The organism is Mesorhizobium sp. P2_D5, from assembly GCF_056404355.1.
In genome coordinates this window covers 1-55798 of record NZ_JBFUEE010000012.1, presented here as the reverse complement: position 1 = coordinate 55798, position 55798 = coordinate 1, and the positions used below count along the sequence as shown (strand labels likewise).

Sequence of the window (55798 nt, the reverse complement as noted above, 5' to 3'; positions counted from 1 at the left end):
CGTTCCATGCGGCCATCGCGCGCCCAGCGCCGGATCAGCTTCGACATCACCAGTCTGAGGCCGAAAAGGAGAACGAAGCCGATGACGAACCAGGTGCCTAACAGAAGGCGCGAATAGTCTTCCGACATCTTCATGACGAATGCCGTCAGCGCCATGAGGGCGAAAGTGCTGGCCCAGACCAGCAGCACGCGGCCGAAATTGGCGATGGGCCGCATGAGGGCCACGATCTGGTAGCAGTCGGTGACGTCGAGCAGCACCACGGCAAGGAACGACGACGCGGCGATCGTCAGCGGGTATTGCCAGGCGAGATAGTTGAAGAACCCGACATAGTAGAAATAGATGCCGAGCCCCGACACCAGCAGCAAGCCGAATTCGACCATGCGTAGCACGCCGCTGACCATGATCGGCGACATGGTATCGCGCCTGTACTGCGAGGCGACCTGGCGGGCGACATCGTTCATGCCGCCGGGCGGCGTGTCGCCTTCGGCCGGGCCGTCGAATTTACGCACCGCCTCTGGTGAAAAGCGGCGCGCGGGGTCGATCTCGTTCATGGGGCTTTCCGCAAGCTTCCCTACGGTGAATAGCAAAAGAGAGCTAAGAAAGCCTTGAAACAACAAGTGGCTTTGAAACGGCCTGGGGCTTGAGGCCTATTTGTTGATCGCGGCGAAGTAGGCCTTCTCGATGTCGGCGGCCATCACATCGGCGCCGAAGCGTGCCTTGAGGCTGGCGCCATCGGGCATCAGCTTGCGATAGGCGGCGAGGTCGCCCAGCGCCTGGCTCACCTTGTCGGCAAGCTCGACTGGGCTAGGCCGGATCAGCGCACGGGAGCCGGAGCCGAAGATCTCCGGTATGCCGCCGACGGAAGTGGCGATCATCGGCTTACCGGCGGCAAGCGTCTCCAGGACGATGTAGGGCATGGCTTCGGCGCGCGAGGGAACGATGACGAGCGCCGCCAGCGCGAAAGCCTCCCTGGCCGGCATCGGCGGCAGGAAGCGGACGTAGCCCTCAAGCCCGAGGCTTTTCACCTGGGCGTGGTAGCGGGGCAGGTCGTCGCCGGAGCCGACCATCACCGCGGTCAGCGCGCGGCCGAGCCGAGGGCCGGCGAGGGCCAGCGCGTCGATGAAGATGTCGGGACCCTTCAGGTCGCGCATCATGCCGATATAGAGCAGATCGGCTGCGTCGGCCCCGGTGATCGCGGGCTCGAATTCGGCGGCGCGCAATCCGTTGTAGACCAGGGTGTTGGGGATTTGCGGCTCTCCGACCTTGCGGCGATAGGTTCGCCTTTCGTAGTCGGAGACAAACAGCAGGTGGTCGGTGAAGAGCGCCATGAAGCGCTCGAGCGCGAAGAACAGCTTTCCGGTGGTCGTGTTCTCGTCATAGTGGAGAGAGCCACCATGCGGCGAATAAAGGCGGGCTACGCGAGACCTTGATACCCGCAACAATGAGCCGAACAGACGGGTATAGGCGCCACCCTTGGCGCCGTGCCCGTGCAACACGTCCGGCCGCAATTCCTTGATGATCCTGTAAGTGCGCCAGGCCGACGCAAGGTCGCCCGGTCCGACATGGCGCTGCATCGGCGTGCGATGGATGCCGAGCGCCAGCATATCCTTCATCTGCTCGAACAGACGTTCCTCGAACTCGCCGCCGGTCGTCGAATCGCAGACGATGCCGACGGAATGTCCGGCAGCGACCTGCGCCTCGGTCAGGTCGCGCACATGGCGGAAAATTCCTCCGACGGGTGAGCGAAAGCAATGGACGATCCTGAGGTTGTCCACCACGTGGGTCGTCAGAACAGGCGTTCGCGGACGTAGACTGTATCGCCCGGCAGCAGCGGGTCGGACGTGACCACACGGCCGGTCATCACCTTACCGTTGATGTCGCGGGTGATGTCGACGCTTTCCTGGTTGGCGCGCGGGGTGAAACCGCCAGCGATGGCGATTGCCTTCTGCACCGTCAGGCCGGGGACGTACGAGTATTGGCCTGCGGCACCCACTTCGCCCATGACGAAGATCGGCCGGTAGCGGTCGATCTCGACCGAAACGTCGGGATCGCGCAGATAGCCTTGCCGCAATTTGTCGGCGATTTCCTTTTCCATCTGCTGCGCTGTGTGGCCGCGCGCCGGTACGGCGCCGACAAGCGGGAAGGAGAGGTAGCCGGATTGGTCGACGCTGTAGGTGTTGGTCAACCCGTCCTGCTCGAACACGGTGACGCGGACGCGGTCGCCCGCGCCAAGACGATAAGGCTGTTCGAGCACTTCGTGGAAGGCTGCCGGCGTCGGCCGGTAGCTGGAACAGCCGGCAAGCATCGATACGGCAAGCAGCGCGCGAAACAGGGAAGCAGTGCTTTTCATGACCGGACAGGTACCTTCGACTGGCCGCTGCAGCCCCGCAGCAACTCTAGGGATCGAGGTCCGTTATCATCCTGTTAGGGTTAATGGCCGGTAAAGGGAGCGGCCGACACAGCGCGCGGCGGCGAGAGTTTTGCGATTTTTTTGGCGGTTTTGTTTGGCGTCCGCCAGTAAACCCTAACGCAAACTTACGGCCATCTTAACGGCTGAGTTACCATAGTTGTTTACGGTGTGTCCTGACCCAGTATCGGAGTAGGGATGCATGTCCGTTCAGTCCGCGGCCGCAGATGTTGACGTCGATCTCAGGCAGCTCTTCGCCAGCCTGGCGAGGAACTGGCTGCGCATCCTCGTCGTCGCACTGGTGGTGACCGGCGCGGCTTTCGCGCTCGCCTCGTTTGCCACACGTCACTACAAGGCACAGACCCAGGTCGAGATTGCGCCGCGTGAATCCGTTTATACGCGGCCGGCCAGCAACAACGACGCCGACAAGCCAATTCTCGATGAACAGGGCGTCGCCACCCAGGTCCAGATCATTTCCTCCAACGAAATCCTCAAGCAGGTCGCGCAAAAGCTTGGTCTGGAGAAGCTGCCCGAGTTCGACGAAGCACTCGACATGTCGCCGTTGAGCCGCGCTCTGGTCCTCGTCGGTCTGAAGAGCGACCCGATGGAAATTCCGACGGAAGAGCGCGTCCTCAAGAAAATGCATGAGAAGCTCAACGTCTATAGCGTCGAGAAGACCCGCATCATTGCCATTGAGTTCTCATCGGAAGATCCCAAGCTCGCGGCTGCCGTACCAGATGCCATTGCCGCCGCCTATATTGAGGGGCAAGGGGCCGCCAAGCTCGAATCGAACAACGCCGCCGCTGATTTTCTGGCGCCGGAGATCGCCGACCTGCAGCTGAAGGTTAGGGATGCCGAGGCCAAGGTTGCCACCTACCGTGCACAATCCGATCTTTTGATGGGCGGCAACAATTCGGTGCTTGCCACGCAGCAGCTTTCCGAACTGTCGAGCGAACTGATGCGTGTACGCGCCAACCGCGCCTCGGCGGAAGCGACCGCCGACAGCGTGCGCAAGGCGTTGCAGGGCGGCGGTTCGCTCGATGCCGTGCCTGAGGTCTTGTCTTCCGATCTGATCCAGCGCCTGCGCGAGCGGCAGGTCGAGCTCAGGGCCAACATCGCCGATCTTTCCACCACCTTGCTCGACAATCATCCGCGCATCCGGGCGTTGAAGTCTCAGCTTGCCGATCTCGACGGCCAGATCCGCAACGAGGCGCAAAAGCTGATGAAGGGTCTGATGACCCAGGCGCAGACCGCGCAGGCTCGTGAGAACCAGCTTGTCGCCGACGTCAACACATTGAAGGCGGCATCGGCCCGCGCCGGCGAACAGCAGGTCGAGCTCGATGCCTTGCAGCGTGATGCGGCCGCCAAGCGCCAGCAGCTCGAATCGTACCAGGCGAACTACCTCAGCGCGGCGTCGCGCAAGGATCGCAACTATCTGCCCGTCGATGCAAGGGTGGTTTCCTTGGCGCAGGTGCCGTCCGAGCCGTATTTCCCGAAGGTCCTGCCCATCGTCAGTGCCGCCTTCGTCGCATCGCTGCTGGTCATGGCCATCGTGACGCTCCTAAGGGAGCTGTTTTCTGGCCGCGCCATGCGGCCGGCGACCGGTTCCCGCTTCGAACGCATCGATGAGGTCGCGATGCCCCATGTAGCTCAGGCGCTGGATAGGGTCGCGATGCCGGCTGTCCACCAGGAGCCCGCCGTCCTCCAGGACCCTATCCTTCGCCCGGAGATGGGAGAAGGCCCGGCTGACACGAGGTCGGAGCCCTACACAGCCGTGATGCCCTATGCCACCGCGATGCCCGAGATCGATGCGCCTTATGCGCATGCGGCCGAAGCGCCTGATATGGTCGCGATGACCGAAGCAGCGACAGCGCAGGAGACGGCTGCCGAGGCCGAACCGGTGCGTTCCACTCTGGGCGAGATCGACATTGAGAAGGCCGCCGAAAAGCTGATCGCCAGCGGTGCGGCGCGCGCCATATTCGTCTCGCCGGAGGGCGACGAGGCCGCCGCGTCGGCGGTCCTGGTGGCACGCGAGGTCGCCGACGCCGGCCTGCGCGTCCTGTTGCTGGACCTTACCGCTTCGGGGGCCGCCTCGCGGCCGATGCTGGACAGCGGCCTTTTCCCCGGCATCACCAACCTGCTCGCTTCGGAAGCGCAGTTCAGCGACGTCATCCATGCCGATCTCTATTCTGACTGCCACGTCATTCCTGTCGGCACCGCCGATCCGGTCCGCGCCATGCGCGCCGCCGACCGGCTGCCGATCATCATGCAGTCGCTGACCACAGCCTATGATCTGGTGGTGGTCGAATGCGGACCGGCCGACGCGCAAGGCATCAGCCGTCTGGCCGGCGATGCGACCGAGGTGTTGCTGTCCATGCTGGAGCCGGACGATGAAGTGACGCAGGCCGCGGTCAAGCTGATCGAAAGTGGCTATCCCGACCTGACGCTGGTGACGCCGCTCGGCCACGAACCGCCCGGCAATCCGGTGCCGGGACGGCGCTCGGCGGCCTGACGCTCCGCCTGATCTATCCCAATTCCAGGGTCGTCACGCCGAACAGCCGCTGCAGGCCGAGCTCCGGGGCCGGGCCCTTGTACATGCGGGTGGTCTTGAAGGTCGGCGCAAAGCCGGCCGCCTCGAGTGCCGCAATGAAACCGGCCTTTTCGGCGGGAACGTCGATGTGCAGGTCGCCGCCCTCGCAGGCCCCCGCCAGTCCGTCCAGCAGCTGCAGCGCCGTGTCGTCGCTGTCGGCAAACAGCGGGCCGATCTTGAAGCCCGAGCGGCACGGTCGAGCCACGCCATAGCCGGTGGTACCGCGCGGGCTGACCGCCGCCAACGCATGATGCGGCGCCTGCAGCCATCGCTGCAGGAAGGCTCGCCGGGGTGCCGGAAAGCAATATGCGTCATAAGCGATGATGTCGGGCACGAGCTTGGCCGTCACGGTGCGCAACCCGTCGGCCTCGACCACCGGGCCTGCCGCGCGGCCGCTATAGCGGATGGTCTCGTAGGCGGGTTTGAAGCCCTTGCGACGGTAATTGGCGCGCTGCTCGGCGACGCCGTCGAGGCCGACGGTCCTGCCGGCAAGCCTGTCCATGCCGGCGTCCCACACCGCCTTGCCGTAGCCCTTGCCGCGCTTGTCCGGCCGGCAGATGTAGAGGCCGATGAAGCCGAATCCGCTTTCATAGGCCACTGCCGAGATTGCCGCGACCATTTCGTCGCCGGCAAAGGCGCCGATAAAGCCCGCGGGATCGGCAGCCTGGAACATCGCCGCGTCTTCAAGACCAGGGTTCCAGCCTTCCACCGCCGCCCAGTCGATGAGAACCGCCAACTCATGCAGTGACAGCGTGCGGATGGTCGGCATCATCGTCCTCACTCCGTGGCGACAACTTAAGGCTTTGACGACATCGAGGCCGATCTCGATCTCTGAGTCAAACCCGCCCTTAGAGAAGCCCTGAATTTCCGAAACTAGCTCTCATTCTCGCCGGTTATGGGCGCTGCTTGTCCGGCAGTCTTGCGGCGCAGCATCTTGGTCAGCTTCCAGATCGTCGGGCTGTTCTTAATGAAGGCTTTGAACCTTGCTCCCTGCCGGAGCGTCACCGCCAGCGCGCGGCCCTTCAGAGTCAAGGGAACCAGCACCTCGAAATGCTGGGTTTCGATATCGCACCATAGCCGCTTGTAGGGCTCGTCGCCGACAGAGAAGTCGTAGACGGCAAAACCGGTCTCGCAGGCTTCCTGGATGTTGTCGAAGAACAGGAAGTCGCCGGGACTGGTGTTGCCGAGATCGTCCTCGGCGATCGCTCCGAACTCGCAGATCAGGCGCTTGCCCGAGCGGCTTGACCCGGTGACGGCGCGCAGCTTGCCGGCCACCTCGAGCCCGTGCAGCACGAAGGAGGGCTTGTCTTCGGCAAGCGCGTGCGTGAACAGCGCGCGGAAGAAAGCGCGCACCTGCTCGTCGCCAAAGACGTTGCTGATGCCCATCTTGCGGAAGCGGAATTCCTTCATCTCGAAAAAGGCATCGAGCAGCCTGTCCACCTCGTCGGCCGTGCGCGCCTCGATGCGTCGGTGGCTGCCGACGGCTTCGAACTTGCGCATCTGCGAGCGGTGCTTCTTGCGCTTGCGCTTGCCGCTGGCGCGCAACAGCAGCGCATCGAAGCCACCGCCGAGATCGACGGCCAGCGACAAGTTTGGGCTGGCAAAATGGTCAAGCAAGGCGAGTGGATTGATGACACCGTCGAGATCGGGCAGCAACCGCTCGAGCGCGACGAGATCGATGTCCGGGCGTGCCTTGGCGATGGTCGCCAACAGCGATCGAATGGCCCGGATATCCGCCCTGGCCAGCCATTGCGGATCACAGGCGACGAAGTTGCCGTTGGCGTGGCGGTCGCCCATGAAGCGGGCGACGCGGTACGGACCTTTCGCGGTGACCTCCAGGGCCAGCGAAAAAACCGGCCGGCCTTCGGCGCTGAGCGTCGCTATGAGCAGATCCGGTCCGACCTGCTCGGCCCAGTTCAGTATCCAGCCGGCACTCTGCGCCGGTGCAAACAGGGCCGAGCGGCAGAATCCGGCATAGGCCGCGAGCCCTTCCGCGGACATCACTGAAATCGACAGGCCGGCCTGGTCTCCCGGCAAGGCTCGCGGCGACGCCTCGGTTGCAGCGAGCCGATTGCCGTCAAATGACGCTGTTGCGTCAACCATACCTCAATCCTTAGGGCGTACTGATGGCGATTTGGGGAGCCGCATAGGCGCATTCCGTGCTTGGTTTAGCCTAGGCGCAAAAGGTGAATGAATGATCGACGGGGGCGAGGCAATCCGGAAACTGGCGCTGAACGTCGCCCGTTATTCCGGTCTTGCACCGCTGGCCAAGCCGTTCATCGGCGGCATTGGCGCTATACTTATGCTGCACCGCGTGACCGCGACGCCCGAAAAGCCCGACAGCGTCAACCGTCATCTGAACATCGCGCCTGGCTTCCTCGATGCTGTGATCGCCGACATGAAGGCGAGCGGCTATGCCTTTGTTTCCATGGACGAAGCGGTCGAGCGCATCAAGGCGGGCGGCAAGGGTGGCGAGTTCGCAACCATCACCGCCGACGACGCCTATCGCGACAACATGACGGAGGCGCTGCCGGTGCTGGAGAAGCACGGCGCGCCGATGACCATCTATGTCGCGCCCGGGCTGATCAATGGCACCGCCGATTTGTGGTGGGATGTGGTCGAGGACATCGTCAACGTGCGCGACAGCCTCACCCTGACGCGGCCGAATGGCCCGCTGGTGATCGACTGCTCGACCCCTGCGAAGAAGTTACAGGCCAATATACGCCTGCATGTCTATCTCACCTCCGAAGTCCGCGAGGAGGACCTGCAAGCCGTGCTGCGTGACCTGGCTCGCTCGAATGGCGTCGACGCCGACGGCCCGCGCCTGCGGACATTGATGAACTGGGATGAAATCCGCAGCATCGCCACGCATCCGCTGGTGGCGATTGGCGCCCACACGATCAACCACAGCAATCTGAAGCGGCTTTCCGAAACCGATGCGCGGCACGAGATCGGCGCCGTGGGTGACATGCTGCAGGCGGAACTGGGCGAAAAGCCAAGCCATTTCGCCTATCCCTATGGCTATGCCAGGGCGGTGGGCTGCCGCGAAGTAGGCTTTGCCCGCGACGCCGGCTATGCCTCGGCCGTGACCACGCGCCACGGCGTGCTGCGCGCCGAACATGCCGGGTTCCTCCATGCCTTACCGCGCATTTCAGTCAACGGCCGCTACCAGAGCCTCGCTCATATCCGCACCATGCTGTCGGGCGTGACCACGCCGCTCGCCAACGCCGGCAAGATGCTCGTGACGATCTGACTGCGGCGGGGCCGGGTTCCGGTTCAGCGCTTCGCCTTCGGCTCCAGCATCAGCCACTTGATGATGCCCATCGCCGGAAGCACCCACAGCAGGCCGCTGAGCAGGAAGAACAGGAAATGCACCCACGGGCTCGACTCCGAGAGCCGGGCGACCGCGAAGATCGATGCGACCAGCGCGTAGATGATGACCAGCGCCACCAGCAGGAACGCTCCGATCAGCTTTTTCAGGCGCACGGGCATGGTTGGCCTCCTGGTCTAGGCCGCCGGGACCTCGCAGGTCCGGCAAGCTCTTGGCTTCGCATAGGCCTTGACGCGACCCTGTGCAACCGGTGAGACGCGGCGCGACGGCGTGCCGCGCCGTCTGGTCTTGCCAGCAAGGGTGCGATGGTCCACCAATCCGCCAAACCAACCTGCCGGGACAAGACCATGGCTGCCATATCAGCTGCCGCGCCCTTCGTGGCCCGCGACCGCGACCTGTACAACCGGGCGCTGCTGCGCGGCTGGCTCTATGTGGTGGTGCTGGTGCTGTTTGCGCTGGTGCTGGTCGGCGGCGCCACCAGGCTCACCGGTGCCGGCCTGTCGATCACGGAGTGGAAGCCCATCCATGGCGTGATACCGCCGCTCAACGACGCCGAGTGGCAGGAGGAATTCCAGCTCTACCAGCAGATCCCGCAATATGCCGAGCTCAACAAGGGCATGAGCATCGAGGCGTTCAAGTCGATCTTCTGGTGGGAATGGGCGCACCGCATCCTGGCGCGCAGCGTCGGCCTGGTCTTTGCCTTGCCGCTGTTGTTCTTCTGGGCGACGCGCCGCATCGAGCGCGGCCTGGGGCCAAAATTGGTGGGCATCCTTTTGCTCGGCGGCCTGCAGGGCGCCATCGGCTGGTGGATGGTGGCCTCAGGGCTGGTCGACCGGGTCTCGGTCAGCCAGTACCGGCTGGCGACCCATCTGACGCTGGCGGCGCTGATCTTCACCGCCACCATGGTCGTCGCGCGTGGGCTGGCGCCGCATTCCGAACCCGCCGCTGACCGCTCGACGCAGAGGCTGGCCGGTTTCATCGTGTTTCTGGCGTTGATCCAGATCTATCTCGGCGGCCTGGTCGCCGGGCTCGACGCCGGCCTGAGCTACAACACCTGGCCGCTGATGGACGGCAAGCTGATCCCTGGTGATTTGCTGATCCTCGAGCCGGCGTGGCGCAATTTCTTCGAAAGCCCCAAGACGGTGCAGTTCGTCCACCGGCTCGGCGCCTATACGATGTTCGTCGTGGCCTTGTGGCACATGATCGCCACGCGTCGGCGCCTTCCTGGAACAACGCACGCCCGCCGCGCCACGCTGCTGTTTGCGCTGGTTTTGGTGCAGGCTTCGATCGGCATCGGCACGCTGCTGATGCATGTGCCGCTGCATATGGCACTGACCCATCAGGGGTTTGCGCTCATCGTGCTGGGCTTTGCCGCCGCGCATTGGCGCGGCACCAAGGGTGCCTATCCCTTGCCGCACGAAATCGCGCTCAGGAGCTGATCCCGAGCCGATCGGCCGGTCACATCCAGAATTCGTTTGACGCTGTCGTCTTCTCGCCGTCGAATTCGGCCTGGCGCAAGGCTGCGGCGGATGGCGTTGACTGGCTCTGAGCGGCCTTGGCCGCCTTGTCGGCGTCGGCGGCCCTGAGTGCATCAAGTTTGGCCTGGGCGACAGCGATATCCTGCTGCACCTGGGCGGCCTGGACCTGGTCCTTGATCGCCTTGGCCTGGTCTTCCAGATCCTGGATCTGCTTTTCGAGCGCGGCCTCCTGGGCTGCATTGCTCGATGAACCGGACGAGGAATACTGGGTTGCCTGGGAGGAACCCGAAATCGCGCTGACCATGACAATTCCCTGATGGAGCCACGCAATGTGAGTAGCCCATCATGGTGAACAAGCCCTTACCGTCGCCGGTTGACCGGCTGGATCAGAAGCTTGGCCGCACCGCCCGGATCGCCTCGGCGATCGACAATTCGCGGTTCTCCTCGACCGCGTTGTCGTCCTCGTGATGCCAGGATGCCGACAGGCAACCGTAGGCGATGGCATGATCAAGAATGGCGCGCGGAGCCTGGCCCAGCGTTTTGGCGAAGACCTCGGCCATATCCGCGATCCGCTCCGGATCGAGGCAAAGATCGTCCCGGTCGAGCGGGTTGTAGAACATGTTCGCGGCGTCGAAGCCGGGATCGCCAAGCACACCCTTCGGGTCGATTGCCAGCCAGCCGCGCGACCCGTGCAGGATGTTGTCGTGATGCAGGTCGCCATGCAGAGGCATGATATCGTGCGGATCGGCCAGCAACCGATCGGCGATTGCCGCGGCCTCGACATAGAGACTGTCATGGCCGGCGTTGCGGTCGCTCGCGGCTTTCCTGAACAGGCTGGCAAACCGCTCCCTGAGCGGCTGCAACTCGGGCGGGAAGGGGTCTTTCCCAGGCGAAAACAGTTTCGCCATCACTTCGGCCGCGATTTCAGTGGCGGCGTTGTCGCCCTCTTTGTCGAGAACCTGCTGCAGCAGGGTTTCACCGGCATATTCGAGCAGCATGCTGTGGCCGTCGCGGCCAAGCAGGCGCACCGCGCCGTCGCCGCGCCGCCAGGCGAGATAATGCTCGCCGCGCAATTCGTCCGCGACGTCGTCGAAAGGCTTGAGCGCCTTGACGATCGCCGGCGAACCATCCTCGTGCCGAACCTTCCAGATGCGGCTCGAAAAGGTCTCGGCGATGAGTTCGGGCGCGCTGACCCTCCAGCGCGTCGGAAATACTGGTGCGTCCATCAGAGGCCGAGCATCAAGTCCATGTTCTGCACGGCGGCACCCGAGGCCCCCTTGCCGAGATTGTCGTAGACCGCCAGCAGCAGAGCCTGCGCCCGTTTGTCGTTGGCAAAGACGTAGACCTTCATCCGGTTGGTGCCGTTGTAGATCTCCGGATTGATGTCCGGCATACGCTCCAGATGCGCATAGGGTGCCACCTCGACCACGCCGTCCTTGATGGCAGCGAAATGGTCGGCAATCGCCGCATGAAGCTCCGCACCCGTCGGCACATGGTCGAGACCACCGAGTTGCAGCGGCACCACCGTAATCATGCCTTGTGCGAAATTGCCCACCGCCGGCTGCATGATCGGATCATGCGACAGCTTGGCATAGGCCCTGAGTTCAGGCACGTGCTTGTGCTGCAAGGTGAGGCCATAGGGCAGGAACTCCGAGGCGTTCTCGCCCTTGGCGACATAGTCCTCGATCATCGGCCGTCCGCCGCCCGAATAGCCTGAAATACCGTTGACCGTGATCGGGAAGTCCGCCGGCAGCAGGCCTGCCGTGACCAGCGGCCGCAGCGTCGCGATCGGCCCCTGCGGCCAGCAGCCGGGGTTGGCGACGCGTTTTGCCGAGGCGATCGTCTTTGCCTGTTCCTTGTCCATCTCGGCGAAACCATAAGCCCAGCCTTCGGCGACGCGATGCGCGGTCGAGGCGTCGATGACCTTGGTGGTGTCGTTGGCGATCAGCGAGACGCTTTCCTTCGCCGCGTCATCGGGGAGGCACAGGATGGCGACATCGGCGGCATTGAGGAACTCGGCGCGCGCCGCCGTTTCCTTGCGGCGCTCGGCAGGAACGGAGATGATTTCCAGGTCACCGCGCTCGGCAAGCAGCGCCCTGATCTGCAGGCCGGTGGTGCCGTGCTCGCCGTCGATGAAGATTTTCGGTTTCATTTGCCTGATCAAATTCCCTGATATTTCAAGACTATATGCCCTGACCGTGATTCACCGCGGCACCGTTGTGGTTGCCGTTGTTGTTCAGCTCTTCCAGCCGGGCCTTTCGTTCGGCCAGCAGGCCGAGATACTGCATGGCCACCATCGAGCCGGCGATCGCCGTTATATCGGCGTGATCATAGGCCGGCGCAACCTCGACGACATCGGCGCCGACAATATCGATCTGGTTGAGCTGGCGCAGCGTCGACAGGATTTTTGCCGAGGACGGCCCGCCGGCAACCGGCGTGCCGGTACCGGGCGCATAGGCCGGGTCAAGGCAGTCGATGTCGAAGGTGAGATAGGTCTTCTTGCCGCCGGTGCGGTCGACGATGGCATAGGCGATATCGGACGCACGCATCTCCTCGATTTCGTGACCGTAGAGGATCTTGATGCCGAACGTGTCGGGCGCGTGGGTGCGGATGCCGATCTGGATCGAGCGGTCGGGATCGATGATGCCTTCATTGACGGCGCGGCCGACGAAAGAGCCGTGGTCGATGCGCTTGCCGTCGTCCGGCCAGGTGTCCTGATGGGCATCGAACTGCACCAGGGCGAGCGGCCCGTGGATGGCGGCATGCGCCTTGAGCAGCGGCCAGGTGACGAAATGGTCGCCGCCGAGCGACAACAGGAAGGCGCCGGATTTGAGGATCTTCGCCGCTTCGCGCTCGATCGTGCCGGGCGTCTTCTGGTGATTGCCCGAATCGAGCAGGCAATCGCCATAATCGACCACCGCGAGATGCTCGAACAGATCGCGTGAAAACGGGTATTGCGGGTCGTTGTCGAGGATCGCCGAGGCGCGGCGGATCGCCTGCGGCCCAAAGCGGGCGCCGGGCCGGTTGGTGACGGCGGCGTCGAAGGGAATGCCCCATATCACCGCGTCCGCGCCCTTCACGTCCTTCGTATATTTGCGCCGCATGAACGACAGCGCGCCCGAATAGGTAGGCTCGAGGGCCGCGCCCGTTTTGGAGCGGGCGGTGAAGGCATGGTCGATGTTGTTGGTCGCCATTACGGGTCCTTGTTTTTCATCGGGGTGCAACAACTACAGAACCGGCACGGAAGATGCCAGTCACAGCTTGGGGAGACGAAATGGCGCCCCTCAAGTGCCATGGCAAAACAGGATTTGTATCATCATGACGCAGACCGCGTTTCTTAATCCTCCCCGCGCCGTGGTGTCGACCCACAGCGGCACGATTGCCGGCGAACGCTTCCTGGTTCTCGATTCGTGGCGCGGCATCTGCGCGCTGATGGTGGCGCTGTTTCACTTCCCGACCGGTTCGACGATTTCGCAAAGCGCCCTCATCGGCTCGTCCTACCTCTTCGTCGACTTTTTCTTCGTTCTTTCCGGTTTCGTCATCGCCAGCAGCTACGGCAGCCGGCTCAGCCAGCCGGAAGAAGTGGCTCGCTTCGCCCTGGTCCGCTTTGGCCGCATCTACCCGCTGCATTTGCTCATGCTGGCCGCTTTTGCCGCCTTCGAGCTGCTGCGGCTGGTGCTGCCGCAACTGCACGGCACCGGGGCAGCTCCCTTCACCGGAGGTTTCGACCTCAGGAGCCTGCTTGCCAACCTTCTCTTGCTGCAAGGCGTCGGCTTCGAGGATCACCTGACTTGGAATGCGCCAAGCTGGAGCATTTCGGCGGAGTTCTTCGCCTATCTGCTGTTTGCGGGCGTGGTCTTCGTCGCCGGCGAGCTCGCCTGGATATGGTTCGTCGGCGCTGCCGTCACCGCGCCGCTGTTCCTGCTTGGCTTCTCGACCCATCATATGGATGTGTCCTTCGATTTCGGCTTCATCCGCTGCCTGTACGGCTTCTCGCTGGGCGCCTTGCTTGCCTGGTTTCAGCATGATTCCATTGCAGGGGCGCGACAGGCCCTGGCCAGGGGCGGCCCGCGCATGGCCTGGACCCTTGCCGAGATCGTCATGGTCGCCGTCATCGTGCTTTTTGTCTCGCTGTCGGGCGACAATGGTTTCGGCATCGCGGCACCCCTGGTGTTCGCGCTGGCGCTGTTCCTCTTCGCGCATGAAGGCGGCTGGATCAGTGCCCTGCTGAGGACGCCGTTCATGCTGACGCTCGGCGCGCTGTCCTATTCGATCTACATGGTCCACATCTTCGTCCAGGCGCGCATGATCAACATCGCCGGGCTCGTCGAGCGCAAGCTTGGCATGGGCCTGATCGACGACATCGTGCTGCGCGGCGAGCCGGCGACCGGCTTCGGCGCCGGCTGGACAGGGGCCGTGGCGATCGTCGTCATGCTTGTCGCCACGATCGCCGCCTCCTGGATCACCTGGCGTTTCGTCGAGATGCCGGCCATGGCCTGGTTCCGCCGGCTGTCGAAACGCATCTGACGCATCTGACGCGAGCATGATCCCGAAAGGTGGAGACCGGTTTTCGGAAGAGATCATGCTCAAACAAGAAAGCTGCTAGCCGGCTTCGTTCACCGGGCTGTCACGGGCATCGCCTATCCGGGTTTCGATCCGGCAAGGAGCGATTCTCGATGCGGACCATCTGGCTGAGCGTTCTGCTTTGCGCGGCACTTGCGGCCGCCTCTGGCCAATCATTGGCAGGAGAAACCCGCGCCAGGCAGATCCTCGACCGCTTCGAACAAGCCAACCAGTGGCGCGACCACGTCATGATCGCCGCGCATCGCGCCGGCAGCATGCAAGCCGGCAAGACGCTCTATGCGGAAAATTCGATCGCGGCCGTCAACGGCTCGATCGGCATGGGTGCCGAAATCGTCGAGGTCGACATCAGGCGCTCGAAGGATGGTGAGTTCGTCGTCATGCATGACAGCTGGCTCGACCGCACCACGACCTGCAAGGGCGAGGTGGTGAAATACACGCTGGCTGAACTGAAGACTTGCCGACTGGTGGTTGAGGGTACCGGCGCCATCACCAATGAGACAGTTTCGACGCTGCGCGAGATGCTGCTGGCGACCAGGGACCGGATCCTCATCAACCTCGACAACAAGCTCGAGGTCGGCGATCTCTCCGGCATGATTGCGGTGGCTCGCGATCTCGGGATGGCCGAACAGGTCATCGTCAAGGAGAACCTGTGGAACGCCACCCGGATTACCACGGTCAAAGCCGCCATGGATGCCATCGGCGGCGGCTTCCAGTTCATGCCGATCATTGCTGACGACGCGGTGCACGATGCCGCTTTCGCCGAGACGGTCGACCACGCCTTCTCGCCACGCGCGACCGAGCTGATCAACTGGCGGGCAGGCGCCGAGACGCTGACCGAGACCGGCGGGCCGCTGTTCAGCACGCGCATGCGCGCGGCCGCGGTGCGTGGCAACTGGCACATCTGGGCCGACACCTACGCCATCGTCAACAAGCCGGGCGGCTTCCTCGCCGGTGGCCGCGGCGACGAGCTGGCGGTCCAGGCCAGCCTGCCGCGCGAGACATATGGCTTCTGGGCCGATCGCGGCGCCACCATCATCCAGACCGACGAGCCGAAGGCGGCGATCGACTGGCTGGCGGAGAATGGCTACCGCGTACCTTACGCCGACGAGGCGAGGCCGGTTGAGCCGGCGAGTACGGCGAGCATCAACTAGGAACGTTGGCGCCGCACCCCGCCTGGGAATGCAGCGCCGTCACCCCACCCGGCGCTACGCGCCGACCTCCCCATCTAGGGGAGGTAGAGGTTGCTGCTAACGGCGCGCGCCGAGTGGCTGCAAGGCAAAAGTTTGTCGCCAGTTGGTCGTCGGAATGTTTGCAGAGCGATGGCAAACCTGGGCGCCCTACCTCCCCTTGATGGGGAGGTCGCGCCGCAGGCGCGGGTGGGGTGACTGCCGAGCCCGAACAGGCCGGCCGAAGGACGGCCTATTGCTTATGCAACTGCGCGCAGTGCTGCGTCGTCAGGCAGCCGCCGCCATACCATCCAATTCCCTGAGCACATCGCCCGAAAGCTTGAGTTCGGCGGCAGTGAGGTTCTCCCGCAGATGCGCGACCGACGATGTGCCGGGGATCAGCAGGATGTTGGGCGCGCGCCGAAGCAGCCAGGCGAGCGCGACCTGCATCGGCGTGGCGCCGAGGCGCTGCGCCACATCGGAGAGCGTCGAAGACTGCAGCGGGTTGAAGCCGCCGAGCGGGAAGAACGGCACGTACGCAATGCCGTCACGGGCGAGGTCGTCGATCAGGGCGTCGTCGCCGCGATGCGCCAGATTGTACTGGTTCTGCACACAGACGATCTCGGCGATCCGGCGTCCTTCCCTGATCTGGGTAGGTGTCACGTTGCTCAGTCCGATATGCCTGACCAGGCCTTGGCGTTGCAGTTCGGCCAGCACGGTGAGCGGCGCTTCGATCGACCCCTCGGCAGGACCATGGGTATCGAACATGATGCGCAAATTGACCACGTCGATCACCTCGAGGCCGAGATTGCGTAGATTGTCGTGCACCGCCTGGGTTAGCGCTTCGGCGGAAAAGGCCGGCAGCCACGATCCATCCGCGCCGCGCCGGGCGCCGATCTTGGTGACGACGACGAGGTCCTTGGGGTAGGGGGCCAGCGCCTCGCGGATCAGTCGGTTGGTGACGTGCGGGCCGTAGAAGTCGCTGGTGTCGATATGGTCGATCCCTTGCGCAACGGCCTCGCGCAGCACTGCCAGTGCCGCATCATGGTCCTTGGGCGGCCCGAACACACCGGGCCCGGCGAGCTGTATGGCGCCGTAGCCGAGCCGCTTCACGGTGTGGCTGCCAAGGGTGAAGGTGCCGGCCTGTTGGATAGTGGACATGATGATTGATCTCCTTTGAGGCGGCGAAGATAGGTGCTGCTCAATCTTGTGATAATCAGGTACAATCCACACAGGCTGTACGGAATTGCGAACAATGATGGATCTCAGTGATCTGAACGCCTTCGTGGCGGTGGCGCGCGCCGGGGGCTTTCGCGATGGTGCGCGCGCCAGCGGCGGCAGCGCCTCGGGCTTGAGCGAGGCGGTGCGTCGCCTGGAAGTGCAGCTCGGTGTCAGGCTGTTCAACCGCACCACGCGCAGCGTTGTCCCGACCGAGGCCGGTCTCAGCCTGCTGGAGAGGCTCGGTCCGGCGCTGTCGGAGGTGGAGGCCGCCCTCGATGTGGTGAATGGCTTTCGCGACAGGCCGGCGGGCTCGTTGCGTCTCAATGTGCCGGTCAGCGCCGCGCGGCTGATATTGCCCGACATCGTCCCAGGCTTCCTCGCCGCCTTTCCCGGCATCCGGCTGGAGGTGATCGCTGACGAGAATTTTGTCGATGTGCTGGCTGCCGGCTGCGACGCCGGCATCCGCTACGACGAGCGGCTGGAACAGGACATGATCGCGGTGCCGATCGGACCGCGCGTGCAGCGTTTCGCCACCGCCGCCAGCCCAGCCTATCTCGATCGCCATGGGCGGCCGCAACATCCGGGCGACCTGCTCGGCCATGCCTGTGTGCGGGGCCGCTTTGCCAGCGGCGCGATGCTGCCGTGGGAATTCGAGCGCGACGGCGAGGTGGTGCGCATCGATCCGACAGGCCCGCTGATCGTGCGGATCGGCGGGGCGACCGATCTGGCCGTCGATGCGGCCATCGCCGGCACCGGCATCATCGGCCTGTTCGAGGGCTGGCTTCGCCCGCACTTCCAAAGCGGGGCGCTTGAACCCATTCTGGAACCGTGGTGGCAGAGCTTCTCCGGGCCGTTTCTCTATTATCCCGGCCGCCGCCTCGTGCCGGCCCCGCTGCGGGCGTTCATCGACTATATCAAGGCCGGCAGACCCTGAGACCTGCGCCATGCATGAATTGCGCCGGCGCCGTCACCCCACCCGGCGCTACGCGCCGACCTCTCCATCGAGGGGAGGTAGCGTGCCGCGCTCTTCTACCTCCCCTTGGATGGGGAGGTCGCGCCGAAGGCGCGGGTGGGGTGATGGCGGAGCCGCAAAACAAAAAGGCCGCCCGAAGGTGGCCTTTTCGATTGGCAAAACTGCGGAGCGCTTAGCGCTTCGAGAACTGGAAGCTGCGGCGGGCTTTCGCCTTGCCGTACTTCTTGCGCTCGACGACGCGGCTGTCGCGGGTCAGGAAGCCGCCCTTCTTGAGCACGGCGCGCAGCGCCGGCTCGTAGTAGGTCAGCGCCTTGGAGATGCCGTGGCGCACCGCGCCGGCCTGGCCCGAGAGGCCGCCGCCGATGACGGTGGCGACGATGTCGTACTGGCCTGAACGGTTGGACGCGATGATCGGCTGGTTGAGGATCATCTGCAGGACCGGACGCGCGAAATAGGTCGCGAATTCCTTGTCGTTGACGATGATCTTGCCGGAACCCGGTTTCACCCAGACACGCGCGATGGCGTTCTTGCGCTTGCCGGTGGCGTAGGCGCGGCCCGACTTGTCGAGCTTCTGGACATGGACGGGTGCAGCGGCCTGCGTGTTGGTGTTGCCGGTGGCGGCGCCCAGTTCTGCGAGCGAGGAAAGCTCAGCCATCTTATGCGACCTTCTTGTTCTTGGAATTCAGCTTGGCCACGTCGAGAACTTCGGGCTGCTGGGCGACATGCGGATGCTCTGTACCTGCATAGACGCGCAGGTTCTTCATCTGCCGACGGCCGAGCGGGCCACGCGGGACCATGCGCTCAACGGCCTTCTCGACGACACGCTCGGGGAAACGACCCTCGAGCAGCTGGCGCGCGGTGCGCTCCTTGATGCCGCCGGGGTGGCCGGTGTGCCAGTAATAGACCTTGTCGGTGAACTTCTTGCCGGTGAACACCACCTTGTCGGCATTGATGACGATGACGTTGTCGCCGTCGTCGACATGCGGGGTGAAGGTCGGCTTGTGCTTGCCGCGAAGATGATTGGCGATGACAGTGGCAAGACGGCCGACGACGAGACCCTCGGCGTCGATCAGGATCCACTTCTTCACCACATCCGCAGGCTTCTGCGAAAAGGTTGTCATGTTTTCTGCTTTCGGTTCGGACCTTCACCAGGGAAGGCGTTTCTTGTTGCTTGGATTGGCGATGAGACGCTTGCCCGCCGCCAATAACAAAACGGCGGCCTTTGCGGGCCGCTGCTTCGTGAGGGCTTATAGGCGAGGGCAGTTGTCGCGTCAAGGCCATCGAAAGGGCTAATAGCAGGAAAAGTATAGCAGAAACAACAATTTAGGTAAAAGGTATTATTTTACCACATCGCCATTCCGCTTCGGCGGGATCGAATAGGTGCCGGTGGCATGCGCCACCGTGTGTCCGTCCGGGCCGGCGACGATGTCGATGTCGAACACCATCAGGCTCTTTCCCAGCTTCAGGATACGGCAATGGCCATCGATCGGCCCGGCCTCGGCCTTGCGGACGAAGTTGATGTCGAGGTTGACTGTAACGGAAAGCGCGTCCGGCCCGGCATGAGAGAGCACGCAGACATAGCCGCCGATATCGGCGAGCGTGAACAGCGACGGACCCGACACTGTGCCACCAGGGCGCAGGTGCCGCTCGTCGGCATTGAGCCGCACGAGGCAACCGCCCGGGAACACGTCGATCGCCTCGTATTGTTTGAACTGATCGTTGAGCTGGGGATAGACGCTTCCCATCAGCATGTTGACTTCCGCCGCGGTCAGCACCGGCTTGAGATTGCTCTGGGCGGGCATGGCTGTCTCCCTCGTATGCGCCCGTTTGAACGCGGCCGGGCCCTCTGGCAACACCGTTTCAGCCGTCAATGATGACAATCCTAAGCCACCGGGACAAATGCAGCGCAGCCTTGTCGCTTGTGCCAGCAATCTGTTTGATGGTGTTGGACGAGGCACGATGGCGTACTAGATTGAAGCATCCAACCACGATCCTGAATCGCGGAGAAACGACCATGGCTGAAATCCTTGCCATCAAGCCTGCCGCCGTTGAAGGTCCGGTTGTCGCACAACTGGACAAGGGCGTGCTGCGCCTCACGCTTGCCAATCCGCCTGCCAACGCTCTGTCGCTGGCGGTGATGGCGGCGCTGACGGGGGAACTCGAACGCGCCAGAACCGACAAGCCGGTTCGCGTCATCGTTCTCTCGGCCGCCGGCAAGGTGTTCTGCGCCGGCCATGATCTCAAGGAAATGACGGCGCGCCGTGCCGACGCCGATCATGGCAAGGCCTTCTTCGCAGAGACGTTTGCGGCCTGTGCCACGCTGATGCAGGCGATCGTGCGTCATCCGTTGCCGGTCATCGCCGAGGTTGACGGCCTTGCCACCGCCGCCGGGCTGCAACTGGTCGCCAGTTGCGACCTGGCGATTGCGTCGCATGAAGCCACCTTCTGCACCCCGGGCGTCAACATCGGCCTGTTCTGCTCGACGCCGATGGTGGCGCTGTCGCGCAACGTCTCGCGCAAGCACGCGATGGAGATGCTGCTGACCGGCGAGACGATCGATGCGGCGACCGCCAAGGAATTCGGCCTGGTCAACCGCGTCGTGCCGCGCGAATACCTGAATCAGATTGTCACCAAATACGCGCAAACCATTGCTTCCAAATCATCTTTGGTGGTCAAGACCGGCAAGGAGGCCTTTTACGCGCAGGCCGAGATGGGACTGGCCGACGCTTATGTCTATACCGGCGCGATCATGGTCGAGAACATGCTGGCGCGCGACGCGGAGGAGGGCATTGGTGCTTTCATCGGCAAGCGCAAGCCGCAATGGACGGACGAGTAATCGTGGAACCGCGCATCTCCATCATCACCATCGCGACGGACGATCTCGACCGTGCCGTGCGCTTCTACGAGGCGATGGGCCTGAGCCGTCATGCCGGCATCACCGACGGCGTCGCCTTTTTCCAGATGGGCGGCGCGATTCTCGGCCTGTTCCCGCGCGCCAGCGCCGAGGAGGATTCGGGCGTTGCCTTCGCCGGGGCGCCGTCCGCCGTCTACCTCGCTTACAACACACGCTCCGATGCCGAAGTCGACGAGGTTCTCGCCATGGCGGAAAAAGCCGGCGGCCGTATCGTCAAGCCGGCCGGCCGCGCCTTTTGGGGCGGCTGGTACGGTTATTTAGCCGATGCCGATGGGCATGTCTGGGAAGTGGCGCACAATCCGGCCTTTCCAATCGCGGAGGACGGCACCATTTCCCTGCCTGGCTGATGGCCTGTCGTAAGCAGCTGACGCGGCTCAAGGCACCCTATCTCAAGCGCATCCTGCTTGACTGGAACCTGCCGCTGTTTCGCGGCCACGATTTCGAACTCGAATTCACCACGCCGATCTGCACCGATCCGCAAGCTTTTGTGCAGGAAGCGCTGTCGGAGGATGATGCGTGACCGATGACGATCTCAACTGGCGCAGCGAACAGGCGTGCCGCGAAGCCTGGCCGGCAGCGGCCGAAACCGTCGTCGACGGCTGGCTTCTCAGGCGCTCTGGTGGCCGGACCCGGCGCGCAAACTCGGTCAATCCCCTGCGTGGCAAGCGCGGTGCACCCGACAAGGTCATCGACGCCGCCGAGTCCTTCTATGTCGGTCACGACCAGACGCCGCTGTTTCGGGTGCCTGATATCGCCGACGAGCTCGAAGCCGCACTCGACCATCGCGGTTATCAGCCCGAAGGCGGAACCATCCATCTGTATGCCGGTATCGACGACCTGGCGGAGATCCGCGACGGGCGCGTCACTGTATCGCCGGTGCCCGCCGAAGACTGGCTCGCAGCGCGGTTTCGCATAGGCGCCTACGACGACATCGATCGCCGCGTCTTTCGCGAGATGACGGGGCTGATCGCCGGCGAACGGGCGTTCGTGTCCTGTGAACGCGACAGCGAAATTGCCGCCTTGGCCTATGGCGTCATCCGAAACGGGCTGCTTGTGGTGGAATCGGTTGAAACCGACGGCCGCTTCAGGCAGCAAGGCCTGGGCCGCAAGACGGTCGGCGGTCTGATCGACTGGGCACGACGGGCGGGTGCTGACGCGGCATGCCTGCAAGTGGTGGCCGACAATGCGCCAGGCCGTGCGCTCTATGCCGCGCTTGGATTGAGCCGTGAACTTTACCGCTATCACTGCCGCAGGAAGCCGCATGAACCACGATAGTTACGACAACACCTACATCGCCGGCATCCTCAATTCGGTGAAGACCATCGCCATGGTCGGCGCGTCCGCAAATGACGTGCGGCCAAGCTATTTCGTGCTGAAATATCTGCTGGCCAAAGGCTTTTCGGTGTTTCCGATCAACCCTGGCCAGGCCGGCAAGCAAATCCTCGGCCGGATGACCTATGCCAGGCTGGCCGATGTTCCCGAACCGATCGACATGGTCGACATCTTTCGCGCGGCGTCGGCAGTGCCGGGCATTGTCGATGAGGTGTTGCGGCTCGATCCCTTGCCGAAAGTCCTTTGGATGCAGCTTGGCGTACGCCATGACGAGACAGCCGCGCGCGCCGAGGCCGCCGGCATCAAGGTGGTGATGAACCGCTGCCCCAAGATCGAATATGGCAAGCTGTCCGGCGAGATCGGTTGGACTGGTGTCAATTCCGGCGTGCTGTCGTCGAAGAAGCCGTTGATGCGCCCCGGGTTCCAGAGTTTCGGCGTTCGCCAGAAATGATGCATGTCGCCCAAAAGTGCGCAGCGGTTCTGGGACAACGACATGCACCAAAAAGGAGCCTCTTAGGCGCGTCGGATAAGTCCTTCAAACGCGGCGCGCTTTAAAAGCAAAAATTATTCCGCAAGGTCGTGTATTTTCTCGCGTCCCGGCCGCAGATCGTTCGCCGAAGGGCATTTTCTTCTTTGCATTCGCGTCCGGGCTTCGCCAAGAATGCCCGGCCATTTCAAGAGTTTCAAAAAGAGAGGTTTCGATGACCCGCACGCCCGGTTTCAACACGCTCGCTGTCCATGCCGGCGCCAAGCCTGACCCGGCGACCGGCGCCCGGGCCACGCCGATCTACCAGACGACCTCCTTCGTCTTCGACGATGCCGATCACGCCGCCTCGCTGTTTGGGCTGAAGGCCTTCGGCAATATCTACACCCGCATCATGAACCCGACGCAGGCAGTGCTGGAAGAACGCATCGCGGCCCTCGAGGGCGGCACGGCGGCGCTTGCGGTCGCCTCCGGCCACGCCGCGCAGGTGATCGTGTTCCACAATCTCATGCAGCCGGGCGACAATTTCGTCGCCGCCAACAAGCTTTATGGCGGCTCGATCAACCAGTTCGGCCATGCCTTCAAGAATTATGGCTGGGAGGTGCGCTGGGCCGACACCAATGACATCTCGACCTTCGAGAGCCAGATCGACGACAGGACCAAGGCGATCTTCATCGAGAGCCTCGCCAATCCGGGCGGCACCTTTGTCGATATCGAGAAGATCGGCGACATCGCCCGCAAGCACGGCCTGCCGCTTATCGTCGACAACACGCTGGCCTCGCCCTACCTGATCCGCCCGATCGAGCACGGCGCCGACATCGTCGTCCATTCGCTGACCAAATTCATCGGCGGTCACGGCAATTCGATCGGTGGCGCCATCGTCGACGGCGGCACCTTCGACTGGTCCAAGTCGGGCAAATACCCGATGCTGTCGGAGCCGCGCCCCGAATATGGCGGCCTTATCCTGCACGAAACCTTCGGCAATTTCGCTTTCGCCATTGCCGCACGCGTGCTTGGCCTGCGCGACCTCGGTCCGGCGATTTCGCCGTTCAACGCCTTCCTGATCCTGACCGGTCTGGAAACCTTGCCGCTGCGCATGCAACGCCACTGCGACAACGCCGTGACCGTCGCCGCCTGGCTGTCCAATCACCCCAAGGTTGCCTCGGTGAATTATCCCGGCCTGCCCTCGGACAAGAACCATGCGCTGCAGAAGAAATACTCGCCGCAAGGCGCCGGCGCCGTGTTCACCTTCGGTCTCAAGGGCGGCTATGACGCCGGCGTCAAATTCGTCGAGGCGCTGGAACTGTTTTCGCACCTCGCCAATGTCGGCGACACCAAGTCGCTGGTCATCCACCCGGCCTCGACCACGCACCGCCAGCTTTCCGACGAGCAGAAGGTCAAGGCCGGAGCCGGTCCGGACACTGTGCGGCTTTCCATCGGCATCGAGGACGTCAACGACATCGTTGCCGACCTCGAACAGGCGCTCGCCAAGGTCTGATCGATCATGACCGCGTTTCTTTCCGTCGACATCAAAAACGTCCAACCCGAATCTGGCGCGCCGGCGCCGGATCGGCTGATCTCGGGCGATCCGAAATTCCGCACCTGGAACGTCGAGGAGCGTGACGGCGGCCTCTATGCCGGCATCTGGGAATCGACCCCGGGCAAATGGCGCATCGTCTATGACGAATGGGAATTCTGCCACATCCTGTCCGGCGTTTCGGTGATCGCCGAAGAAGGCGGCGCGGCGCGCACCGTCAAGGCCGGCGACAGCTTTGTGCTCAGGCCCGGCTTCAAGGGGAGCTGGGAAGTGCTTGAAACGACCCGCAAGGAGTATGTGATCAAGCTCTAATGCATGTCGCCCAAAAGTTGCCTCGGTTTTGGGAGAACGACATGCATAAAAACAGGCGTCCACGCCGGGGTCAGACGACGCGATCGATATCGCTATCCGAAAATCCGTATCGCGCCATCATCTGCCGGTGCCAGTCACCGCCCAGCAATTCATCGAGGCAAGCATCGATGTCCCTGAGCAGGGCGCGGTTGCCCTTGGCGATTGCGAAGGCACCGGCCGATGGCTGTTTTTCGCTGGCCGGGACCTCGACAAGGCCAAGCGGCATTTCGGACCGCTGGGTCAGATAGCCTCGATGCGCCATCGCAACGCTGGCATAGGCATGCACCACGCCGTTGGCCACTGCGTCCGCCGCATCGGCCTGGGTTGCAAACATCCTGATCTGCTCCGGCGCAATCCCGTTGTGCAACGCCGTGAGATGCTGCACCTGGTCGGTAATGACGCCAAGCAACACCGTCCGGTCCCTGGCAATGGACTGGTAGCCGCGAAAGCCGCGCGGATTGTCTTTCGCAACCAGCAATCCGTCCTGCAACGCCCAGATCGGCCGTGTGAAGTCGACAATCTTCTGGCGCTCTTCGGAGACGAACAGGCCGGTCGTCATGGTCCAGCTGCCCTCGACCAGCCCTGGCAGCAATTCAGCGAATTCGGTCTCGATCGGCCTGAAGCCCGCCGATCCGAGCTTCTCGCCGAGCCTGCGCGCAAGCTCGACGTCACAGCCTGAGACCTCGCCCGATGCACAAGTGAAGCAGAATGGCGGCTCTTCGAGGAAGGCGAATTTCAACTCGGTCATATGTTTGGGCAAACCGTCGCCATCCTATTTCGCCGGGAACTGGCTGAGGCAGGCCTCCGATGCCTTGTCGTGGAAGGTCAGGGCATTGGCGTCCTCTGCCTCGATATCGGCGTCGGAAATCTCGTTTCGATAATACTGCGCCACCAGATCGAGCCCCGCCTGGCTGATGCCCTGGGTCGGCATTTCGCGCGCAAGGCAGCCGCAAAGGCTGAGCGCTCGGTCCGGTGAGCCAATCTTGTGGTTGGTGAGGATGAAATCCTGTGCCGGACAGGCATCGAGAAAGCTGTCGAAATTCAGCTTCTGCTGCGGCTGGTCGCCATGATTGAAGTACGCCGGCGGCCATTGGCTCTTGCCGCTGGCGACATCGCAGCCGGTGCCGACGTCCTCGGCATTTTTCAGAAGCGCCTGCCAGGCAATCTCTTTCGCGCCCGTCGGATATTCGAAATTCTCGCCCAGCGATGCGGTGTACATATCGAGATCGGGCTGCGTAAAGCCGGTCACCTGAAACCGGCTGAACCGGCATTGGCATTCAGCGCTCACGCGTTCCGCTTCACCCTCCGCCGGCTGCTCGTCGGATCTGCTTTTCTGGCATGCCGCCATGAAGGCGGCGCCATCGAGCGACGAGGCAGGAAACGTAGAGGCGTCGACATAGCGTTTTCCGTCCCAGCCGATAATCATCTGGTCGGACTGGATGTCGAGAAAACCGTTTCGTTTGAAGGCGCTGAGCCCGATCTTGTCCTGCGGCACCAGCCTTGCACCGGGAATGTCGCCGAGGACTTCCTGGTAGCTGTCGCCTTCGAGGACGAAAAGGAAGTTGCCGCAATGGATGCCGTCGCAGCCAGGCGCATAGCGATAGGCGAAGATCTCGGGAAAGCCGTCGAGGTTGAGATCGACCTCTACCGCAAAGGATGGCGGCGGGAAATCCTTGGCTCCGGTCTGCCGCTCCAGCAGGCCGGCCGCCATTTTCTGGGCGATCGCCACGCTGTTTTCCCACGGGATGTTTTCCGGCTGTTGCTGGGCATGCGCCACACCGAGGCATGACAGCATTGCCACTGCGAACGCCGTCGCCGGTCTCGAAAACACCCTCATGTCGCAGCCCCAGGCCCGCGATCGTCAGAAGCCGACGGCGAGCGTTTCCAGCCCACGGAAGTGGTAAGTGTCGCGGAAGCGGGGCGGTTCGGCAAGATGCAGCTTTGGCTGCCGGTCGAACAAGGTTTTCAGCGATACCTGCAATTCGAGCCGGGCCAGCGGCGCACCGATGCAGAAATGGATGCCGGCGCCGAAGGATACGTTCTTCTGGTCGGCGCGATCCGGGTTGAAGGCGAGCGGTTCGGCTAAGGCGCGCGGGTCATGATTGGCCATGCCGAGCAGCAGCCCGATCGTCTGGCCCGGCTGTACGACGATGCCTGGCGCGACTTCGAACTCCTGATAGGCGTAGCGCGTGAACATGTGCAGTGGCGCGTCGAAGCGCAGGCACTCCTCCACTGTCGCCGCGGTCGCTTCGGGTGAGCTGAAGAAGCGACGGGGATCGCCACCTTGCGCCAGGATCGAGCGCACGGCGTTGCCGGTCTGGTGCACGGTCGCTTCATGGCCGGCATTGAGCAGCAGGATCGCCGAGGACACCATCTCGTCCTCCGACAGCTTCTGGCCGTCCTCCTGCGCCGAGATCAGCAGCGACAGCAGGTCGTCACCGGGGTTCTTGCGCCGCTCGGTGATATGGCCGCGCAGGAAATCGGCAAAATCGCCTGCAGCGCGGTTGGCCGTCTCCTCGGTTTCGCGCGTGCGGCTATGCATGTACATGGCGACCATCTGGTGCGACCAGTCGAGCAGTTGCGGCCCCATCTCGACCGGCACGCCGAGCATTTCTGCAATGATGGTGATCGGCAGCGGCGCCGCAAAGGCGGGCAAGAGGTCGACAGCTCCGTCGGGTTCGAAACGGTCGATCAACTCGTTGGCGAGCGCTTCGACACGTGGCCGCAGCCGTTCGACCTGGCGCGAGACGAAGGCGCGGTTGACCAGCGTTCTCAGCCGCGTGTGCACCGGTGGCTCCAACTCCAGCATCGAATTGGCCTCGATGCCGTCGAATGCCCTGAGATGACTGCGGTCCTGGCCGACACCGCGCCTGTCTGGAATGCCGGCCGGGTTCTGGCGGCCGAAGCGGCGGTCGCGCAGCAGCCGGTTGACCTCGTCGAAGCCGCCAAAGCACCAGAAGCCGAACTCTTCCCAGAAGAATGCATTCGAGGTGCCGTGCAGAAAGGCATAGGCCTCGTAAGGATCTTGAAAAAAGGCAGGCTCGTGCGGATCGAGCCGCAAGTGGCGAGTGGCTGGATCAAAGGCCAGATAAGGTGGTGTCAATTTGGTCATGCCAGACCAATAGCGCGGCTTGCCAGCCCGGTTCCAGACCGTATGTTGCGCCCGATAGCCCAATGCGTTGAGCCAGCCATATGGCTGCGGAAAGACTGAACTGATGAATGTGATCGTTGTCGGCGCGGGCATTGCCGGTCTTTCCACCGCGTGGTCGCTGGTCAAGGCCGGCCACAGCGTTTCGATCGTCGAACAGGGACCGATCCCCAACCCGCTGGCGGCATCAGGCGACCATCACCGCATCATCCGCCGCGCCTACCGGGCCGGTACCGGCTATGGCCGGCTGATCACCGAAGCCTATCAGGCCTGGGACGAGATGTGGGCCGATCTCGGCGAAAGCCACCTCGATCCGAGAGGTTTTGTCTGCATCTCGCGTGAGCCGGGAGACGAGGCCGAGGAATACCGCGAGGGCCTGGAGGAGGGGAATTTCCCCTTCGACTTGCTGGAGCCGGATGCGGCCGCGCAACGCTGGCCGTTTCTTGAGGCTGGCTCGTTCCGCATGCCTATTTTTCGACCGAAGGCGGCGCGCTGCACTGCCGCAAGATCGCCTCCGGCCTGGCCAGATGGCTGCGGACCAATGGGGCCAATGTCTACGAGAACAGCAAGGTCCTTGAAATCGACGAGGAAACCGGCCACATCGTGCTCGAAAGCGGCGAAACCATGCAGGCCGACCGCATCGTCGTCGCTGCCGGTGCCTGGGTGTTGAAACTTTTCCCGGAACTGGACGGCGAGTTGAAGACCTATCGAACGGCACTTGCCTATGTCGAACCGCCGGCGGACCTAAAGGCCGCCTGGCTGGCAGCGCCGGTCGTCCTCGATATCGGCGGCACGGTCGACGGCTACGTGATCCCGCCCTCCGGCGGCGCCGGCATGAAATTCGGTTCCGGGCTCCACAGGGTGCCGACCAGCGACGCCGACTGGAACCGGGAGCCGGTGCCGGGCGAGGGGGAGGCGATCCGCAACCTGTTTTCGCCGCCGATCGCCCGCATCGATGAGTATGAGGTGACCGAGGTCGTCACCTGCGCCTACACCTTCACCGCCGACGAGAAATTCATGGCGCATGAGAAGGGCAGATGCCTGATCGTCTCGGCCTGCTCCGGCCATGGCTACAAATTCGGTGCTGCGGTCGGCCGGCGCGTTGCCGCTGCCATTGGTGACGGCGACATCGCCGGCCTGAAGCGCTGGCTGCGAGCGGAGGTGGCCTGAACGGACCCTCGTAAGACAGCGCGCTAGCCGGAGGCGTAAAAGAAAAGCGCCACTGCTGCGATCGTTAGAAAACCGAAGAACGCCGCATAAGGGTAGTATCCATCGGGTCCAGATGGGCTTTTCCATTTTAGGACCGCCGCGTCGTACAGGTCGTGTCGCAGGAAGAGATAAGCCGCAGCCGCACCAAAGGCGATGACGATCCAGCCAAGACTATCCATTGCAGTGCCTGGGAATATGCACGCGCCGCCAGCCGGATGACCCTTCGCGAACCAGCACGCGCCGGGCGACGGTCCGGTAGGAGGCGGGAACATTGATGATGCGCCTTTGCTCCGGCTGCACCAGCACCTCCTCGGCGATGCTGTCATACTGCGCCGGGGTGACGACACGCCGTGTGCGTTCGGGCTGGATCACCACGGTCTCGGCGACACGCCCGTAGCGCGCCTTGTGCCAGACCTTGCACAGCACCTTGCGGCCATGGATGACGCGCCATTCCCAGGAATAGCCGCCATCATCGATCTGGACCGTATGGTAGACGGTGCGGGTGACCGCAGGCGCGACCTCGTAGGTCACTTGCGCCGGAACCGTCATCACCACGCGTTCGCGGGTGCCATAGATGGCCGGGGTGTAGTCGACCTGCTGGCCGGCCGGGCTGACCAGCACGTCTTCGTAGACAGTGTCGTAGACATCAGGCGTGCGGACAGGTTCATAGCATTCGACGGCGCGACCGCCGGCCGCGGTTTGCGAAATCGTGCCGAGCACGGTCAGCCCGGCAATGGCGAAGCATGCGGTTTTCCTGAACATGACACTCCCCCTGTTGAACGGTACGAAGACGGTTCAACGTTGGATTGTAGGGGAAGCGGCGTCGGGTAAAAGGGGGATTTGCGGTATTTCGTTAAGCAATTCGGTTAAGAAATTGCTACGGGTGGTGATGACATCGCCAAACGATGACGACACGGGTCGATGATCCCCGTGAATAACCTTGATTCGACTTACCCAGATGGCTAGGACGGGTCGGCCTTGCACAAGGATGAGCCGGCATCCTATTTACGGAATGACGATCCAGAACCGATTCTGCCCGATCTGCCAGCCTTCCCGGCGCCGGAATCCCACCGCGAGATAAGAGATAACTAATGAAGAACCCCGTCGAAACCTACATGAACCTCGTTCCGATGGTGGTCGAACAGACCAATCGCGGCGAGCGGGCCTACGACATTTTCTCGCGCCTCCTTAAGGAGCGCATCATTTTCATCACCGGTCCGGTCGAGGACGGCATGGCGACGCTGGTCTGTGCGCAGCTTTTGTTCCTGGAAGCCGAGAATCCGAAGAAGGAAATCAACCTCTATATCAACTCGCCGGGTGGCGTCGTCACCTCGGGCATGGCGATCTACGATACCATGCAGTTCATCAAGCCGGCAGTGTCGACGCTCTGCATCGGCCAGGCGGCCTCGATGGGGTCGCTGCTTTTGACCGCCGGCCACAAGGACATGCGCTTTGCCACGCCGAACGCCCGCATCATGGTTCACCAGCCTTCCGGCGGCTTCCAGGGCCAGGCGTCCGACATCGAGCGCCATGCCCAGGACATCATCAAGCTGAAGCGTCGCCTCAACGAGGTCTACGTCAAGCACACCGGCAAGAGCTACGAAGAGATCGAAAAGACGCTCGACCGCGACCATTTCATGACCGCCGACGAAGCCAGGGATTTCGGCCTCATCGACAAGGTCATTTCGTCGCGCGAGCCGGTAGAAGGCGTTGTGGCATAAGGGCTAGTTGGCAGTTGGATGGCGGCATCACGCGCTTTTGGCGTGTCTTGCGGCATTTCAGCCACAATTGCCTGTTCCCTCGGGGGCTAGGATTGCCTACGTTAAGGCTATGTTGAGTTTCGGCGGCTTAGCTTTATGCGGGGCTGTCGCGAATCATTGCCACGTTTTCTGATTTGTGTTTCGTACGGAATGCGTTGCAGGAGCCGGACACTGGCGGCGGCGGATTCCCGCGATAGATGAGAGTATGCGCCCTTTCAGCCAGACCATCGGCGGGCGGCCATGAAAGGACATGAAAATGAGCAAGGTCGGCAACAACAGCGGCGATTCCAAGAATACGCTCTACTGCTCGTTTTGCGGCAAAAGCCAGCACGAAGTGCGCAAGCTGATCGCCGGTCCGACGGTCTTCATCTGCGACGAGTGCGTCGAGCTCTGCATGGACATCATCCGCGAGGAGAACAAGACCTCGATGGTGAAGTCGCGCGAGGGCGTGCCGACACCGCAGGAGATCCTCAAGGTTCTCGACGACTATGTCATCGGCCAGCCCTACGCCAAGCGCGTGCTGTCGGTGGCCGTCCACAACCACTACAAGCGCCTCGCGCATGCCGGCAAGAACAACGATGTCGAGCTGGCGAAGTCGAACATCCTTTTGATCGGCCCGACCGGCTGCGGCAAGACGCTGCTGGCGCAGACGCTGGCCCGCATCATCGACGTGCCCTTCACCATGGCTGATGCGACGACGCTGACCGAAGCCGGTTATGTCGGCGAGGATGTCGAAAACATCATCCTCAAGCTGCTGCAGTCGGCCGACTACAATGTCGAGCGGGCGCAGCGCGGCATCGTCTACATCGACGAGATCGACAAGATTTCGCGCAAGTCCGACAATCCCTCGATCACCCGCGACGTGTCGGGCGAGGGCGTGCAACAGGCGCTGCTGAAGATCATGGAAGGCACGGTCGCCTCCGTGCCGCCGCAGGGCGGCAGGAAGCATCCGCAGCAGGAATTCCTGCAGGTCGACACCGCCAACATCCTGTTCATCTGCGGCGGCGCCTTCGCCGGGCTCGACAAGATCATCTCGGATCGCGGCCGGAAGACCTCGATCGGCTTCGGCGCCATCGTCGCGTCGCCCGAGGATCGCCGCACCGGCGATGTCTTCCGCCTGGTCGAGCCCGAGGATCTCTTGAAATTCGGTCTTATCCCCGAATTTGTCGGCCGTCTGCCGGTCCTGGCAACACTGGAGGACCTCGACGAGCCGGCGCTGATCCAGATCCTGACCGAGCCGAAGAACGCGCTGGTCAAGCAGTATCAGCGGCTGTTCGAGATGGAGAATGTCGACCTGACCTTCCACGAGAACGCCCTGTCGGCGATCGCCAAGCGTGCCATCGAGCGCAAGACCGGCGCGCGCGGCCTGCGCTCGATCATGGAAGCGATCCTGCTCGACACGATGTTCGAACTTCCCGCGCTCGAAGGCGTGCGCGAAGTGGTTATTTCGGAAGAGGTGGTTACCGGCAGTGCCCGGCCGCTCTATATCTACTCCGAGCAGAAGGAAAAGAAGGGCAATGTCAGCGCCTGACATGAGCCCAAAGCGGAATTTTGAAACGGCGCCGCAAGGCGCCGTTTTGCTGTCACGCAGGGTTTTGCGGCTACGCCCGGTCTTGCAGTCACAAATCTGTCACTTGCGGGCAAGTTGGAGGAGCGGATTTGTACGGGCCTCTTGATCTTTGTGGATCGTGCATCCAACTAACTGGAGAAGGCCGAGGTGCCCGATTTCTGTGCTGTAAAACTCCCGTCATAAACGGTGGTAGGCGGAACGATCCCCGGTCGTTAATATGAGATTCGCGGTTGGCTGATTAGCGGCCGCGACATGAAAGGTTGGACAATGGCCAAAATATCCAAGGCTCCCAGCGACGGCGTCTTCGCAGTCCTCCCACTGCGCGATATCGTGGTGTTCCCGCACATGATCGTTCCGCTCTTCGTCGGGCGTGAAAAGTCGATCAAGGCGCTGGAAGAGGTGATGGGTCAGGAGAAGCAGATCCTGCTTGCCACCCAGATGAATGCCGCCGACGACGATCCCGAGCCCGATGCCATCTTCGACATCGGCACGCTCGCCAATGTGCTGCAATTGCTGAAGCTGCCCGACGGCACCGTCAAGGTTCTGGTCGAAGGCGCCTCGCGCGCGAAAATCGTCTCGTTCACCGACCGCCCCGACTTCCACGAGGCCCGCGCCACGGCGCTGGTCGAGCCGGAAGAGGAAGAGGTCGAGGTTGAGGCGCTGGCTCGCTCGGTGGTCACCGACTTCGAGAACTACGTCAAGCTGAACAAGAAGATCTCGCCCGAAGTGGTGGGTGCCGCCAGCCAGATCGACGACTATTCCAAGCTCGCCGACACGGTCGCGTCGCATCTCGCCATCAAGATTCCTGAGAAGCAGGAAATGCTGGCCACGCTCTCGGTCAAGGAGCGGCTGGAAAAGGCGATGGGCTTCATGGAAGCCGAAATCTCCGTCCTGCAGGTGGAGAAGCGCATCCGTTCGCGCGTCAAGCGCCAGATGGAAAAGACACAGCGCGAATACTACCTCAACGAGCAGATGAAGGCGATCCAGAAGGAGCTCGGCGAAGGCGAGGACGGCCGCGACGAGGCTGCCGAAATCGAGGCGCGCATCAAGAAGACCAAGCTCTCCAAGGAGGCCCGCGAAAAGGCGGAAGCCGAGTTGAAGAAGCTCAGGACGATGTCGCCCATGTCGGCGGAATCGACCGTCGTGCGCAACTATCTCGACTGGATCCTGTCGATCCCGTGGGGCAAGAACTCCAAGGTCAAGCAGGACCTGGCTTTCGCGCAGAACGTGCTCGACACCGATCATTTCGGCCTCGACAAGGTCAAGGACCGCATCGTCGAGTACCTTGCCGTGCAAAGCCGCCAGAAGAAGCTGAAGGGGCCGATCCTGTGCCTCGTCGGCCCTCCCGGCGTCGGCAAGACCTCGCTCGGCAAGTCGATCGCCAAGGCGACCGGTCGCGAATTCATCCGCATGGCGCTCGGCGGCGTGCGTGACGAGGCCGAGATCCGTGGCCATCGGCGCACCTATATCGGCTCGATGCCCGGCAAGGTCATCCAGTCGATGAAGAAGGCTAAGAAGTCCAACCCGCTCTTCCTGCTCGACGAGATCGACAAGATGGGCCAGGATTTCCGTGGCGATCCGTCGTCGGCGCTGCTCGAGGTGCTCGATCCGGAACAGAACTCGACGTTCATGGACCATTACCTTGAGGTCGAGTACGACCTGTCGAGCGTGATGTTCGTGACGACGGCGAACACGCTGAACATCCCTGCGCCCTTGATGGACCGCATGGAGATCATCCGTATCGCCGGCTACACCGAGGACGAGAAGATCGAGATCGCCAAGCGGCACCTGATGCCGAAGGTGGTGCGCGACCATGCCCTGCAGCCGAAGGAGTTCTCCGTCGGCGAGGACGCGATCCGCGCCATCATCCAGACCTACACCCGTGAAGCGGGCGTCAGAAGTCTGGAGCGCGAGCTGATGAAGCTTGGGCGCAAGGCGGTGACCGAGATCCTGAAGACGAAGAAGAAGACGGTCAACATCACGGCGGCGAACCTCGCCGACTACCTCGGTGTTCCGCGCTTCCGCTTCGGTCAGGTCGAGGCTGACGATCAGGTCGGTGTCGTTACCGGGCTTGCCTGGACGGAAGTCGGCGGCGAGCTGCTGACGGTCGAAGGCGTCATGATGCCCGGCAAGGGCCGCATGACGGTGACAGGCAACCTGCGCGACGTGATGAAGGAATCGATTTCGGCGGCGGCCTCCTACGTCCGCTCGCGCGCCATCGATTTCGGCATCGAGCCGCCGCTGTTCGACAAGCGTGACATCCACGTGCACGTGCCGGAAGGCGCGACGCCCAAGGATGGACCGTCGGCTGGCGTGGCGATGGCGACCGCGATCATCTCCGTCTTGACCGGCATTCCGATCAAGGCCGATGTGGCGATGACCGGCGAGATCACGCTGCGCGGCAGGGTGCTGCCGATCGGCGGGCTTAAGGAGAAGCTGCTTGCCGCGTTGCGCGGCGGCATCAAGAAGGTGCTGATCCCGGAAGACAACGCCAAGGACCTGGCGGAGATTCCGGACAACGTGAAGAACGGCATGGAAATCATTCCGGTCTCGCGGGTCGGTGAGGTGTTGCGCCACGCGCTGGTGCGTATGCCGGAGCCGATCGAGTGGGTCGAACCTGTCAATCCGCCGGCGACGACCGACACCGCGGACGATGCCGGCAAGACGCTTGCACATTAGAGCGGCGGCGCGCGTCCACCTGGACGCGCAAAGGACGCTCTGACACTCGGGACTTGCGCATGGTCCCTTCCGAAAACCGGCTACGGTTTTCGGGGTCATGCGTAAGTTTTCGCTAAGGTTGCAGTGCACAAACAGAGAGCCGGGCTTCGCGCCCGGCTTTTTCATGTGAAAAACCCCGGAATTCCGGGCTTTTTCCGCTTTTTCTTGGGCATTTCGACTTGGTTGCGGGAACGCTTCTTTCTAAAGTCCGTTTCCTGCCGGATGAGTCGTAAGTTCCGGTGTTCTCATGGAAGGGAATTTTTATGAACAAGAACGAACTGGTGTCCGCTGTCGCCGACGCCGCGAGCATTTCGAAGGGTGACGCACAGTCGGCGGTTGACGCGGTGTTTTCCGTGATCACCGGCGAACTGAAGAAGGGCGGCGATGTCCGGCTTGTCGGCTTTGGCAATTTCACCGTGTCAAAGCGTGCGGCTTCGACGGGCCGCAACCCGCAGACAGGCGCCGAAGTCCAGATCCCGGCGCGTACCGTGCCGAAGTTCTCGGCCGGCAAGGGCCTCAAGGACGCGGTCAACTAAGCGACTTTTTCTTTTCAGAGACCAGAAAAGCCGGGCTTGCCCCGGCTTTTCTTTTTTGTGCCCGACGCCGGTACACGCGACCAGAAAAGCCGGGCCTGGAGTGGATCTCTGGGTCATGCCGTCCCGGAAAATGAAGGCGCGAAGCAGCCAAACTCGCGCGTCCGGAGAACCGGGATGAAGGGGCGCTTGGCGCGAGTCCGCTTTTGCGCTCGACCGAGCGCCCTGGCCATACTATCCTGCACCCTAGGACATTGGCGGCGCTGCTCCACGTCGGGAAGAGGTTCCCCATGCCTAGGGGTGTTCGGAAATGAACCTGTTGATCGACAAGCTTGCCGGATTGGTCTTTATCGTCATTGGCTTCCTGCTGGCGGCATCGGGTTACCGGGCCGCATCGACGGGATATATGGCTGCCGGGATCGTTCTGCTCGCCATCGGAATTGCACTGGTGGTACGCAAGGTGTTGCGGCGAAATCAGGACAATCAACAGTGATGGCCGCCAGGGGTAGAGGGCTGACCCCCTGGCTCCGCACGATCCGGGATGATCTCAAAACACGCCTGGGCCGTGCACCGTGAACGGATTCAGGCGACGCGCTTTGGGTCTTTGCTCTTATGCATGCCGTTGTCCCAAAACCGGGTCCACCTTTGGGCGATACATGCACTAGCCATTCGGCGCCTCGGCGCGCATCAGGCCTTCCTGCTTGAGATCGGCCCACAGCGCCGCCGGCAGCTTTGCGTCGAGCAGCGAGCGGTTGCTCTCGACTTCGCTCGGCCGCTGGCCACCGGGGATCACCGAAACCACCGAAGGGTGCTGCAGAGGGAATTGCAGGGCAGCCTCGATCAGCCGCACGCCATGGCGCGTGCAGACGGCGTCGATGCGCGCGACGCGCTCCATGATATCCTGTGGCGCCTCGGAGTAGTTGTAGTACGCGCCGGGCTTTGGCCCGGTCGCCAGAATGCCGGAATTGTAGGGTCCGCCGAGGACGATGCCGATGCCGCGCGCCTGGCAGAGCGGCAGGAAGGACGCCAGCGCCTCCTGTTCCAGCAGCGTATAGCGCCCGGCAAGCAGGAACAGGTCGAAATCGCCGCGCTCGGCCAGCGTCTGGGCAACCTGCCACTCATTGATGCCGCCACCGAACGCCTTGATCACGCCCTGGTCGCGGAGCGACAGCAGCCCGTAATAGCCCGAGCGCATGAACTCCTCGATACGCCGGTCGGCCGCTTCCTTGCTGCCATGGGTGAAGATGTCGACATCGTGCACGAAGAGGATGTCGATACGGTCGACGCCGAGGCGCTCGAGCGAGGCTTCGAACGAACGCATGACGCCGTCATAGCTGTAGTCGTAAACCTCGCGGCGCGACGGCGTGTCGAAGAACTTGCCGATGCCGGTGCGCTGTTCCGGCGGGCAGGCGCGCATGATGCGGCCGACCTTGCTCGACAGCACATAGTCATCGCGCTTCTTGGAGCGCAGGAACGGATTGAGCCGCGTTTCCGACAGGCCCAGCCCGTAGAGCGGCGCGGTGTCGTAGTAGCGGCAGCCGGTCGCCCAAGCGGCCTCCAGCGTGGCGTTGGCGTCCTCGTCCGAAACGGCACGGTAGAGATTGCCGAGCGGCGCGGTGCCGAAGCCGAGCTCGGTAAAAGGGATGCCGCCATTGCCGATGCGGTCGAAGTGCCGTGTCTTCATATTCTGCTGTCTGCCTCACTTGATTTGTCTGACATGACACTATCATGCCTGTGGCTCGGCAAAAGCGCTGCAGATCGTTGGACACGCAATTTCGCGGTTGCTAGCATGCGCGAAATCAAGCTGTTCGTCGAAGCAAGGGCGACAATCCCCGGGATGATTTCGATGCCAGGTTTGCCGTGACCGACAACAGCGAAAATCCGTTCAGGACCGCGCTTGGCGAACTCGGCAGCGTGCTGGCACGCGTCGACGGCAGCCGCATCGACGCCGCCTGCAAGATGCTCGCAGGAGCCGGACAAATCGTCGTCTATGGCTGCGGCCGCGAGGCCTTGCAGGTCAAGGGCTTTGCCATGCGGCTCTATCATCTCGGCCTGCCGGTCTCGGTGGTCGGCGACATGAACACGCCGCCGCTGGGACCCGGCGATGTCTTCCTGGCCAGTTCTGGGCCGGGAGAAACCTCGACCGTGCTCACCTTGATGCAGGTCGCGCACGGTGCCGGCGCAACGAACCTGCTGCTGACAGCCCAGGCCGAAAGCAGTGCGGCAAAGCGCGCTGATTTCACGCTGCTCGTTCCCGCGCAGACCATGGCCAACGACCAGGGGACCAAGAAAACGTCGGTGCTGCCGATGGGCTCGGTGTTCGAAGGGGCGCTGTTCCTGCTGTTCGAGGTGATGGTGCTGAAGCTCAGGGAATTGATCGGCGCTACGCCGGAAGCGATGCGCGCCCGCCACACCAACATGGAATAGATCATGCGCTACGAACTGATGCTGCCGCACCAGATCCGCAAGGCGATCGCCGAGAACTGGCCGGTCGCCTTGCCGCTCGGCGTGCTCGAATACCATGGCGAGCACATGGCCGTCGGCATGGACACGCTGGCCGTCATCAAGACGCTGGAGCTGTTCGAGAAGGAGCGCGACATCGTCATCCTGCCGCCCTTCTACTACGGCGCGGCAAGCTACGCCGTGGCGGCGCCGGAAGGCAGCGGCTCGGTGCAGGTCGGTGGCAACGCGCTGGCGCCGTTCGGCGAAGAGCTGTTCTACAGCCTGCTGCGCATCGGCTTTCGCAACATCCACGCCATCATCCACCACCAGACCGAGAATTTCGCCGCCGGCATGCCGACCGATCTCGCCTTCAAGACCGCCGGCCGGCAGGCGATCTTCCGCTTCCTCGAAAAAGAGCGCGGCGAGGGCTGGTGGGGCTCGGAGGCGATGGCTAACTATTATGCAGCGCACGCCGAGGGCGGCAATTTCTTCAACTGGGTGCAGGTGCATCCGCTGATGTCGGCGGCAATGAACGGCAAGTATCCGTTCGACCATGCCGGCATCGGCGAGACCTCGCTGATGCTGGCGCTATGCCCGGAGGCTGTCGATGCCAGTCACTTCGAAGACAACAAGAGCTGGTACACGGCGACCGCCAAGGACGCTTCGGCCGAGCTCGGGCAAAAGGGCGTCGCCATGATCATGGATCATTTGCGCGCGATCCTGAGGAGCTAACCGCCGATTTTCTGCCGCTCCGCCCTATAGTCGGCGATCGACTTGTCCGGATCGCTTTTGGTCGCGACGGCCCAGATGAAGGTGCCGCCGCCGGCAATGGCAAGGATGGCAAACAGCGCGATGCCGAGCGGAAATATCCTGGTGTAGAGCACGATCAGCAGCATCGACAGGCCGCCTCCCACCATCGCCACCACAAAGCCGGCGATGACGGCGCTACCCTGCCAGGCGATCGGCATGACGCCCTTTCCGTAGCGGTCGTAGCCCTTGTGGCCAACGCGGATGTTGCGCGCGAACCAGTATTTGGCGGCCATCGCCTATTTGACCGCTCCCGCGGTCATGCCCATGATCAGATAGCGTTCGAGCGCGATGCCGATGACGGCCAATGGCGCAATTGCCGCAGTGGCTAGCGCTGCCATCGACCACCAGTTGATGCCTTGCGAGCCGGTCTGGCTCGCCACCATGACCGGAATTGTCTTGGCGTCGGTCGAGGTCAGCAGCGCAGCGAAGAAATACTCGTTCCAGCACAGCACCATCGCCAGGATGAAGGCGGCGACCATGCCCGGCAGCGCGATCGGCATGACGATGCGGAAGAAGGCGCCCCAGATCGACAGCCCGTCGACGAGCGCTGCTTCCTCGAGCTCGACCGGTATGGAATTGAACTGGTCGCGCATGATCCAGATGACGATCGGCAGCACCATCAGCGTGTAGAGCAGGATCAGTCCGACGCGCGTGTCGAGCAGGCCGACCTCCCGGTAGAGCACCAGGAAGGGCAAGGCCAGCACCACCGGCGGCAGGATCAGCTGCGACAGGAAGAAGAACGAGATGTCTTCGTTCTTGAACCAGGCGAAGTGGTAGCGATAGCGGGTAAGCCCGTAGGCGGCGAGGCTGCCGATGATGATGGCGAGGCTCGACGCGCCGACCGAGGTGATCACCGAGTTCATGAAGCGCTTGAAGAACTCATCGCGCACCGTCGAGGTCTGGAAGATCGAATCCGGCGACAGGCCGAGAGAACGCCAGCCCTTCCAGTCCGGCTGGAAGTCGACGAACGGGATCAGGTGGCCCTGGGTGACGTCGACCGCCGATTTGAACGAGGTGGTTATCGTCCAGTAGATCGGAAACAGGCAGATGAAGGCCCAGAACACCAGCGCGCCATAGATGAAGACGCGGCTGGTGATGAAGCTCGCCGGAGAGCGGATTTCGGAAACGGTGTACTCGGTGGTTTGAACGCTCATGATCCCGGCCGCTCAGTTGACGTTGCGCACGAAGCGGTTGGCGAATTTCAGCAGCCAGGTCACGAACACGACGATGATGATGAGATAGACCATCGCCAGCATGGTGCCATAGCCGACATTCGAGCGGTCGCGATATTCGCGGTAGATGAAGCTCGATACCGAATCGGTGGCGCCGCCCGGGCCGCCCGACGTCACCGTGATGATGATGTCGGCAAGCTTCAGCTTGAAGATGATGCGTAGGATCACCGCCGTCACCGACACCGGCAGCATCAGCGGGAAGGTGACTTGCCAGAAGGTCTGCCACGCATTCGCGCCGTCGACCCGTGCCGCTTCCAGTATCTCACGCGACATGGCCTGTAGACCGGCGAGCAGCATGATCATCATGAACGGGATGAAGGTCCAGGCATCCAGCACCATGATCGAGATACGGGCGATGATCGGGTCGCTGAAGAAGGCCGGGTTTTCCCAGCCGAGATAGCGCGCCAATGTTGCCGCCGGCCCGAAGCGGTATTCCATCAGCGACTTGCCGACCATCCACGACACCGCGACCGGCGACAGCATCAGCGGCATCAGGAAGACGACGCGGAAGAATTTGCGGGCGCGGATCTGCGCGTTGAGCAACAGCGCCAGGCCAAAGGCAATGACATACTCTACCAGCACTGCGAGCACATAAAGTACCATGTTGAACAACGCGTTGCGGTAGTAGGGATCGCCCAGCATCTGCCAGAAATTGGCAAGCCCATTGAACTTGCGGCCGCTGAAGGAACTGAGGTTCCAGTCGGTCAGCGCGATATAGAAACCGAACAGCGTCGGGAAGATCACCATGGCGATGGTGAACAGCAGTGCCGGCAGCAGGAACAGAGCACGCTGGCCGTCCTCGCCGCGTGTCAGCACCTGGCCGATACCGAGCGCCACGCCCCACAGAACATAGGCATAGACGACAGGGCGCCACGTCTCGAAGCCGATGGTATCGGCTTCGGTCTTGTACAGGATCTCCAGCACGATCACCGCCAGCAGGCCAAGCGTCGCAACAGCCATCAGCGCCCAACCGAGGCGTTTTCGGCCGGGCGAAATCAGATCGGAAGGGTCGGCATCTGCCGGCCACTGGTTCGCGGTCGAAGTCGGGTCAGTCACAAATCTCGCCCGTTTGAAGGCTCATCGAGGAGCCGGAGCCGGTCTGCTGTGGTCCGGCGTTGCCGCCGGACCACGGTTTCACAATAGCCTACATGCCGAGCGAAGCTTTGTAGAGCTTGACCTGCTTTTCGCGGCCGATCTGGTCGGTCAGCTTCTCCCAGGCCGCTGCGATGGCGTCTGCGCCTTCTTGCGCCTTCATCTTGCCGGCGAAGGTGTTGGCCAGAATATCCTCGGCGGCGCTGTAGTACTGGAAGATGCCGGGGATGCGCGGCTCGATCGCCGCGTTCGGATGGTTGTACGAATCGCCTTCCGACTTCAGGTACGAGGTGATGAAGGCCTCGTCGTAGCCTGCCGCCACCCATTCCGGAATGTCGAAGTGGGAGTTGCGATAGGGCTGGAAGCCCGACGGATACATCGCCGTCCAGATCGACAGGTCCTTGCCGCCGAGATGGGCGGCCGCGGACCATGCCGCCTTCTTCTTCTTCTCGTCGGCATCGACGCGGGCCATGACATAGACGCCCCAGCCGAGATAGGCGCAGTTCGGCGAGTAGTTCGGCCCGCTGGCGAGCTTTTCCCACTTGCCTGTCTTGGAATTGTAGACGTCGTCGGAGCCGGGCAGGATCGAGAAGCCAGTGACGTCGCCGATGACCGAGGAATCATTGGTCTTGACGTTGGAGCCGATGTCGCCCCACCAGGGGATCATCGAACCGGTGCCGGCCAGGAACTGCTGGAAGCCGGTGGTGTTCGGGTCGGCGTTGATCTGGTCCGCCGGTTCGTTCGGCAGCGCGTCGATGACGTCCTGGATTGCCCGCACCCAGGCCGGGTTGTTGATTCGCGGCTTCATCGTATCGGCGTCGAACAGCCAGGCCTTGTCATCGGGATGCTTGGCGTAGGCGGTGGCGCGGCTGCCGAGGAAGTAGAAGCCGAAACCGCCCCACGGCTTGGGCGCATCGAGATAGCCATAGACGTCCTGGCCCTTGAACTTCTTGCCTTTGAGGAACTTGGTGACCGCCTGGACCTGTTGCCAGGTCTTCGGCACGCCCCACTCGCCTTCACCGCCGCCATCCTTCCAGGCCTTGGCGAGGTCGGCATCGGCGAACACGTCGGTGCGGTAGTTGAAATTGTGCGTGTCGCCGTCAATGGTCACGCGATACTGCTTGCCATCCCAGGTGCCGACGGGAGGCTTGAGATAGTTGACCAGATCGTCGAAATCGATCTGCTTCTTGACCCAGTCGGGCATCTCGGACGTCAGGCCCTTGCCGCAGACATCGCCTTCGAACGGCGCGCCCATCTCGATGATGTCGAAGTCGACGGTGCCGGTGGCGATCGATTGCTGCAGGCGGGCGTTGTAGTCGGCCTGCGCCAGATCGATCCAGCTGATCTTGGCACCGGTATAGGCTTCCCACGGCTTCAGGAAGCCACGGAACAGCACATTGTGCAGGTTCTGGTTGTTGAGACCCATGAACGTCAGCTCGACGCCGGCGAATTCGCCTTCCTTGACGTTGGCCTTGGTCGCTTCGAGGCAGAGTTCACCGACCTTCTGGAAGTCGGCGTCGGTCGGCTGACCTTTGCCAACGCCGGGGATCTGCAGAATCTTCGAGCGCAGTTCGCTTGCGGCGGAAGCCGGCCGGGTGAAAGCGCCGAGCCCGGCGCCGGATGCGGCCGCGATCGCAGCCATGCTGGCCGCGCCCTTCAAGATGTCGCGCCTTGTGGCGCCGGCACGGACCAGTTTATCGTAAAGACCTGTTCTCATCGACTATTCCTCCCAGAAATCAGTGTGAATGGATGTGGCCATTCTGTCGGACGCTGGAGCGCCAGCGATACGTCCGGCTCGGAAACGAATTAGCAGGACCCCACCCTGCGTCGATTGAAGCTCCGATTGCGGATCTGGTTCCGACTTTGGACCAGCACTCGTCACTATTCTCACAACCAAACGCCGTGTCAACGAGGGCAGGTTTTTATCTATAAGAGACTGACTTGCCCTGACCGATTGCGTTGGTTAGCTTCTGCGCCTACGGCAGTGGAGCCGATGGGGGAGATATGGCGCAAGTCGCAATCAGCAAGGTGGCCAAGGCGTTTGGAACCGTCAAGGTTCTGCACGAAGTCAGCGTCGATATCGCCGACGGACAGTTCGTGGTCCTGGTCGGTCCTTCGGGTTGCGGCAAGTCCACGCTGCTCAGGATGGTGGCCGGGCTGGAGACCGTCTCCGGGGGCACGATCGCCATCGGCGACCGCATCGTCAATCATTTGCCGCCGGCCAAGCGCGACATCGCCATGGTGTTCCAGAACTATGCGCTCTATCCGCACAAGACGGTCGAGCAGAACATGGCCTTTGCGCTCAAGCTGCGGAAAACTGATCCGGCCGTGGTCGCCGAGCGGGTCAAGCGCGCCGCCGACATCCTCGACCTCAACCCCTTCCTGAAGCGCTATCCCCGGCAGCTCTCCGGCGGCCAGCGCCAGCGCGTGGCGATGGGCCGCGCCATCGTGCGCAATCCGCAGGTGTTCCTGTTCGACGAGCCGCTGTCCAACCTCGACGCCAAGCTGCGCGTGCAGATGCGCACCGAGATCAAGGAATTGCACCAGCGGCTGAAGACCACCACCATCTACGTCACCCACGACCAGATCGAGGCCATGACCATGGCCGACAAGATCGTCGTCATGCGCGACGGCCGCATCGAGCAGGTCGGCGCGCCGCTGGAACTGTTCGACCGGCCGGCCAATCTTTTCGTCGCCGGCTTCATCGGCTCGCCCTCGATGAACCTGCTCAAGGGCACCATGCGCAAGGGTGGCAAGGCCGGCGTCGAGATATCAGGCTCACTGTTCCCGATTGCATCGGACAACGCCGCGCGGGACGGGCAGGCTGTCGTCTACGGCGTGCGGCCGGAGCATCTCGAGATCCATCCCGATGGCGTGCCGGCGAGGATTTCGGTGGTCGAGCCGACGGGCTCGGAAACGCTGGTGTTCCTGCGCTTCGGCGAGGGTGAGATGGTGGCACTGTTTCGCGAACGCCACGACTTCAAGCCGGGCGACACGCTTACCTTGAAGCCACGGCTCGACCAGATCCATCTCTTCGACGCCGAGACCGGCAAGCGTCTCTGATCTCCAACCGACTTCACGAGGAATACCATGCTCAAAGGGATCAATCCGTTGCTCAATGCCGACGTGCTGCAGGCATTGCGGGCGATGGGCCATGGCGATGATTTGATCATCGCCGACACCAATTTTCCGGCCGATTCGGTGGCGCGCCAGACGGCGCTGGGCCGCCTGCTGCGCATCGATGCGCCGGCCGCCGACGTGGCCAAGGCCGTGCTGTCGCTCTACCCGCTGGACACGTTCGTCGACGATGCCGCGGCGCGCATGGAGATCGTCGGCAAGCCCGACGAGATCCCGCCCGTGCAGAAGGAAGTGCAGAAGGAAATCGACAAGGCCGAAGGCAAATCGTGGCCGATGATCGCGGTCGAGCGCTACGCTTTCTACGAGCGCGCCAAGCAGGCCTATTGCGTCATCCAGACCGGTGAGCGCCGCTTCTACGGCTGCTTCGCCTTCCGCAAGGGCGTTGTGCCGCCGGATGCGGAGTAGCGGCATGGTCTCGGGCAAGCCTGTCGTCATCCTTGGTGTGTTCGTCGCCGATACCGCCTACCGCGCCGATCGCCAGCCACGCATGGGCGAGACGATCCTCGGCAACTCGTTCAAGCTGGGGCCGGGCGGCAAGGGCTCGAACCAGGCGGTCGCCGCCGGCAAGCTCGGCGCCGACGTCACCTTCCTCACCCGCCTCGGCGTCGATCCCTTCGCCGACATGGCGAGGCAGACCTGGGCCGGCGCCGGCGTCAAGGATGCCGTGATCGACACGCCGGAAAGCTACACCGGCGCTGCCTACATCTTCGTCGAGGAGACGACCGGCAACAACGCCATCATCGTAAGTCCCGGCGCGGCGATGCTGATTTCGCCGGCCGATATCGAAGCCAATGCCACGCTGATCAGCAGCGCCGGCGTCTTCGTCACCCAGCTCGAACAACCGATCGATGCCGCGCTGCGGGCGCTGGAGATCGCGCGCGGGGCAGAGGTGACCACCATCCTCAACCCGGCCCCGGCGGCAAAACTTCCTGACCGCATCTACACGCTGTGCGACTATCTCACGCCCAACGAGACGGAGACGGAGGAATTGACCGGCATGAAGGTCTCCTCGCTCGATGAGGCGCGCGCCGCCGCCGCAAGCCTGATCGAAAAGGGCGTCGGCACGGTCATCGTCACGCTTGGTGACAAGGGCGCGCTTTTGCACTCCAAGAACCGCTCCGACCATGTTCCCGCCGTTAGTGCGGGGCCGGTTGTCGAGACCACGGGGGCGGGCGACGCCTTCAACGGAGGCCTCGCCGCCGCGCTGTCGCGCGGTGTCGAGCCGCTGCAGGCGGTGCGTTTCGCCTGCGCCGTCGCCGGTATTTCCGTGACGCGACCGGGCACCGCGCCGTCCATGCCGACGCTGCAGGAGGTCGAGGCGCTGCTGGCGCGGGCGACCTGATAGCCTTGTGTCGGCGACCGTCTGGGTTCAACCCTTGTCCGGTGACGATCATTTACAGCCGAGATCATTTGGCTGTGCGAGCGTGAAAATCTACCTGGCTAAATCACCACGAAATCGGCGTTGGTGAGCGCCAGGTTTGCGGCCAGCGTGGCGAAATGGGTCGAGCCGCCCGCCGCACTGCCGTTGCTGTCATAATAGAGCCAGCCGGTATCGGTCTCGTAGATGATGTGGTCGTTGCCGTCGCCGGCAAGGCCAGTTGTGTTCTTGACGAACTGGTCGGCCATCAGCGTGCCATTGCCGCCAAGTGCGGCAAAGATCGCATTGTCGAGGTGGATGGTGTCTTCGACCGCTGAGAAGTCGGTGATGTGGTCGACATTGGTCGAGGCGTTCAGCGCCGTGGTGAAGACGAAACTGTCGTTGCCGGTGCTGCCGGAGAGCGTGTCATTGCCGAGCAGGCCGTTGATGRCGTTGTTGCCGGAATTGCCGGTGATGAYRTTGGCGGTCGAGTTGCCGGTGCCGTTGATCGARGCCGCACTGCGCAGCGCCAGGTTCTCCAGCTCCTGTCCCGACAGGTTGAACGAGACGAAGGCCTGSACRTTGTCRGTRCCCTCGCCGTTGAGCTCGACGACATGGTCTCCGGCATTGTCGACATAGTAGGTGTCGTTGCCGATACCGCCTTGCATGGTGTCGGCGCCCGCCTTGCCATCCAGTGTGTCGTTGCCGCCCAGGCCGGTGAGCGTGTTGACGCCCGAATTGCCGTTCATCGCGTTGGCCAGGCTGTTGCCGGTGGCGTTGATCGAGGCGGCACCGAGCAGCGTCGCGTTCTCTATATTGCCCGTGAAGTGGTTGCCATCACTGAGGTTGATCGAGATGTGGCCGTTGACGGTATCGGTGCCGTTGGCGCCGGCGGTGCTTTCACTGACGATATCGCCGGCATTGTCGACGAAGTAGGTGTCGTCGCCCTGCGCTCCGCTCATCGTGTCGGCGCCGCCTTTGCCGTCCAGCAAATTGTCGCCGGAATTGCCGGTCAGCATGTTGGCCAGGCTGTTGCCGGTGGCGTCGATGGAGGCCGCGCTGCGCAGTGCGACGTTCTCGATGTTGCCCGTGAAGTGGTTGCCATCGCCGAGGTTGATCGAGATATAGCCGTTGACGGTGTCGGTGCCGTTGGCGCCGACAGTGCTCTCACTGACGATATCGCCCGCATTGTCGACGTAGTAGCCGTCGTTGCCCTGAGCGCCAGTCATGGTATCGGCACCGATGCCGCCATCCAGAATATTGGCAACATCGTTGCCGTAGAGCTGGTCCGCATGGCTCGATCCGGTCAGGTTTTCGATGAAGGTATAGCTGTCGCCATTGGCGTCGCCGGTATTGACCTTGTGATTTGAGAGGTTCGCAATGACGCCTGCGGCAGCGCTTGCATAAGAGGCCGTATCCGAACCGTCGCCACCATTCAGATTGTCCTCGCCGCCTCCGCCGATCAGCACGTCGTTGCCGAGGTCGCCACTAATGGTATCGGCGTGGGACGACCCGGTAATCGTATTGGCAAGGCCGTTGCCAACGATGGCGATTTGGTCAGTGGAATCTGCCCAGTTGGTGAAAGTTGCGGTCGAAAGGCTGAAATTCGACGCTGTCGCATCGAGGTCTATGTGAAGACCATCGGTGAAGCCCGACCCTAGATATGTGCCTCCCAGGGCGGCTGACTGATCGAGCAGATGCAACGTCGTTCCGCCGAAGCTGACGGTGCCGGCATTCGCCAATGCCTGTACCGACGCGCTGTTTCCCGACAGCCCGCCGAGAGCAAAAGTGGCCCCTGCGGAAATCGCCAGTCCGGATGAATCGGCAATCGAACCCGACCCGGACAGCACCAAGGTTCCCGCCGTGATCGTGGTCTGGCCCGTGTAGGTGTTCAGGCCTGACAGGACCTGGGTTCCCGCGCCGCTTTTTATCAGGTTGAGCTCGCCAAATACCGCCGAGCCGTTCGAGATCACGCCTGCAAACTCCCTCACGTCGCCAAGGCTTACACTCGTCGTCAAGGTGGCCGCGGTAACAGTATCGGCCCGGACTTCGCCGCTGCCGGTCAGTCCGGCGATGGTCTGGTCGAAAGTGCTGATATTGAGCGTCGCGCCAGCTTTTACGTCGACGACACTGGTGGCGCTGAAGGCGTGGTCGGCTCCCGCCCGCAATGTTCCGATCGCGACAGTGGTCGTGCCGGAGTAAGTATTGGCGCCTGACAATGTCAGGGTGCCGGTGCCGATCTTGTTTAACCCTGTATGGCTCAAGCTATTCGCGAAAACGCCCGAGAAGATGGAGCTGCCGGCCTCATAGACGTTAGCGACAACATCGGAAAGGCCGTTGTTGGTGATCAAGCCCGCCCCGGTCAGATGGTTCAGTTCCAGATAGAAGCCATTGGCGTCGAGAACCGCTCCGGCCGCGATATTGGTGTTGGCCAGCCCGTTGGTGAAGGACGCGAACGCCTTGCCCGCTCTCAGCGTGCCGCCGTCAATGGCAAGCGAGCCCGCATCATTGGCGGTGATGCTGCTTGAGCCAAAGTAAATCGTTCCCTTATCCGTCGCGCTGCCAAAATGCACGGCGGTCCCGGCGCCGCCGAGCGCCGCGAACGTACCGGTCAACGAAAGTGACGTGCCCGTCTGTGCCCTGATAAACGTTGAAACGCCGGCGAGTTCGATCAGATCGTTGGCAAGTGTCGCGCCGCCTGTAGACCGGAACACGCTATCGCCGGCGAACGTGATGTCTCCCGTTCCGAACGCAGCGGCGCCAAACGAAACTGTGCCTTGATTGATTTGCGTTCCGCCCGACCAGTTGTTGGTCGCATCAGACAGCTTCAGCGTGCCGAGGCCGGATTTGGTTAGCAGTCCCGTTCCAGTAATCTGCGCCTGAACGTCGAGGGTCGTGTTGGTTCCGGTCGTCGCGATCAACGTTGCCGCATTGAGCTGCAGCGTCAGCGAAGACGCCAGCACGCTTGCCTGTAGATTGGAGGTCGACGTTACGCTGATGATCGCACCGCCGGCCTTGTTCATGATGAGCGAGCCGTGTTCGAGACTGTAATTCTCGATGGCGGAACTCGCCAGGTTCAAGGTGCCGACCGTGAACGGACCTTGAACCGCCAGGTCGATGTGATGCGTGACGCTGACGCCTAGATTAGTGAAATCCGCTGTAGCACCGATTGCGTCAGGCACGCCGCCAGTCCAAAATGCAGCGTTGGACCACGCGCCACCTGCAAGACCATTCCAAACCGACATGCTGACCCCCGCCAAAACTGATTCTCAATTGAAGCAGACGTTTTCCTGAGTCCTTGCGCCTGGACGCAGTCTTGGAATCCGACGCTACTCAGGGCCAGGGCGTCTTGAATTGACGCGCTCTGGAACCTGCCTTGTGCCGCCCACTAGGCCTGGCGTGTTGCAATGTCGTCACCCGAAAGAATGAGGTCTCAGAAATCCTTCGGCTTGCGTTGAGCTTTTCAGGGCCATGCTGGTATAGGCAGGGCGTGCGGTATCCCTGACTGACAAAAAGGGAAGGCTCTGTTGGGCAGGGGCAAATGTACAGGCTGAGCAACGAGTTGCTTTCGTCGATCATCGGCGACATCTACGATAGCGCACTCAATTCGGAGTTCTGGACCGTCGTCATGGTCCGACTCACGGAGGCCGTGGACGCCGCCTATTCAACCATCGCGCTGGCTGATCCCGGCGATCAGTATGGCCGTTTCGCGGCCCAATCGCCTTGGGATGCGGAGCAAATGCGGGTTCTGCAGCAGGACTACGGCTTCGAGGACATTCCAGGTCTGAACGCCGTGGTCGTCGGCGACATCGACACACCGTTGTCGACATTGTCGAGCATGACTGAAGCCGAACTTCACCAGTCACCTTTCTACCGGAACTGGGCTGGCCCGCAGGGCTTGCGCGAGGGCTGCATCACCAAATTCGTGCACACCTCGGATCGGATCGGCCTCGTGAGCTTCACGACACGCGCGAGCAGGGGTGCCGTCACTGCGGAGGAGCAGCGCTTTATGGCGCTGCTTTCTCCTCATTTGCGCCGCGCTTCGCTGATCGGCGACCTGCTCGATCAGGCGCGCGTGACCGCCAGTCTCTATCGCGCGACGCTCGACAATCTTGCAACCGCCGTCGTTCTTACCAGCGCGGATGGCGCGATCCTTTATGTGAACGGCCGTGCCGAGGCGATGCTTTCGACACAGCACCCCATCTTTTCCAGAAACGGCATCCTCCAGGCACAAAATCCGATAACGGGCCGCGCCCTGCTGGAAGCGATATCGGGAGCCGCTGATGCCGATGCCTCGCTTGGCGCGCGCGGCATCGGCTTGCCCTTGTCCGCGGCCGGCCAGCCCCCAGCCGTTGCCTATGTGCTGCCTTTGACCGAGGGGACCGCGCGCGCGGCTTTCCGTCCCGCATGCGCCGCCGTCTTCATCTCGACGACAACCTCGGCCGCGCCGCCCTCAGAGGCGGTGCTGACGACACTGTTCGATCTCACACCGGCGGAAGTGCGGGTTTTGCTGGCCGTGGGTGGCGGACTGACCACGCAGAAGAGTGCGCTGTCGCTCGGGGTCGGTGAGAACACGATCAAGACCCACCTTGGCCGCATCTATGCCAAGACCAACACGACGCGGCAGGCGGACCTCGTCAAGCTAGTCTCCGATATTGGTGTGCCGCTCAGTCCGGGAGCCGTCCCATTGAACATCGCATGACGGTTGGCGATAACGCGGCCGCTGCCTCGGGGCGGGCGCCGCCTTCATCGGTGCTCTGCTGGCCAAGGGGTAATGATCACCTTGGCGGCCGGATCGCCGATGCCGCCAACCAAGCTGAGTTCAAGACTTCGAACCCTATGATTTTTTCGAACGCAAGCTTGTGGATATCCTGCGCAAGGGACTGGTGATGCGCCAGCTTGTGGACTGATACAAGGCCGCGATTTGCATTCGGCATGCTTGCAGCGCCTGTTCGATCTCGTCCTTCTCGTTTCCTGTATCCGAAGCGGCGCTCCGTAGCTCGGCGTTGCGTTGGTGAGCCAGATCGAGCGCGGTGCGCAGCCTCGCGATTTCCGGCTGCAACGCAGCTTCCTTGTCGAACGCGTCCGAAGCGGCCCTCCGTAGCTCGGAATTGCCTTGCTGAGCCAACTGCAGCTCATTGTGCAGCCGCGAGATCTCAGACCGCAGCTTCGCCTTCTCGGCCTCGGCGCTTGCCAGCATCGGGCGGGTCGTTTGGACGTCCTCCCAGGCAAGCCGTGCCACCAGATCACCGACCACGCGGCGCATCTGCGCGCTCCAGGCCGCAGGGTCGACGCGCATCAGGCGCGAGTACTCACATTGTTCGTTGCTGCCGTTCGGTATCCAGACGCGCAAGGCTGAAGGCCACCAGCCTGCTCCGTCCGCGATATCAAGAAAAATGGCCAGTTGCCCCGCCTGTGAGTGACGCGAATTTTTCCATTTGGCGCTGAAATGCAGGACGGTTGGGACGCGGCAATAGGTGAGGGGATTGCGCGGGTTCTCGCGCATGATTCGCCGCCACAATTGCCAATCCCCGCCCGATGCGACGTCTTCCGGCCAGACATCGCGCGACGGCAGGCAATCAGCACGATACAGGAAGCAACTGGCGGGTATCGTGTTGCCGACCTCGGTGAACACCCTGAACTCGTCGGCCAGCTCCAGATTGGTCAGGAAGGGTGCTGCGATGCCATCGGTGGAAACCCACAGCGCCTGGCTGTAGGCGATGGCAGCCCCACCCTTGAGGCCATCCGCTAGGATTTCAAGATGATCCGGAAACAGCAGGTCGTCGTCGGCCGCAAAGCCGATCAGGTCGCCGCGGGCCTCGCGCAGCGCGATATTGCGGTTGGCGTAGCCATAGCTCGGCGCCTTGGGCAAATCGAAGAAGCGGATGCGGGCGTCCTGAAAGGCGTCGACCACCTCGGCCGTGCCGGGCGAGCAGCCGTCGCCGACGACCAGGAGCTCAAAGTCCTCGACGGTCTGATCCAGCACCGATTGGATGGCCAGACCGATGACGTCGACGCGCGAATGCGTCGGCATCAGGATGGAAAAGCGAGGCTTGCTCACCATCCCTTCGCGCTGCCGAAATCATAGGGGATGAGATCGGTGTCGATGGGCAGCCGGTACTTGTCGGGATTTGAGTGATCGTACTGTATCGTTGGAAAATTGATGACCACCACTTCGGACGTTCCGATGTTTCGGTCGGCATGCCAGACAAATTTTGGAATATTGACCAGGCGTGGACGATTGCCGGAGAGGTAAACCTTCGAAATCTTGCCATATGTGCTGGATTCGGGGCGAGGGTCATAAAGAACCAGTTCCAGCTCGCCGCTGACCACAAAGTAGCGATCCTCATGCAGCTTGTGCAGGCCCCAGCCCTTCACCAGTCCGGGGCGAATTGTGAAGATGTAGGAGAAGACCAGCGGGTCGGCGTGCCAGCCCCAGCGCGGGTCGTAGACCTCCGTGACGCTACCACGGTCATCATTGTGCCGGATGCTGTCGAAAAACGTCATGCCGTCTACCAGGGGCGCAATGCTGAGCCGCTGCTCGTCAAGAGTCCGTTGATCCCGCTGAGCTGCGGCAAGTGTGGATTCGAGAATATTTGGGCGGATCCCGGAATGATCGCTCATGAACAAAGCCCCCGTTATTTTGATCGAGTCGTCGGATCGGACTAACTCCCACAATTTTCGCGGGATGTCCTGACCGGGCCACTAGCTTCGCATCGCGACGACGACTTTTTTTGGCGCTGTGCAAAGTTCTGAGCGCGTGGAGCGGCCAGACTTGCCGTTGCAAGCGTGTCAGTTGATCGGAATCTGGATCGGGTGTCGTCTGCGCCGGTATTTCGAATATCCGGCCAAGCCAGTGCCGTTGGGACGGGTTGCAAGAAACAGGGGATGCCGCCCGTGAAGGTATTCAACATCCGTGCGGAGGCAGCCTGCAAGCCGAGGCGCCACCTTCAAAACTCAGACCGGAAAAGGATCCAATCTGCTCTTTCGAGAAAGCATTTCGACAATCAACGTCAACATTTCTCCAAAGCCAAGGGCTTGATACCCTTAGGAGAAATGGCGCGAGTGACGGGGCTCGAACCCGCGACCTCCGGCGTGACAGGCCGGCACTCTAACCAACTGAGCTACACCCGCGCATTGACGAGCACGTGTCAGCCGTGTTCGTCGTTGGGGCGCTGGATAAGGGGTTCGCCACCGGGTGTCAAGCGTAGCAAGACAGCATAACAGCAAACAGGAGAAGGTTTTTTGACAGCCGACGTTTTGTTGGCAAAACCAGCCTCCAACCAGGGCATCCCCGGCTCATTTGGCCTTGCGAAGCCGACCTCGACCGCTTAAAGGTCCGGCCCGGAGCGGGCGATTAGCTCAGTTGGTAGAGCGCTTCGTTTACACCGAAGATGTCGGCGGTTCGAGCCCGTCATCGCCCACCAGATTTCTTCAATCAAAAGCCCTGTGGCGCCGGCACTCCCCGGAGCCAGCAACCGCATAGTCCTTGCTGGGGTCGAGAGCCCGTCACACAGTCCTGATGTGGCGGGCCCATGTAGCGTTCCTCACACCACCACGAAATCCGCGTTTGTCAGCGCCAGGTTTGCGGCCAGAGTGGCGAAATGGATTGAGCCGCCTGCCGCACTGCCGTTGCTGTCATAGGTGAGCCAGCCAGTGTCGGTCTCGTAGATGATGTGGTCGTTGCCATCGCCGGCAAGCCCGGTGGTGTTCTTGACGAACTGCGCGGCCGTCAGCGTGCCATTGCCGCCAAGCGCTGCAAAGATCGCATTGTCGAGCTGGATGGTATCCTCGACCACCGAGAAGTCGGTGATGTGGTCGACATTGGTCGAAGCGTTGAGCGCCGTGGTGAAGACGAAGATGTCCTGGCCGGTGCTGCCGGACAGCGTGTCGTTGCCGCCAAGCCCGTTGATGACATTCGCGCCCGAATTACCGGTGATGATGTTGGCAGTCGAATTGCCGGTGCCATTGATGTTGCCGGTGCTTCTCAGCGCCAGGTTCTCTAGTTCCTGGCCGGACAGGTTGAAGCTGACATAGGCCTGGACATTGTCGGTGCCCTGGCTATTCGCTTCGATGACATGGTCACCGGCATTGTCGACATAGTAGGTGTCGTTGCCGATGCCGCCTTGCAGGGTGTCGGCGCCTTCCTTGCCGTCCAGCGTATCGTTGCCGCCAAGGCCGATCAGGATGTTGACGCCCGAATTGCCGGTGATGACGTTGGCAATGGAATTGCCGGTGCCGTTGATTGAGGCGCCGGTCCGCAGCGCCAGGTTCTCCAACTCCTGACCGGAGAGGTTGAAGGAGATGGTGCTCTGCACGTTGTCGATGCCCTGGCCATTCAGTTCGATGACATGGTCACCGGCATTGTCGACCCAATAGGTGTCATCGCCGGTGCCGCCGCTCATCAGATCGGCGCCGGCGCCACCGTTGAGCGTATCGTTATGGGCTCCACCAAACAGCTTGTCGCTGCCGGCGCCACCGTCGAGCATGTCGTTGCCGGCATCGCCGCTGATCGTATCGTCACCACCAAGACCCGAGAGCGTGTCGGCGCTGGTGCCGCCGTTGATGTGGTCTGCGAAGACATTGCTGCCCTGCCAGATGTCCTTGCCGGCCGTGCCGACGAAGATGGTCGGGTCGAAGATCTGGGCGCGGACGCAGCTGCCGCTGCCATCGCCGGTATCACTGGACTCCCAGGTGGCCACGAAACGGCCATCGGCCAGCGCCGTGGTTGCCGAGTTATACTGAGGGCCAGTTGTCGTCGAATTGACGATGAAGTCGCTGCCGGCCGCTGAACCGTCGGCGTTGTAAAGGTGGGCGCGGATGCAGCTGCCGTCGCCGGTATCACTGGACTGCCAGGAGGCCACGAAGCGGCCATCGGCCAGCACAGTGATCGCGGGGTTATACTGATTACCCGCTGCCGTCGAATTGACGATGAAGTCGCTGCCGGCCGCTGAGCCGTTGGCGTTGTAGATACGGGCGCGGATGCAGCTGCCTTCGCCGTCGCTGCCATCATTGGACTGCCAGGTGGCCACGAAGCGGCAATCAGCCAGCGCCGTGATCGCGGGGCTATACGGATCACCCACTGTCGTCGAATTGACGATGAAATCGCTGCCGGTCGCTGAACCGTTGGCGTTGTAGATGCGGGCGCGGATGCAATTGCCGTCGCCGTCGCTGGTTTCATGGGACTCCCAAGTGGTCACGAAGCGGCCATCGGCCAGCGCCGTGATCGCAGGGCTAGCCTGATCGCTCGTTGCTGTCGAATTGACGATGAAGTCGCTGCCGGCCGCTGAACCGTCGGCGTTGTAGATGTGGGCGCGGATGCAGCTGTTGCTCCCGTCGCCGGCGTCGTAGGACTGCCAGGTGGCCACGAAGCGGCCATCGGCCAGCGCCGTGATTGCGGGGCTGGACTGATAGCCAGTTGCTGTCGAGTTGACGATGAAGTCGCTGCCGCCCGCACTGCCATCAGCGTTGTAGACGCGGGCGCGGATGCAATAGCCATCGCCGTCGCCGGTGTCACCGGACTGCCAGGTGGCCACGAAGCGGCCATCGGCCAGCGCCGTGATCGCGGGGTTAGATTGATCGCTCGTTGCTGTCGAATTGACGATGAAGTCGCTGCCGGCCGCTGAACCGTCAGCGTTATGGATGTGGGCACGGATGCAGCTGCCAGCGCCGTCGCCGGTATCAGTGGACTGCCAGGTGGCCACGAAGCGGCCGTCGGCCAGCGCTGTGATCACGGGGCTGTACTGACTGTTTGTTGTCGTCGAATTGACGATGAAGTCCTTTCCGATGCGTCCGATAGGCATGGCTTGTTCCCTTTCGCTGCCGGCGTGGTGGGAATGGCCAGCAGCCGGCATCGCCTACTGGCATGAACGTAAATCGGTGAGCGCGGTGAAGATCGCTACAAACTCAGAGGTCGCCGACATGGTGCGTTGTTGGGATTGCGCACAAGCCGCGTTCAGATCACCACGAAATCGGCGTTGGTGAGCGCGAGGTTGGCGGCCAGCGTGGCGAAATGGGTCGAGCCGCCCGCCGCACTGCCGTTGCTGTCATAATAGAGCCAGCCGGTATCGGTCTCGTAGATGATGTGGTCGTTGCCGTCGGCGGCAAGGCCAGTTGTGTTCTTGACGAACTGGTCGGCGGTCAGCGTGCCATTGCCGCCGAGTGCGGCAAAGATCGCATTGTCGACCTGGATGGTGTCTTCGACCGCTGAGAAGTCGGTGATGTGGTCGACATTGGTCGAGGCGTTCAGCGCCGTGGTGAAGACGAAACTGTCGTTGCCGGTGCTGCCGGAGAGCGTGTCATTGCCGAGCAGGCCGTTGATGGCGTTGTTGCCGGAATTGCCGGTGATGACATTGGCGGTCGAGTTGCCGGTGCCGTTGATCGAAGCCGCACTGCGCAGCGCCAGGTTCTCCAGCTCCTGT

51 protein-coding genes, 2 tRNA genes and 3 pseudogenes (1 of these 56 cut by a window edge) are annotated in these 55798 nt (G+C 62.5%); 26 read left to right on the top strand and 30 right to left on the bottom strand.

From position 1 onward, the window contains the following. From AC1DYW_RS31905 to AC1DYW_RS31895, 3 genes are all read right to left on the bottom strand, one after another. On the bottom strand, positions 1–551 hold the 5' end (the start) of the coding sequence (locus tag AC1DYW_RS31905; protein WP_477228828.1) for an undecaprenyl-phosphate glucose phosphotransferase. 988 nt of this gene lie to the left of the window's left edge; 551 of the gene's 1539 nt are visible here — the first part of the coding sequence; it begins with the start codon at positions 549–551; its stop codon lies off the left edge, out of view. A 96-nt stretch (positions 552–647) separates the two neighbouring features. Then, the gene (locus tag AC1DYW_RS31900) at positions 648–1778 is read right to left on the bottom strand and encodes a glycosyltransferase family 4 protein (protein WP_477228827.1); all 1131 of its coding nucleotides are present in this window, start codon (positions 1776–1778) and stop codon (positions 648–650) included. Positions 1779–1786: 8 nt separating this feature from the next. Further along, positions 1787–2350 carry a polysaccharide biosynthesis/export family protein gene (locus tag AC1DYW_RS31895; protein ID WP_095081215.1) on the bottom strand — a complete coding sequence of 188 codons (564 nt, stop codon included), beginning with the start codon at positions 2348–2350 and terminating at the stop codon, positions 1787–1789. 259 nt (positions 2351–2609) lie between these two features. Between AC1DYW_RS31895 and AC1DYW_RS31890 the strand changes: the two genes are divergently transcribed. Next, on the top strand, positions 2610–4919 hold the full coding sequence (locus AC1DYW_RS31890) for a GumC family protein (RefSeq protein WP_477228826.1): 2310 nt from the start codon (positions 2610–2612) through the stop codon (positions 4917–4919). Positions 4920–4932: 13 nt separating this feature from the next. Here AC1DYW_RS31890 and AC1DYW_RS31885 read toward each other — a convergent pair whose 3' ends face one another. Next, on the bottom strand, positions 4933–5769 hold the full coding sequence (locus AC1DYW_RS31885) for a GNAT family N-acetyltransferase (protein WP_477228825.1): 837 nt from the start codon (positions 5767–5769) through the stop codon (positions 4933–4935). A 101-nt stretch (positions 5770–5870) separates the two neighbouring features. After that, positions 5871–7100, bottom strand: coding sequence for a GNAT family N-acetyltransferase (locus tag AC1DYW_RS31880; protein WP_477228824.1), 1230 nt, complete (start codon positions 7098–7100; stop codon positions 5871–5873). Between the two features lie 91 nt (positions 7101–7191). On the opposite strand from AC1DYW_RS31880, the gene AC1DYW_RS31875 reads away from it, so the two are divergent. After that, the gene (locus AC1DYW_RS31875) at positions 7192–8250 is read left to right on the top strand and encodes a polysaccharide deacetylase family protein (protein ID WP_477228823.1); all 1059 of its coding nucleotides are present in this window, start codon (positions 7192–7194) and stop codon (positions 8248–8250) included. Positions 8251–8273: 23 nt separating this feature from the next. On the opposite strand, the gene AC1DYW_RS31870 is transcribed toward AC1DYW_RS31875, so the two are convergent. After that, the gene (locus AC1DYW_RS31870) at positions 8274–8489 is read right to left on the bottom strand and encodes a DUF2842 domain-containing protein (protein ID WP_457152663.1); all 216 of its coding nucleotides are present in this window, start codon (positions 8487–8489) and stop codon (positions 8274–8276) included. 186 nt (positions 8490–8675) lie between these two features. Between AC1DYW_RS31870 and AC1DYW_RS31865 the strand changes: the two genes are divergently transcribed. Beyond that, a complete protein-coding gene (locus AC1DYW_RS31865; protein ID WP_477228822.1) occupies positions 8676–9767 on the top strand; it encodes a COX15/CtaA family protein in 1092 nt (363 codons plus the stop codon). Positions 9768–9786: 19 nt separating this feature from the next. Here AC1DYW_RS31865 and AC1DYW_RS31860 read toward each other — a convergent pair whose 3' ends face one another. From AC1DYW_RS31860 to speB, 4 genes are all read right to left on the bottom strand, one after another. Continuing rightward, on the bottom strand, positions 9787–10110 hold the full coding sequence (locus tag AC1DYW_RS31860; RefSeq protein WP_477228821.1) for a hypothetical protein: 324 nt from the start codon (positions 10108–10110) through the stop codon (positions 9787–9789). Positions 10111–10192: 82 nt separating this feature from the next. After that, on the bottom strand, positions 10193–11035 hold the full coding sequence (locus AC1DYW_RS31855) for an aminoglycoside phosphotransferase family protein (protein WP_477228868.1): 843 nt from the start codon (positions 11033–11035) through the stop codon (positions 10193–10195). Continuing rightward, a complete protein-coding gene (gene argC / locus AC1DYW_RS31850; RefSeq protein ID WP_477228820.1) occupies positions 11032–11958 on the bottom strand; it encodes an N-acetyl-gamma-glutamyl-phosphate reductase in 927 nt (308 codons plus the stop codon). The genes AC1DYW_RS31855 and argC overlap by 4 nt, the downstream gene beginning before the upstream one ends. Positions 11959–11989: 31 nt before the next feature. Beyond that, a complete protein-coding gene (gene speB / locus AC1DYW_RS31845; protein WP_095081232.1) occupies positions 11990–13000 on the bottom strand; it encodes an agmatinase in 1011 nt (336 codons plus the stop codon). Positions 13001–13124: 124 nt separating this feature from the next. Here speB and AC1DYW_RS31840 point away from each other — a divergent pair, with 124 nt between their 5' ends. Together AC1DYW_RS31840 and AC1DYW_RS31835 are read left to right on the top strand one after the other, a co-directional pair. Further along, positions 13125–14333: an acyltransferase family protein gene (locus AC1DYW_RS31840; RefSeq protein ID WP_477228819.1), complete on the top strand. Its 1209-nt coding sequence runs from the start codon at positions 13125–13127 to the stop codon at positions 14331–14333. 149 nt (positions 14334–14482) lie between these two features. Then, positions 14483–15541, top strand: a complete 1059-nt coding sequence (locus tag AC1DYW_RS31835; RefSeq protein ID WP_477228818.1) for a glycerophosphodiester phosphodiesterase family protein — start codon at positions 14483–14485, stop codon at positions 15539–15541. Between the two features lie 303 nt (positions 15542–15844). Here AC1DYW_RS31835 and AC1DYW_RS31830 read toward each other — a convergent pair whose 3' ends face one another. After that, positions 15845–16717: an aldo/keto reductase family oxidoreductase gene (locus tag AC1DYW_RS31830; protein ID WP_477228817.1), complete on the bottom strand. Its 873-nt coding sequence runs from the start codon at positions 16715–16717 to the stop codon at positions 15845–15847. 94 nt (positions 16718–16811) lie between these two features. Between AC1DYW_RS31830 and AC1DYW_RS31825 the strand changes: the two genes are divergently transcribed. Next, entirely contained in the window at positions 16812–17711 is a 900-nt protein-coding gene (locus AC1DYW_RS31825) for a LysR family transcriptional regulator (protein ID WP_477228816.1), read from the top strand. Between the two features lie 211 nt (positions 17712–17922). On the opposite strand, the gene rpsI is transcribed toward AC1DYW_RS31825, so the two are convergent. The 3 genes from rpsI to AC1DYW_RS31810 all read right to left on the bottom strand — a co-directional run bounded on the left by rpsI (position 17923) and on the right by AC1DYW_RS31810 (position 19552). After that, positions 17923–18405 carry a 30S ribosomal protein S9 gene (rpsI, locus tag AC1DYW_RS31820; protein WP_457152847.1) on the bottom strand — a complete coding sequence of 161 codons (483 nt, stop codon included), beginning with the start codon at positions 18403–18405 and terminating at the stop codon, positions 17923–17925. A gap of 1 nt (position 18406) precedes the next feature. Next, positions 18407–18871, bottom strand: coding sequence for a 50S ribosomal protein L13 (gene rplM, locus AC1DYW_RS31815; protein ID WP_023764105.1), 465 nt, complete (start codon positions 18869–18871; stop codon positions 18407–18409). A 216-nt stretch (positions 18872–19087) separates the two neighbouring features. Beyond that, the gene (locus AC1DYW_RS31810) at positions 19088–19552 is read right to left on the bottom strand and encodes a PaaI family thioesterase (RefSeq protein ID WP_477228815.1); all 465 of its coding nucleotides are present in this window, start codon (positions 19550–19552) and stop codon (positions 19088–19090) included. Between the two features lie 212 nt (positions 19553–19764). Between AC1DYW_RS31810 and AC1DYW_RS31805 the strand changes: the two genes are divergently transcribed. The 7 genes and pseudogenes from AC1DYW_RS31805 (at position 19765) to AC1DYW_RS31775 (ending at position 24329) form a co-directional block, all read left to right on the top strand. Continuing rightward, positions 19765–20586: an enoyl-CoA hydratase gene (locus tag AC1DYW_RS31805; protein WP_477228814.1), complete on the top strand. Its 822-nt coding sequence runs from the start codon at positions 19765–19767 to the stop codon at positions 20584–20586. A 2-nt stretch (positions 20587–20588) separates the two neighbouring features. Further along, the gene (locus tag AC1DYW_RS31800) at positions 20589–21011 is read left to right on the top strand and encodes a VOC family protein (RefSeq protein ID WP_477228813.1); all 423 of its coding nucleotides are present in this window, start codon (positions 20589–20591) and stop codon (positions 21009–21011) included. Continuing rightward, positions 21011–21130: pseudogene (locus AC1DYW_RS31795) on the top strand (AAA family ATPase); the annotation flags it as partial. The gene AC1DYW_RS31800 and the pseudogene AC1DYW_RS31795, both read left to right, overlap by 1 nt. 50 nt (positions 21131–21180) lie before the next feature. Beyond that, on the top strand, positions 21181–21939 hold the full coding sequence (locus tag AC1DYW_RS31790; RefSeq protein WP_477228812.1) for a GNAT family N-acetyltransferase: 759 nt from the start codon (positions 21181–21183) through the stop codon (positions 21937–21939). Then, positions 21926–22447, top strand: a complete 522-nt coding sequence (locus tag AC1DYW_RS31785) for a CoA-binding protein (RefSeq protein WP_095081248.1) — start codon at positions 21926–21928, stop codon at positions 22445–22447. Before AC1DYW_RS31790 ends, AC1DYW_RS31785 begins: the two co-directional genes overlap by 14 nt. A 250-nt stretch (positions 22448–22697) precedes the next feature. Then, positions 22698–23978 (top strand): O-acetylhomoserine aminocarboxypropyltransferase, encoded by a 1281-nt coding sequence (locus AC1DYW_RS31780; RefSeq protein WP_095081250.1) that lies wholly within the window; start codon positions 22698–22700, stop codon positions 23976–23978. Between the two features lie 6 nt (positions 23979–23984). Beyond that, on the top strand, positions 23985–24329 hold the full coding sequence (locus AC1DYW_RS31775) for a cupin domain-containing protein (protein WP_477228811.1): 345 nt from the start codon (positions 23985–23987) through the stop codon (positions 24327–24329). A 70-nt stretch (positions 24330–24399) separates the two neighbouring features. On the opposite strand, the gene AC1DYW_RS31770 is transcribed toward AC1DYW_RS31775, so the two are convergent. The 3 genes from AC1DYW_RS31770 to AC1DYW_RS31760 are packed head-to-tail and all read right to left on the bottom strand — an operon-like array spanning position 24400 to position 27480. Continuing rightward, positions 24400–25128 (bottom strand): transporter substrate-binding domain-containing protein, encoded by a 729-nt coding sequence (locus tag AC1DYW_RS31770; protein ID WP_477228810.1) that lies wholly within the window; start codon positions 25126–25128, stop codon positions 24400–24402. Between the two features lie 12 nt (positions 25129–25140). Beyond that, positions 25141–26205 carry a hypothetical protein gene (locus AC1DYW_RS31765; protein ID WP_477228809.1) on the bottom strand — a complete coding sequence of 355 codons (1065 nt, stop codon included), beginning with the start codon at positions 26203–26205 and terminating at the stop codon, positions 25141–25143. 24 nt (positions 26206–26229) lie between these two features. Continuing rightward, positions 26230–27480 carry a cytochrome P450 gene (locus AC1DYW_RS31760; RefSeq protein WP_477228867.1) on the bottom strand — a complete coding sequence of 417 codons (1251 nt, stop codon included), beginning with the start codon at positions 27478–27480 and terminating at the stop codon, positions 26230–26232. A 103-nt stretch (positions 27481–27583) separates the two neighbouring features. Between AC1DYW_RS31760 and AC1DYW_RS31755 the strand changes: the two are divergent. Continuing rightward, a pseudogene (locus AC1DYW_RS31755) lies at positions 27584–28686 on the top strand (NAD(P)/FAD-dependent oxidoreductase). A 23-nt stretch (positions 28687–28709) separates the two neighbouring features. On the opposite strand, the gene AC1DYW_RS31750 reads toward AC1DYW_RS31755, so the two are convergent. Both AC1DYW_RS31750 and AC1DYW_RS31745 read right to left on the bottom strand, forming a co-directional pair. Then, positions 28710–28904 carry a hypothetical protein gene (locus tag AC1DYW_RS31750; protein ID WP_477228808.1) on the bottom strand — a complete coding sequence of 65 codons (195 nt, stop codon included), beginning with the start codon at positions 28902–28904 and terminating at the stop codon, positions 28710–28712. Further along, positions 28897–29487, bottom strand: a complete 591-nt coding sequence (locus tag AC1DYW_RS31745) for a hypothetical protein (protein ID WP_477228807.1) — start codon at positions 29485–29487, stop codon at positions 28897–28899. The genes AC1DYW_RS31750 and AC1DYW_RS31745 overlap by 8 nt, the downstream gene beginning before the upstream one ends. Before the next feature lie 329 nt (positions 29488–29816). On the opposite strand from AC1DYW_RS31745, the gene clpP reads away from it, so the two are divergent. The 5 genes from clpP (at position 29817) to AC1DYW_RS31720 (ending at position 35799) form a co-directional block, all read left to right on the top strand. Further along, complete coding sequence (gene clpP, locus AC1DYW_RS31740; RefSeq protein WP_457155424.1) at positions 29817–30446, top strand: ATP-dependent Clp endopeptidase proteolytic subunit ClpP; 630 nt, start codon at positions 29817–29819, stop codon at positions 30444–30446. Positions 30447–30741: 295 nt separating this feature from the next. After that, positions 30742–32016 (top strand): ATP-dependent Clp protease ATP-binding subunit ClpX, encoded by a 1275-nt coding sequence (gene clpX / locus AC1DYW_RS31735; RefSeq protein WP_023759839.1) that lies wholly within the window; start codon positions 30742–30744, stop codon positions 32014–32016. Between the two features lie 306 nt (positions 32017–32322). Beyond that, positions 32323–34734: an endopeptidase La gene (gene lon, locus AC1DYW_RS31730; protein WP_184870800.1), complete on the top strand. Its 2412-nt coding sequence runs from the start codon at positions 32323–32325 to the stop codon at positions 34732–34734. A gap of 302 nt (positions 34735–35036) precedes the next feature. Then, the gene (locus AC1DYW_RS31725; protein WP_023798342.1) at positions 35037–35309 is read left to right on the top strand and encodes an HU family DNA-binding protein; all 273 of its coding nucleotides are present in this window, start codon (positions 35037–35039) and stop codon (positions 35307–35309) included. Positions 35310–35616: 307 nt separating this feature from the next. Continuing rightward, on the top strand, positions 35617–35799 hold the full coding sequence (locus AC1DYW_RS31720; protein WP_457153672.1) for a hypothetical protein: 183 nt from the start codon (positions 35617–35619) through the stop codon (positions 35797–35799). Positions 35800–35967: 168 nt separating this feature from the next. On the opposite strand, the gene AC1DYW_RS31715 is transcribed toward AC1DYW_RS31720, so the two are convergent. Then, on the bottom strand, positions 35968–36990 hold the full coding sequence (locus tag AC1DYW_RS31715) for an aldo/keto reductase (protein ID WP_477228806.1): 1023 nt from the start codon (positions 36988–36990) through the stop codon (positions 35968–35970). Between the two features lie 176 nt (positions 36991–37166). Between AC1DYW_RS31715 and AC1DYW_RS31710 the strand changes: the two genes are divergently transcribed. After that, positions 37167–37733: an SIS domain-containing protein gene (locus AC1DYW_RS31710; protein WP_477228805.1), complete on the top strand. Its 567-nt coding sequence runs from the start codon at positions 37167–37169 to the stop codon at positions 37731–37733. Positions 37734–37736: 3 nt separating this feature from the next. Continuing rightward, the gene (locus AC1DYW_RS31705) at positions 37737–38480 is read left to right on the top strand and encodes a creatininase family protein (RefSeq protein ID WP_477228804.1); all 744 of its coding nucleotides are present in this window, start codon (positions 37737–37739) and stop codon (positions 38478–38480) included. Here the strand turns inward: AC1DYW_RS31705 and AC1DYW_RS31700 are convergent. The 4 genes from AC1DYW_RS31700 to AC1DYW_RS31685 form a co-directional block, all read right to left on the bottom strand. Then, complete coding sequence (locus tag AC1DYW_RS31700) at positions 38477–38791, bottom strand: hypothetical protein (protein WP_477228803.1); 315 nt, start codon at positions 38789–38791, stop codon at positions 38477–38479. The two genes, AC1DYW_RS31705 and AC1DYW_RS31700, sit on opposite strands and share 4 nt — an antisense overlap. 3 nt (positions 38792–38794) lie before the next feature. Next, positions 38795–39712, bottom strand: coding sequence for a carbohydrate ABC transporter permease (locus tag AC1DYW_RS31695; RefSeq protein ID WP_457153676.1), 918 nt, complete (start codon positions 39710–39712; stop codon positions 38795–38797). Positions 39713–39724: 12 nt separating this feature from the next. After that, entirely contained in the window at positions 39725–40846 is a 1122-nt protein-coding gene (locus AC1DYW_RS31690; protein ID WP_477228802.1) for a carbohydrate ABC transporter permease, read from the bottom strand. A gap of 88 nt (positions 40847–40934) precedes the next feature. After that, positions 40935–42599, bottom strand: a complete 1665-nt coding sequence (locus AC1DYW_RS31685; protein ID WP_477228801.1) for an ABC transporter substrate-binding protein — start codon at positions 42597–42599, stop codon at positions 40935–40937. Positions 42600–42886: 287 nt separating this feature from the next. On the opposite strand from AC1DYW_RS31685, the gene AC1DYW_RS31680 reads away from it, so the two are divergent. The 3 genes from AC1DYW_RS31680 to rbsK are packed head-to-tail and all read left to right on the top strand — an operon-like array spanning position 42887 to position 45362. After that, positions 42887–43945, top strand: a complete 1059-nt coding sequence (locus AC1DYW_RS31680; RefSeq protein WP_477228800.1) for an ABC transporter ATP-binding protein — start codon at positions 42887–42889, stop codon at positions 43943–43945. Between the two features lie 27 nt (positions 43946–43972). Continuing rightward, positions 43973–44425, top strand: coding sequence for an RbsD/FucU family protein (locus tag AC1DYW_RS31675; protein WP_457154674.1), 453 nt, complete (start codon positions 43973–43975; stop codon positions 44423–44425). 4 nt (positions 44426–44429) lie between these two features. Continuing rightward, positions 44430–45362, top strand: a complete 933-nt coding sequence (gene rbsK, locus AC1DYW_RS31670; RefSeq protein ID WP_477228799.1) for a ribokinase — start codon at positions 44430–44432, stop codon at positions 45360–45362. 98 nt (positions 45363–45460) lie between these two features. On the opposite strand, the gene AC1DYW_RS31665 is transcribed toward rbsK, so the two are convergent. After that, positions 45461–48559, bottom strand: a complete 3099-nt coding sequence (locus AC1DYW_RS31665; RefSeq protein WP_477228798.1) for a beta strand repeat-containing protein — start codon at positions 48557–48559, stop codon at positions 45461–45463. A gap of 467 nt (positions 48560–49026) precedes the next feature. On the opposite strand from AC1DYW_RS31665, the gene AC1DYW_RS31660 reads away from it, so the two are divergent. Next, entirely contained in the window at positions 49027–50079 is a 1053-nt protein-coding gene (locus AC1DYW_RS31660; protein WP_477228797.1) for a helix-turn-helix transcriptional regulator, read from the top strand. Between the two features lie 135 nt (positions 50080–50214). Here the strand turns inward: AC1DYW_RS31660 and AC1DYW_RS31655 are convergent, their stop codons facing one another. From AC1DYW_RS31655 to AC1DYW_RS31645, 3 genes are all read right to left on the bottom strand, one after another. Continuing rightward, entirely contained in the window at positions 50215–51441 is a 1227-nt protein-coding gene (locus tag AC1DYW_RS31655) for a glycosyltransferase (RefSeq protein ID WP_477228796.1), read from the bottom strand. Then, positions 51435–52001 (bottom strand): polysaccharide biosynthesis C-terminal domain-containing protein, encoded by a 567-nt coding sequence (locus AC1DYW_RS31650; protein WP_477228795.1) that lies wholly within the window; start codon positions 51999–52001, stop codon positions 51435–51437. The genes AC1DYW_RS31655 and AC1DYW_RS31650 overlap by 7 nt, the downstream gene beginning before the upstream one ends. A 433-nt stretch (positions 52002–52434) precedes the next feature. Continuing rightward, a tRNA-Asp gene (locus AC1DYW_RS31645) sits at positions 52435–52511 on the bottom strand. A gap of 217 nt (positions 52512–52728) precedes the next feature. On the opposite strand from AC1DYW_RS31645, the gene AC1DYW_RS31640 reads away from it, so the two are divergent. Continuing rightward, positions 52729–52804: transfer RNA gene (locus AC1DYW_RS31640), tRNA-Val, on the top strand. A gap of 120 nt (positions 52805–52924) precedes the next feature. On the opposite strand, the gene AC1DYW_RS31635 is transcribed toward AC1DYW_RS31640, so the two are convergent. After that, positions 52925–55180 (bottom strand): calcium-binding protein, encoded by a 2256-nt coding sequence (locus AC1DYW_RS31635; protein WP_477228794.1) that lies wholly within the window; start codon positions 55178–55180, stop codon positions 52925–52927. A 152-nt stretch (positions 55181–55332) separates the two neighbouring features. Further along, positions 55333–55798: pseudogene (locus tag AC1DYW_RS31630) on the bottom strand (calcium-binding protein); the annotation flags it as partial.

What these genes read in the sequence shown, in the direction of transcription:
- AC1DYW_RS31650 (WP_477228795.1), bottom strand. Translation starts at nt 52,001, where the DNA reads ATGAGCGATCATTCCGGGATCCGCCCAAATATTCTCGAATCCACACTT.
- lon (WP_184870800.1), top strand. Translation starts at nt 32,323, where the DNA reads ATGGCCAAAATATCCAAGGCTCCCAGCGACGGCGTCTTCGCAGTCCTC.
- AC1DYW_RS31680 (WP_477228800.1), top strand. Translation starts at nt 42,887, where the DNA reads ATGGCGCAAGTCGCAATCAGCAAGGTGGCCAAGGCGTTTGGAACCGTC.
- AC1DYW_RS31700 (WP_477228803.1), bottom strand. Translation starts at nt 38,791, where the DNA reads ATGGCCGCCAAATACTGGTTCGCGCGCAACATCCGCGTTGGCCACAAG.
- AC1DYW_RS31750 (WP_477228808.1), bottom strand. Translation starts at nt 28,904, where the DNA reads ATGGATAGTCTTGGCTGGATCGTCATCGCCTTTGGTGCGGCTGCGGCT.
- AC1DYW_RS31885 (WP_477228825.1), bottom strand. Translation starts at nt 5,769, where the DNA reads ATGATGCCGACCATCCGCACGCTGTCACTGCATGAGTTGGCGGTTCTC.
- rbsK (WP_477228799.1), top strand. Translation starts at nt 44,430, where the DNA reads ATGGTCTCGGGCAAGCCTGTCGTCATCCTTGGTGTGTTCGTCGCCGAT.
- AC1DYW_RS31805 (WP_477228814.1), top strand. Translation starts at nt 19,765, where the DNA reads ATGGCTGAAATCCTTGCCATCAAGCCTGCCGCCGTTGAAGGTCCGGTT.
- AC1DYW_RS31780 (WP_095081250.1), top strand. Translation starts at nt 22,698, where the DNA reads ATGACCCGCACGCCCGGTTTCAACACGCTCGCTGTCCATGCCGGCGCC.
- AC1DYW_RS31810 (WP_477228815.1), bottom strand. Translation starts at nt 19,552, where the DNA reads ATGCCCGCCCAGAGCAATCTCAAGCCGGTGCTGACCGCGGCGGAAGTC.
- AC1DYW_RS31760 (WP_477228867.1), bottom strand. Translation starts at nt 27,480, where the DNA reads ATGACCAAATTGACACCACCTTATCTGGCCTTTGATCCAGCCACTCGC.
- AC1DYW_RS31765 (WP_477228809.1), bottom strand. Translation starts at nt 26,205, where the DNA reads ATGAGGGTGTTTTCGAGACCGGCGACGGCGTTCGCAGTGGCAATGCTG.
- AC1DYW_RS31745 (WP_477228807.1), bottom strand. Translation starts at nt 29,487, where the DNA reads ATGTTCAGGAAAACCGCATGCTTCGCCATTGCCGGGCTGACCGTGCTC.
- AC1DYW_RS31685 (WP_477228801.1), bottom strand. Translation starts at nt 42,599, where the DNA reads ATGAGAACAGGTCTTTACGATAAACTGGTCCGTGCCGGCGCCACAAGG.
- AC1DYW_RS31695 (WP_457153676.1), bottom strand. Translation starts at nt 39,712, where the DNA reads ATGAGCGTTCAAACCACCGAGTACACCGTTTCCGAAATCCGCTCTCCG.
- AC1DYW_RS31675 (WP_457154674.1), top strand. Translation starts at nt 43,973, where the DNA reads ATGCTCAAAGGGATCAATCCGTTGCTCAATGCCGACGTGCTGCAGGCA.
- AC1DYW_RS31775 (WP_477228811.1), top strand. Translation starts at nt 23,985, where the DNA reads ATGACCGCGTTTCTTTCCGTCGACATCAAAAACGTCCAACCCGAATCT.
- AC1DYW_RS31835 (WP_477228818.1), top strand. Translation starts at nt 14,483, where the DNA reads ATGCGGACCATCTGGCTGAGCGTTCTGCTTTGCGCGGCACTTGCGGCC.
- AC1DYW_RS31705 (WP_477228804.1), top strand. Translation starts at nt 37,737, where the DNA reads ATGCGCTACGAACTGATGCTGCCGCACCAGATCCGCAAGGCGATCGCC.
- AC1DYW_RS31870 (WP_457152663.1), bottom strand. Translation starts at nt 8,489, where the DNA reads ATGCCCGTGCGCCTGAAAAAGCTGATCGGAGCGTTCCTGCTGGTGGCG.
- AC1DYW_RS31895 (WP_095081215.1), bottom strand. Translation starts at nt 2,350, where the DNA reads ATGAAAAGCACTGCTTCCCTGTTTCGCGCGCTGCTTGCCGTATCGATG.
- rplM (WP_023764105.1), bottom strand. Translation starts at nt 18,871, where the DNA reads ATGACAACCTTTTCGCAGAAGCCTGCGGATGTGGTGAAGAAGTGGATC.
- AC1DYW_RS31875 (WP_477228823.1), top strand. Translation starts at nt 7,192, where the DNA reads ATGATCGACGGGGGCGAGGCAATCCGGAAACTGGCGCTGAACGTCGCC.
- AC1DYW_RS31655 (WP_477228796.1), bottom strand. Translation starts at nt 51,441, where the DNA reads ATGGTGAGCAAGCCTCGCTTTTCCATCCTGATGCCGACGCATTCGCGC.
- argC (WP_477228820.1), bottom strand. Translation starts at nt 11,958, where the DNA reads ATGAAACCGAAAATCTTCATCGACGGCGAGCACGGCACCACCGGCCTG.
- clpX (WP_023759839.1), top strand. Translation starts at nt 30,742, where the DNA reads ATGAGCAAGGTCGGCAACAACAGCGGCGATTCCAAGAATACGCTCTAC.
- AC1DYW_RS31715 (WP_477228806.1), bottom strand. Translation starts at nt 36,990, where the DNA reads ATGAAGACACGGCACTTCGACCGCATCGGCAATGGCGGCATCCCTTTT.
- rpsI (WP_457152847.1), bottom strand. Translation starts at nt 18,405, where the DNA reads ATGGCTGAGCTTTCCTCGCTCGCAGAACTGGGCGCCGCCACCGGCAAC.
- AC1DYW_RS31720 (WP_457153672.1), top strand. Translation starts at nt 35,617, where the DNA reads ATGAACCTGTTGATCGACAAGCTTGCCGGATTGGTCTTTATCGTCATT.
- AC1DYW_RS31825 (WP_477228816.1), top strand. Translation starts at nt 16,812, where the DNA reads ATGATGGATCTCAGTGATCTGAACGCCTTCGTGGCGGTGGCGCGCGCC.
- AC1DYW_RS31860 (WP_477228821.1), bottom strand. Translation starts at nt 10,110, where the DNA reads ATGGTCAGCGCGATTTCGGGTTCCTCCCAGGCAACCCAGTATTCCTCG.
- AC1DYW_RS31635 (WP_477228794.1), bottom strand. Translation starts at nt 55,180, where the DNA reads ATGCCTATCGGACGCATCGGAAAGGACTTCATCGTCAATTCGACGACA.
- AC1DYW_RS31840 (WP_477228819.1), top strand. Translation starts at nt 13,125, where the DNA reads ATGACGCAGACCGCGTTTCTTAATCCTCCCCGCGCCGTGGTGTCGACC.
- speB (WP_095081232.1), bottom strand. Translation starts at nt 13,000, where the DNA reads ATGGCGACCAACAACATCGACCATGCCTTCACCGCCCGCTCCAAAACG.
- AC1DYW_RS31725 (WP_023798342.1), top strand. Translation starts at nt 35,037, where the DNA reads ATGAACAAGAACGAACTGGTGTCCGCTGTCGCCGACGCCGCGAGCATT.
- clpP (WP_457155424.1), top strand. Translation starts at nt 29,817, where the DNA reads ATGAAGAACCCCGTCGAAACCTACATGAACCTCGTTCCGATGGTGGTC.
- AC1DYW_RS31865 (WP_477228822.1), top strand. Translation starts at nt 8,676, where the DNA reads ATGGCTGCCATATCAGCTGCCGCGCCCTTCGTGGCCCGCGACCGCGAC.
- AC1DYW_RS31880 (WP_477228824.1), bottom strand. Translation starts at nt 7,100, where the DNA reads ATGGTTGACGCAACAGCGTCATTTGACGGCAATCGGCTCGCTGCAACC.
- AC1DYW_RS31890 (WP_477228826.1), top strand. Translation starts at nt 2,610, where the DNA reads ATGTCCGTTCAGTCCGCGGCCGCAGATGTTGACGTCGATCTCAGGCAG.
- AC1DYW_RS31785 (WP_095081248.1), top strand. Translation starts at nt 21,926, where the DNA reads ATGAACCACGATAGTTACGACAACACCTACATCGCCGGCATCCTCAAT.
- AC1DYW_RS31830 (WP_477228817.1), bottom strand. Translation starts at nt 16,717, where the DNA reads ATGTCCACTATCCAACAGGCCGGCACCTTCACCCTTGGCAGCCACACC.